55 protein-coding genes (1 of these 55 only partly in view) are annotated in these 57,671 nt (G+C 42.4%); 13 read left to right on the forward strand and 42 right to left on the reverse strand.

All coding sequences use genetic code 11. From position 1 onward, the window contains the following. Positions 1-53, reverse strand: partial view of a hypothetical protein gene (locus VXQ92_RS03025; protein WP_064094743.1) — the beginning only. 154 nt of this gene lie to the left of the window's left edge; the window shows 53 of its 207 coding nt (coding positions 1-53); the start codon lies at positions 51-53; its stop codon lies off the left edge, out of view. Positions 54-227: 174 nt separating this feature from the next. Between VXQ92_RS03025 and VXQ92_RS03030 the strand changes: the two genes are divergently transcribed. After that, positions 228-725, forward strand: a complete 498-nt coding sequence (locus tag VXQ92_RS03030) for a phosphate-starvation-inducible protein PsiE (RefSeq protein ID WP_064094744.1) — start codon at positions 228-230, stop codon at positions 723-725. Positions 726-895: 170 nt separating this feature from the next. Here the strand turns inward: VXQ92_RS03030 and VXQ92_RS03035 are convergent, their stop codons facing one another. After that, the gene (locus VXQ92_RS03035) at positions 896-1,348 is read right to left on the reverse strand and encodes an RcnB family protein (protein ID WP_416680357.1); all 453 of its coding nucleotides are present in this window, start codon (positions 1,346-1,348) and stop codon (positions 896-898) included. A 179-nt stretch (positions 1,349-1,527) separates the two neighbouring features. On the opposite strand from VXQ92_RS03035, the gene VXQ92_RS03040 reads away from it, so the two are divergent. Then, positions 1,528-1,986 carry a hypothetical protein gene (locus VXQ92_RS03040; protein WP_064094746.1) on the forward strand — a complete coding sequence of 153 codons (459 nt, stop codon included), beginning with the start codon at positions 1,528-1,530 and terminating at the stop codon, positions 1,984-1,986. Between the two features lie 84 nt (positions 1,987-2,070). Here the strand turns inward: VXQ92_RS03040 and VXQ92_RS03045 are convergent, their stop codons facing one another. Together VXQ92_RS03045 and znuD are read right to left on the reverse strand one after the other, a co-directional pair. Then, positions 2,071-3,534 (reverse strand): phospholipase D-like domain-containing protein, encoded by a 1,464-nt coding sequence (locus tag VXQ92_RS03045; protein WP_416680358.1) that lies wholly within the window; start codon positions 3,532-3,534, stop codon positions 2,071-2,073. 105 nt (positions 3,535-3,639) lie between these two features. Then, on the reverse strand, positions 3,640-5,778 hold the full coding sequence (gene znuD / locus VXQ92_RS03050; protein ID WP_416680360.1) for a zinc piracy TonB-dependent receptor ZnuD: 2,139 nt from the start codon (positions 5,776-5,778) through the stop codon (positions 3,640-3,642). 141 nt (positions 5,779-5,919) lie between these two features. On the opposite strand from znuD, the gene VXQ92_RS03055 reads away from it, so the two are divergent. The 4 genes from VXQ92_RS03055 to VXQ92_RS03070 all read left to right on the forward strand — a co-directional run bounded on the left by VXQ92_RS03055 (position 5,920) and on the right by VXQ92_RS03070 (position 9,858). Next, positions 5,920-6,684, forward strand: coding sequence for a DUF4184 family protein (locus tag VXQ92_RS03055; RefSeq protein WP_416680362.1), 765 nt, complete (start codon positions 5,920-5,922; stop codon positions 6,682-6,684). Positions 6,685-6,846: 162 nt separating this feature from the next. Further along, the gene (aspS, locus tag VXQ92_RS03060; RefSeq protein ID WP_064094750.1) at positions 6,847-8,631 is read left to right on the forward strand and encodes an aspartate--tRNA ligase; all 1,785 of its coding nucleotides are present in this window, start codon (positions 6,847-6,849) and stop codon (positions 8,629-8,631) included. A gap of 114 nt (positions 8,632-8,745) precedes the next feature. Next, positions 8,746-8,967 (forward strand): hypothetical protein, encoded by a 222-nt coding sequence (locus VXQ92_RS03065; protein WP_004278319.1) that lies wholly within the window; start codon positions 8,746-8,748, stop codon positions 8,965-8,967. An 18-nt stretch (positions 8,968-8,985) separates the two neighbouring features. Continuing rightward, complete coding sequence (locus VXQ92_RS03070; RefSeq protein ID WP_416680363.1) at positions 8,986-9,858, forward strand: lysophospholipid acyltransferase family protein; 873 nt, start codon at positions 8,986-8,988, stop codon at positions 9,856-9,858. 21 nt (positions 9,859-9,879) lie between these two features. Here VXQ92_RS03070 and VXQ92_RS03075 read toward each other — a convergent pair whose 3' ends face one another. After that, positions 9,880-10,845: a glycosyltransferase family 2 protein gene (locus VXQ92_RS03075; protein WP_416680364.1), complete on the reverse strand. Its 966-nt coding sequence runs from the start codon at positions 10,843-10,845 to the stop codon at positions 9,880-9,882. A gap of 660 nt (positions 10,846-11,505) precedes the next feature. On the opposite strand from VXQ92_RS03075, the gene VXQ92_RS03080 reads away from it, so the two are divergent. Then, positions 11,506-12,630, forward strand: a complete 1,125-nt coding sequence (locus VXQ92_RS03080; RefSeq protein ID WP_064094753.1) for a glycosyltransferase — start codon at positions 11,506-11,508, stop codon at positions 12,628-12,630. 1 nt (position 12,631) lies between these two features. Continuing rightward, a complete protein-coding gene (locus VXQ92_RS03085; protein WP_171254890.1) occupies positions 12,632-13,654 on the forward strand; it encodes a glycosyltransferase family 2 protein in 1,023 nt (340 codons plus the stop codon). A 15-nt stretch (positions 13,655-13,669) separates the two neighbouring features. Here the strand turns inward: VXQ92_RS03085 and VXQ92_RS03090 are convergent, their stop codons facing one another. From VXQ92_RS03090 to mazG, 16 genes are all read right to left on the reverse strand, one after another. After that, positions 13,670-14,722, reverse strand: a complete 1,053-nt coding sequence (locus tag VXQ92_RS03090; protein WP_416680365.1) for a glycosyltransferase — start codon at positions 14,720-14,722, stop codon at positions 13,670-13,672. 6 nt (positions 14,723-14,728) lie between these two features. Further along, entirely contained in the window at positions 14,729-15,541 is an 813-nt protein-coding gene (locus tag VXQ92_RS03095; RefSeq protein ID WP_252510018.1) for a glycosyltransferase family 25 protein, read from the reverse strand. 2 nt (positions 15,542-15,543) lie between these two features. Beyond that, positions 15,544-16,287 (reverse strand): hypothetical protein, encoded by a 744-nt coding sequence (locus VXQ92_RS03100; RefSeq protein ID WP_064094757.1) that lies wholly within the window; start codon positions 16,285-16,287, stop codon positions 15,544-15,546. Positions 16,288-16,325: 38 nt separating this feature from the next. Next, positions 16,326-17,048, reverse strand: a complete 723-nt coding sequence (locus tag VXQ92_RS03105; RefSeq protein ID WP_064094758.1) for a hypothetical protein — start codon at positions 17,046-17,048, stop codon at positions 16,326-16,328. A gap of 128 nt (positions 17,049-17,176) precedes the next feature. Further along, positions 17,177-18,103 carry a branched-chain amino acid transaminase gene (locus tag VXQ92_RS03110; protein ID WP_004278329.1) on the reverse strand — a complete coding sequence of 309 codons (927 nt, stop codon included), beginning with the start codon at positions 18,101-18,103 and terminating at the stop codon, positions 17,177-17,179. A gap of 24 nt (positions 18,104-18,127) precedes the next feature. Next, complete coding sequence (gene glnE / locus VXQ92_RS03115) at positions 18,128-20,878, reverse strand: bifunctional [glutamate--ammonia ligase]-adenylyl-L-tyrosine phosphorylase/[glutamate--ammonia-ligase] adenylyltransferase (RefSeq protein WP_416680366.1); 2,751 nt, start codon at positions 20,876-20,878, stop codon at positions 18,128-18,130. A gap of 83 nt (positions 20,879-20,961) precedes the next feature. Then, entirely contained in the window at positions 20,962-22,230 is a 1,269-nt protein-coding gene (locus VXQ92_RS03120) for a sensor histidine kinase (protein WP_416680367.1), read from the reverse strand. 712 nt (positions 22,231-22,942) lie between these two features. After that, entirely contained in the window at positions 22,943-23,476 is a 534-nt protein-coding gene (yjgA, locus tag VXQ92_RS03125) for a ribosome biogenesis factor YjgA (RefSeq protein ID WP_416680368.1), read from the reverse strand. 2 nt (positions 23,477-23,478) lie between these two features. After that, the gene (locus tag VXQ92_RS03130) at positions 23,479-23,748 is read right to left on the reverse strand and encodes an HPr family phosphocarrier protein (protein WP_064094762.1); all 270 of its coding nucleotides are present in this window, start codon (positions 23,746-23,748) and stop codon (positions 23,479-23,481) included. After that, complete coding sequence (gene rapZ / locus VXQ92_RS03135; RefSeq protein ID WP_064094763.1) at positions 23,745-24,596, reverse strand: RNase adapter RapZ; 852 nt, start codon at positions 24,594-24,596, stop codon at positions 23,745-23,747. Before rapZ ends, VXQ92_RS03130 begins: the two co-directional genes overlap by 4 nt. A gap of 18 nt (positions 24,597-24,614) precedes the next feature. Then, entirely contained in the window at positions 24,615-25,463 is an 849-nt protein-coding gene (gene panC, locus VXQ92_RS03140; protein ID WP_064102287.1) for a pantoate--beta-alanine ligase, read from the reverse strand. A 1-nt stretch (position 25,464) separates the two neighbouring features. After that, entirely contained in the window at positions 25,465-26,274 is an 810-nt protein-coding gene (gene panB, locus VXQ92_RS03145; protein WP_416680369.1) for a 3-methyl-2-oxobutanoate hydroxymethyltransferase, read from the reverse strand. Between the two features lie 53 nt (positions 26,275-26,327). Beyond that, on the reverse strand, positions 26,328-26,813 hold the full coding sequence (gene folK, locus VXQ92_RS03150) for a 2-amino-4-hydroxy-6-hydroxymethyldihydropteridine diphosphokinase (RefSeq protein WP_416680370.1): 486 nt from the start codon (positions 26,811-26,813) through the stop codon (positions 26,328-26,330). Further along, positions 26,810-28,282 (reverse strand): polynucleotide adenylyltransferase PcnB, encoded by a 1,473-nt coding sequence (pcnB, locus tag VXQ92_RS03155; RefSeq protein ID WP_191730397.1) that lies wholly within the window; start codon positions 28,280-28,282, stop codon positions 26,810-26,812. Before pcnB ends, folK begins: the two co-directional genes overlap by 4 nt. Before the next feature lie 137 nt (positions 28,283-28,419). Beyond that, on the reverse strand, positions 28,420-28,839 hold the full coding sequence (locus VXQ92_RS03160; RefSeq protein WP_416680371.1) for a ComEA family DNA-binding protein: 420 nt from the start codon (positions 28,837-28,839) through the stop codon (positions 28,420-28,422). Further along, positions 28,799-29,611, reverse strand: a complete 813-nt coding sequence (mazG, locus tag VXQ92_RS03165; RefSeq protein ID WP_416680372.1) for a nucleoside triphosphate pyrophosphohydrolase — start codon at positions 29,609-29,611, stop codon at positions 28,799-28,801. Before mazG ends, VXQ92_RS03160 begins: the two co-directional genes overlap by 41 nt. A 90-nt stretch (positions 29,612-29,701) precedes the next feature. Between mazG and VXQ92_RS03170 the strand changes: the two genes are divergently transcribed. Continuing rightward, positions 29,702-30,472 (forward strand): SDR family oxidoreductase, encoded by a 771-nt coding sequence (locus tag VXQ92_RS03170; RefSeq protein ID WP_064094770.1) that lies wholly within the window; start codon positions 29,702-29,704, stop codon positions 30,470-30,472. Between the two features lie 20 nt (positions 30,473-30,492). On the opposite strand, the gene VXQ92_RS03175 is transcribed toward VXQ92_RS03170, so the two are convergent. The 20 genes from VXQ92_RS03175 to VXQ92_RS03270 all read right to left on the reverse strand — a co-directional run bounded on the left by VXQ92_RS03175 (position 30,493) and on the right by VXQ92_RS03270 (position 51,417). Continuing rightward, on the reverse strand, positions 30,493-31,137 hold the full coding sequence (locus VXQ92_RS03175; protein WP_416680374.1) for a 4'-phosphopantetheinyl transferase family protein: 645 nt from the start codon (positions 31,135-31,137) through the stop codon (positions 30,493-30,495). Between the two features lie 138 nt (positions 31,138-31,275). Beyond that, entirely contained in the window at positions 31,276-32,685 is a 1,410-nt protein-coding gene (gene der, locus VXQ92_RS03180) for a ribosome biogenesis GTPase Der (RefSeq protein WP_005103252.1), read from the reverse strand. A gap of 167 nt (positions 32,686-32,852) precedes the next feature. Further along, complete coding sequence (gene bamB / locus VXQ92_RS03185; RefSeq protein ID WP_416680375.1) at positions 32,853-34,001, reverse strand: outer membrane protein assembly factor BamB; 1,149 nt, start codon at positions 33,999-34,001, stop codon at positions 32,853-32,855. Beyond that, positions 33,998-34,696: a YfgM family protein gene (locus tag VXQ92_RS03190; RefSeq protein WP_416680377.1), complete on the reverse strand. Its 699-nt coding sequence runs from the start codon at positions 34,694-34,696 to the stop codon at positions 33,998-34,000. Before VXQ92_RS03190 ends, bamB begins: the two co-directional genes overlap by 4 nt. A 30-nt stretch (positions 34,697-34,726) precedes the next feature. Continuing rightward, positions 34,727-36,022 (reverse strand): histidine--tRNA ligase, encoded by a 1,296-nt coding sequence (gene hisS, locus VXQ92_RS03195; RefSeq protein WP_416680378.1) that lies wholly within the window; start codon positions 36,020-36,022, stop codon positions 34,727-34,729. A gap of 3 nt (positions 36,023-36,025) precedes the next feature. Further along, the gene (ispG, locus tag VXQ92_RS03200; protein WP_180038809.1) at positions 36,026-37,147 is read right to left on the reverse strand and encodes a flavodoxin-dependent (E)-4-hydroxy-3-methylbut-2-enyl-diphosphate synthase; all 1,122 of its coding nucleotides are present in this window, start codon (positions 37,145-37,147) and stop codon (positions 36,026-36,028) included. 23 nt (positions 37,148-37,170) lie between these two features. Then, positions 37,171-37,962 carry a helix-turn-helix domain-containing protein gene (locus tag VXQ92_RS03205; RefSeq protein WP_064094776.1) on the reverse strand — a complete coding sequence of 264 codons (792 nt, stop codon included), beginning with the start codon at positions 37,960-37,962 and terminating at the stop codon, positions 37,171-37,173. Continuing rightward, complete coding sequence (gene pilW, locus VXQ92_RS03210) at positions 37,953-38,753, reverse strand: type IV pilus biogenesis/stability protein PilW (RefSeq protein ID WP_005261820.1); 801 nt, start codon at positions 38,751-38,753, stop codon at positions 37,953-37,955. Before pilW ends, VXQ92_RS03205 begins: the two co-directional genes overlap by 10 nt. A 14-nt stretch (positions 38,754-38,767) precedes the next feature. Continuing rightward, positions 38,768-40,003: a 23S rRNA (adenine(2503)-C(2))-methyltransferase RlmN gene (rlmN, locus tag VXQ92_RS03215; RefSeq protein WP_064094777.1), complete on the reverse strand. Its 1,236-nt coding sequence runs from the start codon at positions 40,001-40,003 to the stop codon at positions 38,768-38,770. Between the two features lie 122 nt (positions 40,004-40,125). Next, positions 40,126-40,557, reverse strand: a complete 432-nt coding sequence (gene ndk / locus VXQ92_RS03220; RefSeq protein ID WP_064094778.1) for a nucleoside-diphosphate kinase — start codon at positions 40,555-40,557, stop codon at positions 40,126-40,128. A 109-nt stretch (positions 40,558-40,666) separates the two neighbouring features. Continuing rightward, a complete protein-coding gene (gene iscX, locus VXQ92_RS03225) occupies positions 40,667-40,867 on the reverse strand; it encodes a Fe-S cluster assembly protein IscX (protein ID WP_064094779.1) in 201 nt (66 codons plus the stop codon). An 87-nt stretch (positions 40,868-40,954) separates the two neighbouring features. Beyond that, positions 40,955-41,506, reverse strand: a complete 552-nt coding sequence (locus VXQ92_RS03230; RefSeq protein ID WP_144724064.1) for a phosphatase PAP2 family protein — start codon at positions 41,504-41,506, stop codon at positions 40,955-40,957. Between the two features lie 20 nt (positions 41,507-41,526). Next, positions 41,527-42,753 (reverse strand): glycosyltransferase family 4 protein, encoded by a 1,227-nt coding sequence (locus VXQ92_RS03235; protein ID WP_416680498.1) that lies wholly within the window; start codon positions 42,751-42,753, stop codon positions 41,527-41,529. A 305-nt stretch (positions 42,754-43,058) separates the two neighbouring features. Further along, positions 43,059-43,466 carry a hypothetical protein gene (locus VXQ92_RS03240; RefSeq protein ID WP_416680380.1) on the reverse strand — a complete coding sequence of 136 codons (408 nt, stop codon included), beginning with the start codon at positions 43,464-43,466 and terminating at the stop codon, positions 43,059-43,061. Between the two features lie 8 nt (positions 43,467-43,474). Beyond that, positions 43,475-45,805, reverse strand: a complete 2,331-nt coding sequence (locus VXQ92_RS03245; protein WP_416680381.1) for a fimbria/pilus outer membrane usher protein — start codon at positions 45,803-45,805, stop codon at positions 43,475-43,477. A gap of 41 nt (positions 45,806-45,846) precedes the next feature. Further along, positions 45,847-46,548: a molecular chaperone gene (locus VXQ92_RS03250; RefSeq protein ID WP_416680383.1), complete on the reverse strand. Its 702-nt coding sequence runs from the start codon at positions 46,546-46,548 to the stop codon at positions 45,847-45,849. Positions 46,549-46,662: 114 nt separating this feature from the next. Then, positions 46,663-47,133 carry a hypothetical protein gene (locus tag VXQ92_RS03255; RefSeq protein ID WP_225215684.1) on the reverse strand — a complete coding sequence of 157 codons (471 nt, stop codon included), beginning with the start codon at positions 47,131-47,133 and terminating at the stop codon, positions 46,663-46,665. A gap of 945 nt (positions 47,134-48,078) precedes the next feature. Then, a complete protein-coding gene (gene ilvC / locus VXQ92_RS03260; RefSeq protein WP_144724060.1) occupies positions 48,079-49,095 on the reverse strand; it encodes a ketol-acid reductoisomerase in 1,017 nt (338 codons plus the stop codon). 106 nt (positions 49,096-49,201) lie between these two features. After that, positions 49,202-49,693, reverse strand: coding sequence for an acetolactate synthase small subunit (gene ilvN / locus VXQ92_RS03265; RefSeq protein ID WP_064094785.1), 492 nt, complete (start codon positions 49,691-49,693; stop codon positions 49,202-49,204). Beyond that, positions 49,690-51,417, reverse strand: a complete 1,728-nt coding sequence (locus tag VXQ92_RS03270) for an acetolactate synthase 3 large subunit (protein ID WP_064102271.1) — start codon at positions 51,415-51,417, stop codon at positions 49,690-49,692. The genes ilvN and VXQ92_RS03270 overlap by 4 nt, the downstream gene beginning before the upstream one ends. A 685-nt stretch (positions 51,418-52,102) precedes the next feature. On the opposite strand from VXQ92_RS03270, the gene VXQ92_RS03275 reads away from it, so the two are divergent. The 4 genes from VXQ92_RS03275 (at position 52,103) to holA (ending at position 56,948) form a co-directional block, all read left to right on the forward strand. Further along, positions 52,103-52,456: a DUF4124 domain-containing protein gene (locus VXQ92_RS03275; RefSeq protein ID WP_416680384.1), complete on the forward strand. Its 354-nt coding sequence runs from the start codon at positions 52,103-52,105 to the stop codon at positions 52,454-52,456. A 122-nt stretch (positions 52,457-52,578) separates the two neighbouring features. Continuing rightward, positions 52,579-55,200, forward strand: coding sequence for a leucine--tRNA ligase (gene leuS, locus VXQ92_RS03280; RefSeq protein WP_416680385.1), 2,622 nt, complete (start codon positions 52,579-52,581; stop codon positions 55,198-55,200). A gap of 206 nt (positions 55,201-55,406) precedes the next feature. Beyond that, on the forward strand, positions 55,407-55,940 hold the full coding sequence (lptE, locus tag VXQ92_RS03285; protein WP_064094789.1) for an LPS assembly lipoprotein LptE: 534 nt from the start codon (positions 55,407-55,409) through the stop codon (positions 55,938-55,940). A 9-nt stretch (positions 55,941-55,949) separates the two neighbouring features. Continuing rightward, complete coding sequence (gene holA, locus VXQ92_RS03290) at positions 55,950-56,948, forward strand: DNA polymerase III subunit delta (protein WP_416680386.1); 999 nt, start codon at positions 55,950-55,952, stop codon at positions 56,946-56,948. Here the strand turns inward: holA and VXQ92_RS03295 are convergent. Next, positions 56,945-57,394 carry a bacteriohemerythrin gene (locus tag VXQ92_RS03295; protein ID WP_064094791.1) on the reverse strand — a complete coding sequence of 150 codons (450 nt, stop codon included), beginning with the start codon at positions 57,392-57,394 and terminating at the stop codon, positions 56,945-56,947. The genes holA and VXQ92_RS03295 overlap by 4 nt on opposite strands. Between the last annotated feature and the right edge of the window lie 277 nt (positions 57,395-57,671).

Raw genomic sequence — 57,671 nt, forward strand, 5'->3', positions numbered from 1 at the left:
AATTTTTTTCCGGCTTCTAATTGGCTAATTTTTGTTTGAATTTTATCTAACACTTTTTTCTCCTATTTATTCAATGTACCACTCATACAATATAGCAATTTAGTCTAAAAAAAGCGCAAAAGTTCAAATAATTTAATCTTTATTTTTCATTCAATCATTCTGTGCATGATCTTTGCACGTTATTCTGTAACTATCGTTTATATCACATGGAAAATCAGGAGGATAATATGTCCATATCTCGTTCGAAAATTGAAAAATTTGAAGCCCTCCTCGACCGTTTCGGTAATCTTGCTGTAGAAAGCTTTCATTATATTGCCCTGTTTATTATTGGCTGTATGGTGATCTGGTCTGCGGGCCATACCGTCATCGATATTCTGACTGTCAAACAGTTCGCCACCATTGACGATATTCTTTTACTGTTTATTTATCTGGAACTTGGCGCCATGGTCGGCATCTATTTCAAGACCAACCATATGCCGGTACGCTTCCTGATTTATATTGCCATTACCGCCCTGACCCGTTTGCTGATTGCAGATATTCAACATACCCATAAGGCCAGCATGGATCTGGTCATTATTACCGGTTCAATCCTGATTCTGGCTTTTGCAATCTTGGTGGTGCGTTATGCTTCATGGACCTATCCATCGGTGATGCGTGACAAACATAGTGAAAAGCCCCTACCGCCCGGCAAAACGCCACGTCCAGAAGATGATGAACTGGCATAGTCTTTTAAGCCCTCTTTTTTTGCACTTCAGCTTAAAGTAATACTTAAGCCTCGTTCAGGGTTTAGGACTATTGATCTCAAGTAACCTCTCCTCACGGGAGAGGAAACTATTTTGGTCTTTCTGGTTATTTACATTTATAACTGAATTATCCGTTCAGAATTTAGAACAGTTTAACGATTTGACATCAGCACATAACGTCCGTTTTCATAAATCCAGTAGCTGCCACGCGGTGGTGCTGGTAACCCTAAACGCTGCCAATCGGTAATTACCGTATATCTCGAACTTTCAATCCGGGCAACATTCGGATCACCATTGACCCAGCTATAACTATTCGAATTTTGATAAATAGTGGTCGGTGCATGATACTGAATATTGAGGCCGCTTTGACTCTGCGCAGGCGGATAACCCCAATGTGATGGGTGTTGCGGGTAATGTGGTCGCGGTGGCAGTGGACGTTGCGGGTAATGCTGCCGTGGTGGATCATAAGGTCGTGGTGCACTACGATAATTCGGTACAGAACGGTCTACACCACTGTAGCCCACCCAGGCATTTCCAGCCATACTCTGTGCAGAAGCTCCTAATAGCAATGTAGCGAATATTGCACCCGATAATACTATTTTCATTTGAGCTTCCTCTAAATATCCTGATTATATTTTAAACAAAATAAATGCAGGAAATATGAATAAGCTTGTAGGACCTGCAATTTTTTGTAATGCGCTTGCATGTTTTCATTCTGGCAGGCACATCGGCAGGCGGCTGCTTTATGCTAAAATTGCTTTTTTAATGTTTCGAGTTGAATACCGTGGCTGATTTAAATTTCGATCGTTTATATGAATATTTTTCTAAAGTGCCGAGTGTTCAGAAAGAGCGAATTGATAGCTATGGCTCAGATGGCAAACAGGCATGGTGGTTTAAATTTCAGATTAATGTAGATCATCCGCTGGCGTGGCAAACTGTGCAAGAGCTGGGACATGTCCTAAATTATATTTCTAAAAATGAACGTCTTCCGACTCAGTTTCTTCCCGTATCACCTCCACCGTACATGAATGGGGTTGCCAAAGATTTCCTGTCCTGGGTGATCCAGTGTAATCACGCTGATTTCCCGCCAGACGTGGTCTGTGACTGGCTAGAAGCGCGTCTACCCAATCCGGTCGATGATGAAACCCAATGGAAAATTAAAACTGATATTTCTGAACTGGATCAATTAACGGATAAAGAGCTGGATCAGCTGGTTCCGCCAAATCCAGAATCAAAAAGCTGATCATAAAATATCTCCCTAAGTCCCTCTTTTTCAAAGAGGGACTTTCCTCCCATTTTTTAAAGAGAGGTCAGGAGGAATTTAAAATCAAAACGTCGACCAGCCACTCCATTCCATAAAGCGGTACAGCCAGTATTTCCATCGTGAATCATCCTGATAGGCAGCATAATCAAGACTTGCTTTTTGGCCATTCTGGTTCGACCAAGAACTATTAAAATAACGCTGGGCATCGACGAACACACTCGCCTGTGATGACCCAACTACACGCAAATCAGTTTCCAGATTATAGTTTTTCAGGTTACGGGCTGTGAAATTGGCTGAACCTAAAATCATTTCAGCTTGCTGGGTATTACGCTTGATGATCATCTTGCTATGACATTGCTCCCCTTGGGTATTACACCAACGTACCGGAATGCCAGCCTGATGCAGTTCCCAAGCCACCTGCCGGTTTGGAATCCCGTTCTTTTCACGGCCAAAAGCATCTTTGTTGGGATCGAGCAAAACCCGAACCTTGACACCACGATCATGAGCCGCGATCAGGCTTTTAATAATTTTGCGTTCAGACAGATAAAACATCGCCAGATCAATCTGTTCATTGGCTTTTGCCGTCTGGATCAGGTTCAGAATCGCGTCATAAATGGCTTTTTCTGTCAGCACCTGCACCTGTGGCTGGGTATTCTCTGCCTGAAAATCCCCCGCAACGATCGCTGGCATATTGGCATGTGACATCATGCCTACAGACTGTTCCGTTTTCAGAATGTCTACGGCTGTAGTCCCCCAGACTAACAAGCCAATATTGGAATGCCGTGAACTGCCATCATGCGGGTTCATGGAGGTGACTAGAGCTTTCCAGCCCTGATCGGTATCCACCACTAAAGTTTTACGATGATTGGCTTTAAAATTAAATAAATCAAAATAACTGCGCAGGGTAATTTTTTCTGGTCCAAATGGATTTGGTAACCAGCCTTTTTCCGGGTTATTGCCAATGCCCTGGCAACATAAATACCAGAAGCCTGACCAGCCCGGATTGGAAGCCCGTAAAGGAAGAAGATTGGTTTCAATGACATCGATGCCGTGCTGGCGCAACGCCCGATACTGTTCGGACTTGACCCCGCCATAGACCGAATTGATCGGATCGGTAATAAACTTGATTTCCACCTCAGGCTGTACCAGACGTTTACTGATCAGAGCATCCGTCAGCTGTTGACTCAATGCTTGATGCTCCTGTTTCGAGGTTCCGGTTTGCTGATTAAACAAAAACATATCCAGCACAATCAGTGATTTGGCCTCTTCAATCATTTTCAGCATTTCATTGAAAATGCGATGATCCAGATGCTGTTTTCCTTCTGCATCCAGATAGGTCTGATCGGCCAGAAACTTGACTTCGGCATGACGCAGCTTGCCCGTGTAATTCAAGCCTTCCGGTAAAGGCTTATAAGTATGATAAATGGCAGATGCCAGATAACTGACTGCCAGCAGACTGATGGCTAAGGTCGCATAACGGCGAGTCGACCAGTTCAGTTTATTGTGAATTCGTTGAAAGATACGCATAAGAAAAAACCTAACCCAATATGTTCAGGCTAGGTTTTATCTGATGATTTTTCAAGTAGATTTCAGTGATCTCTATTTGATTTGACCTGTTAGTTTATGAATATATTAGAAATCATACTGCAGGCCGACGGTAAAGTTGCGACCCACCTGAGGAATATTGGACAGGAATGAAGTATGTGAATACACCTGATCATCAAGCAGATTGTTGGCTTTGAAATAAACCCGGTAAGCATTTTTATCTGCAATGCTATTGGCATAACTTAAGCCAACATTCACCATATTGTAGCCCTGGGTTTCATTTTCATAACTGGCAATCTTGTCCTGATTAAAGACATGATAATATTCAGCCAGACCTGACCAGCCATCGGCAAAGTCTGCTTCGACTCTGGTTCCTAAGCGGCCCGCGGGTACACGTGGTGCATTTTCACCTTCAATCTTGCCACGCACATAGTCACCAAAAACACTGACTTTATACATGTCATTGATCTGGTAACCTGCCTGTGCCTCAGTCCCATAGAATCTGGCTTTGTCTTGGGTATACTGCACACCGCGTAAATTACCTTTCTGCGCTATTGTTTCGCCATAAATATAATCATCGAACCAGTTGTGATACACATGCACATGGTAATCCAGTTGATCACCTTCATAATGCAGACCCAATTCAAGATTATTTGAAGTTTCTTTATCGAGGTCAGGGTTACCGAGTTCATACGTATTGGTGGCAAAATGCAGGCCATCCGCGTACAGCTCTTGAGCCAAAGGCAAACGCTGCTGATGTGATCCCACCACAGAAAGCTTGTAGTTTGGTGCAAATTTCCAGTTGGCCGCAGCAGATGCAGATACGCCAGTGCCTGAATAATCTTTCTGCTCCGAATCTACTTTCACTTTTTGATGTTCAACGCGTGCGCCCAACTCGACATGCACATCGCCGAACTGTTTATGTTCCAAAGCAAATAAGCTGTATTTCTGGGTTTTGGTGTCTGGCATGAACACCTCATGATTATGACCAGCATGTTCACTATGATCATGCTCATGTCCTTCATCATCATGCTCGTCATGGCCATGGGATTCTGGAGCGGACAAATTAATTTTCTGCTGTGAAAGCTGGGTTCCAACTACCCCTTCCCAGCCTGCAACTGGTACATGCACCAGCTCTAAACGACCGTCATAGCCCTTACTTTTAAAATTACTCATCACTTCGCTTTCTTCAAGCTCATCATGTTCATAGTCAGTAAAGCTGGCATGCGCTCGCAGTTTTTCCACACCGGTAAATGGTTGCTCCAGTTCGGTACGCACCTCATAACGCTCGGATTTTAAATCCACCCAAGGTCCAGCTGTTTCTTCATGATCGTGCTCATCTTCATCTGGTTTTGGGCAGTGAAAATGATCTCCATGAATTTCACAACCATGATATTCATGACTATGACCGGGCAAGCCATACTGATCCTGACGGTTACTATAGGACAGACCGACAAAACCTCGGTCATGAATCCATGAACCGCCAATATTCACCGTTTGCCCTTCGGCAAAGGTATTGCCTACACGGCGTTCTTTATGAAAGTGGGAGTGATCTCCATGCGGCTCTTCGACCACATAATCCGGGGCAATATAATCATTAGCTTTACGTTTTGAACCTTCTACACGCAAAGCAAAGTTTTCACCAATACCCGCTGTCACACCAGCACTTGCCAGTTTCTCGTCACTGCCTGAGTTATAACGTAGACCCACTGTACCTTCCAGGCCATCTTCAGGCATTTGGGTCGGAATTTTCTGATCGGTGACATTTACCAGACCACCAACTGTACCGGCCCCGTAAAGCAGTGTAGATGGACCACGAATCACTTCAACCTGTTTGGCAAGAATCGGATCAACGGTGACAGCATGGTCAGGAGACAAAGTGGACACATCTGCTGTTTCAGACGCATGCTGCAATACTTTTACGCGTGGGCCATCCTGACCACGAATAACGGGACGGCTGGCACCGCTGCCAAACTGATTGGAATAAACCCCCAGCTCATCTGCCAAGGCATCACCAATGGTCGTCGCCCGTTCAGACAGCGCTTTTTGGTCTACAACATGATCTGCAACCGCAAAATCTGCCGCTGTTTGCACCAATGGATGAGCTTGCACCTGAATGGTATCCAAAGTCTGTACAGGTATTGAAGATAAAGTTTGTTCTGCAAATACCGTAGGCGCAGTGATAGCAAAAATTGACAGTGTTATTAGATTCTTAGGAAAGGACATGACCGAAGCTCAAATTCAGTATTTTGGATGAATGTTATAATATAACATTTCATTATTTTTGCAATCCTTTACGATAATGAGCTGAATATTTTATTAGAATGTCTTTCGAATATTTTTTATTACATTAAAAACACTATTTTTATGCCCTTTACCTTGTCGCATGCTGTGCTTGCTCCACCCATTTCACGTTTAAGTGGAAATCGGCTTCCGATTGCTGCACTGGCGATTGGCTGTATGGTGCCCGATTTATATCGTCTCTTTACTTCGAGCAATTCAAATATCACGCATTTATGGTCTTCGCTGATTCATCCTGACCTGTGGATTGGACTTATTTTCTGCATGATCTGGTATGGTCTATATCGCCCAGCCATTTACCGTTTCATCGGTATTCAGCATGAGTTAAATATTTGTAGCATCCTTTCTGCATTAAAGTTTTTCTTGGCAGTTTGTCTGGCACTGATTGTCGGTACAGCAAGCCATTTAATCTGGGATGGACTAACGCATGTCGACTTTCGTACTTTTGCCTTTCATGATTTTTTAGCCCAACAGTTTCAGCTGTTTGGCAACAGTTATCCCTTGCATCGGATTTTACAGATCGGCACGTCCGTGATTGTTTTGCCGTTTATGCTGTGGATGAGTGTGCACTACTATAAAAAGCATCAGCAATATCTGGCAGTCAGCCGAAAAATCAAAGTGTTTGCGTGGAGCTTAGTCCTGTTTTCTGTATTGACCGGCCTGTTTTCTGTTTGGGATTATGCGCGCTATATTCCTACAGATGTCTGGCGATCGGATCTGTACTATTTTACTGGCCGCTCGATCAATGAATTTAGTCAGGGCTTTCTGATCACCTTCAGTCTAGGTTGTTTATTGTTTTTATTTTTGGACAGAGATCGCCGGATGGGTTAAATAAAGCACTGGCTCCAGGTTCTTTCACCGTAAAATAATATTGTTTTTGACTCAAGTTCTTGTGACAACATGCCCAAAGAGGCATAATCTTAACTTTACTCAAAGCGGTACGCTGTTTACGTATTCGCTGACCTTAAACCATATAGTTGGATTTCTAACGCTATGATGCGAACTCATTACTGCGGTTCTTTAACCGAAGCTCAAATTGACCAGACCGTAACATTATGCGGTTGGGTGCACCGTCGCCGTGACCACGGTGGTGTCATCTTCCTTGACATGCGTGACCGTGATGGTCTTGTTCAAGTGGTCATTGACCCGGATACTCCTGAAGCATTCGCAACTGCTGATAAAGTACGTTCAGAATTTGTCTTAAAAATTACAGGCCGTGTACGTCGCCGTTATGCAGGCACAGAAAATGCCAATATGGTGAGTGGTCAAATCGAAGTTCTGGGTAAAGAAATTGAAGTTCTTGCTGCGTCTGAAACTCCGCCATTCCCGCTGAATGACGAAAACACCAATATTTCTGAAGAAATTCGTCTGAAATACCGCTTCCTGGACATCCGTCGTCCAGAAATGCTAGATCGCCTACGTTTCCGTTCTAAATTGACTAACCTGATTCGTAACTACTTCGAGGACAATGGTTTCCTGGACGTTGAAACTCCGATCTTGACTCGTGCGACTCCTGAAGGTGCACGTGACTACTTAGTGCCTAGCCGTGTATCTAACGGTAGCTTCTATGCACTACCACAGTCTCCACAGCTGTTCAAACAGTTGTTGATGGTGGGTGGTATAGATCGTTACTACCAAATTGCTAAATGTTTCCGTGACGAAGACTTGCGTGCTGACCGTCAGCCTGAATTCACACAAATCGACGTTGAAACATCGTTCATGAGTGACGATGACATCATGGATTTAATGGAAACTTTAACGATCAAGATGTTCAAAGAACTTCTAAACGTTGAGTTTGATAAATTCCCACGTATGACATACAACGATGCAATGCGTGACTATGCATCTGACAAACCAGATATGCGTATTCCTTTGAAATTGGTTGACGTTGCAGACTTGATGCAAGACGTTGAGTTCAAAGTATTCGCAGGTCCTGCGAAAGATCCTAAAGGCCGTATCGTTGCGCTTCGCGTACCGGGTGCTGGTTCACTTCCACGTAGCGCAATTGATGAATACACCAAATTTGTAGGCATCTACGGTGCGCGTGGTTTGGCTTATATCAAAGTTAACGAACTTGAAAAAGGCATCGAGGGTCTTCAATCTCCAATCGTGAAATTCATCGAGCCAATCGTGCTGGATCTGTTGAAACGTGTTGGCGCTGAAAATGGCGATATCGTGTTCTTTGGTGCGGACAAAGCTAAAGTTGTAAATGATGCAATGGGCGCGCTTCGTGTGAAGATCGGTCATGACATGAATCTTGCGACTTGTGAGTGGGCTCCGCTTTGGGTCGTTGATTTCCCAATGTTCGAAGAAACAGATGACGGCAAATGGACCTCTGTTCACCACCCGTTCACGCTGCCTAAATCGAGCGTTGAAGAAGTGAAGAATAACCCAGGTGCTGCACTTTCAGTTGCGTATGATATGGTATTGAACGGTACTGAAATCGGTGGTGGTTCACTGCGTATCTATAACCTTGAAATGCAAAAAGCCATCTTTGAAGCACTAGGTATTTCTGAAGAAGAAGCAGAAGAGAAATTCAGCTTCTTGCTAAATGCCTTACGTTATGGCGCGCCTCCACATGGTGGTCTGGCCTTCGGTCTTGATCGTCTGGTGATGTTGATGACAGGTGCATCTTCAATTCGTGACGTAATCGCATTCCCGAAAACCAAAACTGCTGAATGTCCATTGACTCAAGCACCAGCACCAGTTGAATCAAACCAACTGCGTGACCTTGGTATTCGCTTGCGTGAAAAACCAAAAGCTGAATCTCAAGAATAATTCTTGACGTTTTAAGTGAAAAAGCCCTGCCTTGAGCGGGGCTTTTTTGTAAGATTGAGTCGTATCTGGAACAGTGGCATAATAGCCATAGTTTTTAATCTAAGGTAATTAGCAATGGCTATGCGTCCTGCAGTTCGTAATCGCAGCATTATGCTTATTGTATTTTCAGTGGTTCAATGGCTGTTCATGCGCTATATCCTTGCCAACAACCTATTCAATCTCGATACCAACGACCGTATTGTATATTTTTGCCTGAGTAGTATTTTAGGTGCCCTGCTGATTTTTGTGGGTTTGATTTATATGGTGCTGAAGGGCAATCCGGATAAAGATCTATAATCTGACCGTCTGGATCACATGTACACCATACTCAAAAATTTCTCCAAGCTTCCGTTAAGATTCATTCAAAATCTTGCACAACTGGCCGGATCTCTTTTGTATCTCAGCCATTCTTCTGCACGCCAGGTGACAGAGATTAATCTGGCATCTGCCTACCCTGACCTATCTGAAGCTGAACGGGCTGATTTAACAAAACGCAGTCTGAAAAGTCAGTGCATGACCTATGCAGAATCAGTCAAGATTTGGGGCTCATCTCCTGAATACGCGCTGTCTTTAATTCAGGATGTGCATGGCGAAGATATTTTCCTGCAAGCTTTGCAAAATCCTCATGGCTGTTTGGCCGTGGTGCCACATTTTGGTACGTGGGAGCTGTTGAATGTCTGGGTGAATCAACACACCTCTCCTGTGATTATGTACAAACCCAGCAAGAATGAAGACATCGATCGTTTTATGCTGCAAGCCAGACAACGGCTCAAGGCGACCCTTGTTCCAACAGATGATTCTGGTGTACGTGCTGTGTTTAAGCATCTTAAGCAAGGTGGTTTTTCTGCAATTTTGCCAGACCATGTTCCTAAAGAATCCGGGGGAATTTATTCTTATTTTTATGGCCAGAACGCTTTATCTTCTACCTTGCTTTCCAAACTGGCAGCTAAAACACAATGTTCAGTGGTCGGGCTGAGTTGCCTCAGACGCAAGGATCTTTCAGGCTATGATATTGTGGTGACCCCAATTTCTGACGATATTTTATCGAAAGATTTACAGCTTTCTGTAGATACTTTAAATAAAGAAATGGAGCGTATGATTAATGTCGCGCCAGAACAGTATTTGTGGGGTTACAAGAGATTCAGACGTCTAGCAGGCGGTGTTAATCTTTATAAACCGACTCATTAAAATTATGTGGTGTAATAATTGTCAGAAGATAGACCGTCGCGAACTGAGCCAGTTTTTATACCAGTAGAACAGTTTTGGATATTGTAGCATCAGTCGCTTTTCCCGGTTCAAATGCTGTAATTTATCCTGGAAATAATCCAGATCGTGATGAATACGATGTAAAAATTTGCTGTAGATAGCAAAACCCAGTTTAAGGTTCCGTTCAAACAGGGCCAAAATGAGGTGCTCATACAATATCTGGAAATAGGGATTTTCTAACTTATCTCTATACAGGCTTAAGCCATATTCCAGACTCTTGATATGTTCTGGCTTAATTTCACCATTGGTAATACTGTCTGCCCTGTAACGGTACCTGAACAGAGGCTCGGCAATTTCATAAATGATGAGGCCTTTACGATACAGGAATGGAATCGACAGCATGTCTTCGTAGAAATGATTTGGTGGAAACTGAAAGTCCTTTAAAAGTTTACGGTTATACACTCTTAACCATGTATACCAATAGTTTTTAAGAAACACGCGTTTTAAATAATCTGTATCGGCATAAACCAAGCCTGTCTGTTCAGCCAGTACCAGCGGTTTAGTCCCATACTGTTTATTTTCCATCAGTGCATTAAAGTGAATTAATTCCACCTCTGGTGCCTGCCTAATGACCTCTAAAATACGCGCTACAAAATGAGGCTCAACATAATCATCAGAATCCAGATAGGCAATATACTGCCCCTTCGCCACCGCATAACCATTATTACGCGCCATGCTAAGACCCTGATTTTCTTGGTGGATAATACAGATCTTGGCCTGAGATGAATGGGTAGCAAGATAGGCTTCCAAAATTTCTATTGAACGGTCTTTACAGCCATCATCGACAATAATGCATTCGACCTCTGAACTCAGCTGGGGTAATAATGATGTAATACAAGCTTCAATATAGTCCTCTACCCCATATACAGGGATAATGATAGATAACACATAAGGATAGCTTGAACTCATTTTTTTTCTTCACTCAAATTTAACTAAGCCTTTATTATTGCTTTTATCAGAAATTTTTCTTCTTATTGAGGTATTTTTGTTCTAGCCGGAGTGTTAAGTGTAAGTACCCGTATACAGATATAGCTAACTTTATAATCAAGATATAATCATCATGCATAGGAGCCATACTTTTGCAGCTTACACCCTTTGGTTCGGATGGATAATCATAGTGATGACTGTCGTTTAATGCCAAGGCATGCAAAATAGCAGTACTACAACTCTTCGAAAGCGATAGACGCCATTATGACTTATACAGGCGGGTTATAAAGCTGATGAAAATAATCTGATGTCTGGTGCTTAAGCAGCTTTAAAAATCAAAACAGTCTGTATTTATCAAATGGCATCTAAAAAATCAATATTCAGTGATCAGGCCAAATTACCTTAGACACGGTGCATTAGCAGGTTATGATATTGTGACCGCCCCAATTTACGGTGACCTTTCATCAAAAGATTTACATTTCTCTGTCAATATCTTAAATCAAAAACAGAAAGTGTGATTTATATCACTCTAAAACAGTATTTGTCAGGATATAATCAGTGGAGAGCCTTACAAGACATGCGTAAAAATCTTTATAATAAAGATTATCAATAAATTTCTACTTAATAAATCTATAGCGTCTGATGAAAAAAGAATTTAATCAATACCATATATTATTTATAGTGGATCATCTTAAAGGAGGGGGTGCAGAAAAAATTCTTCTTGATACCGCTACAAATTTAGAAAAGACTGGGCATCAAGTCACGGTTGTACCATTAAATCATCATGAGATTAAAATGGACATTCCCACGAATCTTAACTTCATAAAAGAAAGTTTTAATCAGTGTATTTGTTCAGGTAAATTACTCAGAAAACGAGAAACACCAACAGCCGATATAGAAAAGATTAATACAATAATTTCAGATATACAGCCGGATCTTATTATTTTATCGCATGCATTTGCATTCTGTCTTTCCGATTTTATCAGTGGAAATATATGGTTATGGATACATGGCGAGATTTTCAAATCATCCAGAAAACAGACCAATAATCCTTTCAGATGGTATAAAGAATACCGAAGACATTATCTCGATAAGAAATATTTTATTAAACTTTTTGACGGAAAAAATATTATTACCGTTAACCAGAATCTGGAAAAAGATTATAAGCACTTATTACCCCACTCACAAATTTTAACAATTTATAATGGTCTTGATATAAAACATATTGAGCAACAAAAATTAATAGAAGCCCAAAAGATCTGGGATTGCATATTTGTTGGTCGTTTAAGCCAGGAAAAACAGCCAGAACATGCTATCAGGGCATTTGCAAAATCTGAAAAAGCGAAAAACCTGCTGATTGTAGGAGAGGGTGATTTAAAGCCTTCACTACAGGATTTATGTAAACAACTAAATATTGAAAGTCGCGTAGAATTTATGGGATGGGTCAACAATCCGTATCCATATATTCAGCAAAGTCGGTTATTAATTTCCAGCTCGGGCAGTGAAGGTTATGGTTTAGTCATCTCAGAAGCACTTTACCTTGATGTTCCTGTAATTGCCTATAATGTAAGCGATGCGATTTCTCACCAATTGAGCATCGCAAATTTAGAAGAAAATTTGGTTACTCCCCAAAATATAGATGAATTGGCAGAGAAAATAGATCAAAATCTGAATCAAACCTATCGTACTTCTTTTGAGAAAAAACTGCTCTCAAATGAAACGATGGTTAATAAATTTTTAAACCTTATCAAGAATGATCATTACTAAAATGCTTTATTTAACTATCATCATCCCCATTTATAATGTTGAGAAGTATATTGTTGACTGTCTTCAAAGCATCATCGACCAGTTAGATGATCGGATTGAGATTCTATGTATTGACGATGGCTCAACAGATCATTCTATTGAAATTTTAAAAGATTATTTGAATCAGCAACCTAAATCTCTCGTAAAAAATATCAGAATCTTTCAACAGAAAAATTCAGGTGTCAGTTCTGCTAGGAATCTCGGTATTTCACATGCAAAAGGTACATATCTTACTTTCGTGGATCCAGACGATGTACTTTTAGAGACTTACGTTAAAGAGATAAATTTAGCTCTTTTAAATAATGTAGATGTAGTGAGTTTTGGATATAAAAAGCTTTCTGAAGATTTAAAATCAAGTACTGATCAATTTATTCCTCACTTTGTCAATCAACAGATTAGTAATTTACCCAGCAGTGAAAATGCTCTCATTGAAATTTTCAACTATAATCGCTGGTTTTCTGGAATTCATGTCTATAAAACCAGCCTGTTTAAAGATACTAAATTCCCAGAACTAACTCACTATGAAGATGCAGCAACCATTCCAAGTATAATGATAAAAGCCACATCATTTTATACGATTCCTAAACCCTTATATGGATACCGGATACGCTCAAGTAGTGCTACAAACTCTAAACAAGGTGCTAATATTGATAAGTCGCTGGCCTGTCTCGAACAACTTATTCCAATACTCATTGAGAAAACCAAGGTACAGGCGATTTTTATCATTCCATTAATGCATTTTTTTTATATTTATATCCATCAAAGTACCAAATACAAAAATAAGCAGACTGCAAAACTGAACTGGAAAAAATTTTCTCAACAAATTCAGCAATTGCCTTTTTCTGGCAAATTAATCAAAAATGAGCATAATCGACTTTTATACCAGTGCTTAAATTTGGGAATAAATGGGTTTTACCTGTCCAAATTAATGAGTCGCCTTTTACGTTCCCTCAAAAAGCGCTTAAGGAAGCCTTATCATCAATAATCAGCTTTAAATAATTTAAATAATGAGATCTAAATATTGGCTGGCTGCATAATCAGGTAAAAATTTTCGATCCAACCTAACTGGATTATTATCTGTTTGCTGTGAATATGCAGAAATTTTATCTGATAATGCCGAAATGTCGCCAGGTTTAACCAAACAATCAGATGGCAAAATTTCATTGGGACCTGATGGGCAATCAGTACTAATTACAGGTGTACCCAAAGCTAAAGATTCTAAAATGACCAACCCCAACCCTTCAAAATCAGATGACAACACCATAAATTTTGCATGCTTCATATAGGGATAGGGATTTTTTTTAAAACCTGTAAAAACAACTTTATCTTCAATACCTAACTCTTTAACTAGTCTTTGAGATGCCTCTAATAATTCGCCCGTACCCACCAAAACCAATTTTTCCTGAACATTCGCTTTTGCATACGCTTTAATTAAAACATCATGGCGCTTCTGTTGTTTAAATTTTCCAACATTCACAATATAGGGTGGATCAATATCTGGCACATATTCGTTAGCTGTTGAAACGACTTGCTTAACATCAATCGGGTTATAAATAGTGGTTATTTTACTTTTACGGCCAAAAACCTCAATAAAATCTTTCTCAACACCTTGACTGACTGCTACGCATGGTTTCGCCAAATAAATCTTGGTCAGCTCTTTTCGCATCCCTTCCAGTCTTTCACCATATTCCAGACTGGTCGTGTTATGAATGACTAAATGAACATTAGGCAACTGGCTTTTAGACAAAATAAAATCGACAGGCAATAAGTTTGAAAGCACTAGATCAGGTGTGCCGATATTTTTTAGTACAAATTTATCAAATGCTTTGGCTGCAATACCGGAACGCATAAATTTAGGAATTGCACGATATTTTTGATAATCAAAAAAGTGGAGTTTTACGCCTTCAGGTATCGGTAAATCTATAATATTTTTAAAATAGACAATATGCGCTTCATGACCCGCATCAATTAAACCCTTTGCCAAAGTTAAAGCAAAACGTTCCGCCCCATTTCCCTGTAAAGTAAAAATAGCCAATACGATGGTTTTTTTCATACAGTATTAATCCTGAATAAATTTTTCTTGATTCAATTTAATCATTCTTTTTTCTGCTCTCCCCATCACTTGTAAATATCGTATCGCCATCGCAATTTGTCCCGCTAATCGTCTTTTTTTGAACTTGTATTTTTCTTTGATAGAGCTGAATTCAGGCTTAAAGTGTTCAGAACGGCCAATGGTCGAATCAAAACACCCTTGTTGCAGGAGGCCATATGCGCCAAGCTGGTCTTCTTGAATAATCACTGCAGGTTCAGCTTGCAAACAATGTAATTCATAAGCAGAAAATATAAATCCATCTGCAATTGCCGGTGCAGTTTTTGCCAAACGATTTAATAATTTTTGCGCGCCACTCGGGTAGAGGATATAACCTGCTGCTCCGGTACGATCTTGATATAAATCATATAATTTGACCTGAGTATGATCTAAGGTACACACGGGTGTCCGACTTATAATTTTTTTACGGCTTCTTACTTCCAGATTAATTAAGTCCACATCTGGAAATTGTTGCTGTTCAATTTCGTTTAAAATTTCTTTTGCATTGGAAGCCAGTACTGCATCATCTTCAAGAATTAAACAGGGCTGATTCCTTTTTAGTACTTCTTCCCAGGCTTTTTGGTGACTGAGAAAGCAAGCCACCTCAACTTTACGCAAAGGCCTTTGCCAGCCAAAACCGAATTTTTGGTATTGCTCTTCGCTCAGATCAGCAACTGAAAATGCTTCTAATATTTCAAAATCCAGTCCTAATTTCTCAAATTGTCTTTTTTGAAAATCACGACGATCCTGTGAACTTTTTAAATTGATAATTAAAGTATTCACAATTACCACCATCTCGTCTTTTCACGAGTGTGACGCTGTTTAAAACGTGAATATACATTATTATTCTGATCAAGCTGTAATCTGTCAAAAATCTCAATTACAATTTGACCCAGTTCATGGGCCTCACATATTTGCTCGAGACGCCAGCGCATATTACGTAAAGTATCATCAGTTCCAACCGCAAATGCAGCCGTACCATCAAATAAGGCATAACGCTGTTGCTGCAATAACTGCTGATGTTCCGGATTTACTGTTAAAGACTGGTCACATAAAAAACGTTCAGTTTCCTGTAGTTTAATAGTGTTGATCAGTACCACTGCATTCATCAGAATTGCTTGTAATAGCGGATCATCTTCTAAATCAATAAAAGTATCACAGGCAGAAATTAACCAGCGTGTATTTAATGAAGCCAGTAAATAGTCACGCTCACTCAACCATAATTCTTTAAATCTTGCATAGTTATTCTGAACATCAACTTCACGACGAATGAGTACAATCAAGCTGGCATGATAATGATTGAGCGCAGACTGACCCACAAATTCCTGTTCAAGCTGTTCAATATGTTCATTTAAATCTTTAGCCGAACCATAGGTATAGCGAACTTCTTCACCACCAATCATCTGGTTTTTAAGTGCATCGAGGTCTACGTCATTAAACTGAGCGTAGACCTTGTCTGCCCCAAATCGACGTTGATGGCGACTAAATGAAAACCATTGTTCGAATTTACTTTTTTTTCTCACAGGCATTTGAAATCGAGTCTCTTCCAATCCTACATTTATTCCGCTTACTGCCACGCATCCTTAATCCACTGCGATGGCAATACATAACGATACCATTTACCACCCCCACCATTCACTGCATCTGGCGGATTAATCTCGCCATGAAAAACAATGATTTTGGCACCTTCAGGTTTTACCGGCGGCTTAAAATAAGCCATCGGAATTTTTTGCAGGCAATGATATTTGTAGCTCTTACACCAGCTCTCTGGCCAGTAGCTCAGTTTCTTCTCCCGATCTACATACCAAGACAGATAAGCCTGCTCATTACGGAATTTTTGACGAATTTCATCAAAATGTTCACGGAAATAAGGTAGCAGACCTGGGAAAGCACCCAGTTTAAACCGGTAAACCGAACTGTTACCAGTAATACGCCACGGCCGTTTCCAGTCATGAATAATCAGAAAGTCGCCCGGATAGGTAAAGAACTCATCGATATTATCGACAATCACCACGTCAAGATCGAGGAAGAGTGCATTGCCTTCCAAACCATACAGATCAGGCTCAAAAGTGGACAGCTTGTTCCAGCCACGCTCAGGTGCACCTTCAGGCAATGCCAGAGGTGGAATAGGGAAACATTGTACTGCAGGATCAATGCCTTCAGTACGATCCGTCAGACAGACCATTTTAAAGTCCACTGTCGTATGTCGTTTAACCATATTGTATAAACGATTGACGTATTCCGAACCGTATTTGGTTCCCCATTTCATACAAATAACGATGTTACTCATTGCGTATGCCTAAGCTCATCTTAAAATCTTCTTGATGCTGAATATGATGACATAAGTTCGGCAGAATAAGTACATCAGTTAAAAAAAACCTCTCAAATGAGAGGTTTTTTCAAGCAGTAAATTCTGAATTACTTCACATAAGTTAACCAGTGTGCATATTTAGGATCTTTGCCCTGAACCGCATCAAAGTAAGCTTTCTGGATTTGAGTGGTGATTGGACCACGTACACCCTCACCAATCTGACGATCATCGTATTCACGGATTGGTGTTACTTCTGCAGCAGTACCGGTAAAGAATGCTTCATCTGCAATGTAAAATTCATCACGGGTAATACGGCGTTCAATTACGTCATAACCCAAGTCTTTAGCAATGGTAATAATGGTTTGACGGGTAATACCATCCAACGCACCACCTGCGATGTCAGGCGTATGAATCACGCCATCACGTACCAGGAATACGTTTTCGCCTGAACCTTGACACACATAACCTTGCGGGTCGAGCAGCATTGCTTCGTCATAACCTGAATGCGCCACTTCCTGATGTGCAAGAATCGACAGCGTGTAGTTGCCTGATGCTTTGGCCTTACACATGGTCACGTTCGGATGATGATGGGTAAATGAAGAAGTTTTTACGCGAATACCCTTCGCCATTGCTTCTTCACCGAGATAAGCACCCCAGCTCCATGCCGCAACTACGGCATGAATGGTATTGTCAGTTGCAGCAATACCGAGTTTTTCAGAACCAATAAAAATAATTGGACGTAAATAGCAAGACGCTAATTTGTTTTCACGAACAACATCAATTTGAGCTTGCTCTAATGCTGCTTGATCAAATGGAACTTTCATTTGATAAATTTTTGCAGAATTCAACAAACGCTTCGTATGTTCTTTTAGACGGAAAATAGCCGTTCCATTCGGGGTTTCATAAGCACGGACGCCTTCAAACACACCCATGCTGTAATGCAAAGTATGTGTTAATACGTGAGTTTTTGCCTCACGCCAGTCAACTAGTTGTCCATCTTGCCAAATGAAACCATCACGATCAGCCAAATTCATGCCACAAACTCCAATTTCTCACAATTATTCACTATCCAGTACAAAGTCTGCACTTGGATCAATCAGTCTTTGCCATAACTTGCAAACGGTCATTCGGGTATCGTGCCAGTCGCTTGCAGACACTTGCATGGATTGATTTGCAAGGGCTAAGCGATGGCTCTCGGCGCGTTCACGGAGATAAGCTTGAATCAGAGCAGTCGCATCGTCGCTGGATAAGCAACCTGATTTTGCGGCATCCTCAAGAATTCGTACATTGTCGGAGAAATGGGCGAGATCTTTATTCGTCCCACTCCAAGCCAACACCGCATACTGTGCCATAAATTCGATGTCTACGATACCACCTGCATCTTGTTTTAAATGAAAAATACCATCTTTTTTTTGCTCTTTAGAAGAACCGAGATGCTCCTTCATTTTCTGACGCATTTTCAGTACTTCTGCCCGTACATAATTTTCATCGCGAGGCTGAGTCAGAATATCTCGCCGTAAAACTTCGAACTTTTTCCTTAAACTCATTTCACCCGCAATTGGACGGGCTCGTACCATGGCCTGATGCTCCCATAACCAGGCACTTTTAAACTGATACTGTTCAAAAGCTTTCAAACTGGTTACCAAAAGTCCAGCTTCACCCGATGGACGCAAGCGGGTATCGACCTCATAAACACGCCCATCCAGAGTTTGCGTGGTCATGAGGGACATGAATTTTTGCGCCACGCGCATGGCAAACTCAAAGCCACTGATCGGCTTGAGTCCATCTGTATCGGTCTGCTCACTCATATAGTGAATAAAGACCAGATCCAGATCCGAGCCATAACCCAGTTCAATTCCACCGACTTTACCATAACCAATGACTGCAAAAGCCGTATGCTCGACTGAACAGCGCTGCCCTTCTGCATCCAGAGGAAAACCATGTTTTTTCGCAACAATCTGATAGGCCAGATGCAGCGCTGCATTCACCGATACTTCAGCAATATCGGTCAAGGCATCGGAAACTTTCATTAAAGGACTTTCAGCCAGCACATCACTGGCGGCCACAGCAAGTACATTGGATTTTTTAAACAGGCGCAAAACCCGCATCTGGTCTTCGACCTGATCAATTTCAATCCGTAAAAGTTGCTGGCGCAAGGAATCTTCCAGATCCTTACGTTTTGGCAATTCAAAATCCATCGACAGGAATTCATCCAGTAGCACCGGATAATGGGTCAGTTCTTCACAAATCCATGGGCTGACCGTGGCCATCTTCACCAGTCGCTGCAAAGCCCCTTTACTCTCAATTAACATCACCAGATATACCGTACGGCGCATTACCGATTCCACCAAGGGCATCAGTCGTACCAGTGCTGTCTGCGGATCATCTGACTGTAAAACTGCTTCGATTAAATGTGGCCAAAAAGTTTTTAAACGCTGCACTGCTTTGGCTGGTAATTTTTTTAAGGCATGCCCATTCCAAAACTCATAGACAAGATTTTTTGCATTGTCATCCAAAACTTCTTGCAGTCGGTTTTCTAGCTGTGAAAAACTTTCAATCAGGGTATCCGGACCATTTTCCTTAATCAAATGATCAAACTGATACATCACCTTGCTACGCTTCGCATTGAGATACGCCATAAAGCTGTCCCAATCGGCAAAACCCAGGGTATCTGTTATACGCGCCCTTAATTCTGGCTCAGTCGGCAATGATTGTGTTTGCTGATCATTCAGTGCCTGAATCGCATGTTCAACCCGGCGCAGAAAAAGATAGGCATCTTCCAGTTCCTGTACTGCCTGTTCGTCCAGCAATTCGGCATCATCCAGATGATTCAGATTCACCAGACACTGGCGATCCTGCAATTCAAGCTTGGCGCCGCCGTAAATCAACTGGAAAACCTGCACGATAAACTCGACTTCGCGAATGCCGCCAGCTCCGAGCTTGATATCATCTTCTATATTCCGGCGTTGTACTTCACGCTCGATCATGGCTTTCATTTCGCGCATGGCTTCAAAAGCACTGTAGTCGACGTATTTACGAAATACAAATGGTCGGGTCATCTCCAGCAGCTCATCGCCTTCCGGACTTGGATTGACAATTCGTGCTTTGATCCAGGCATAGCGTTCCCATTCACGCCCATGCTGGCTCAGATATTTCTCCAAGGCCACGTGACTGATTGCCAGTGCTGAACCATCTCCCCAGGGACGCAGGCGCATGTCGACGCGAAATACAAAACCGTCAGCAGTGATCTGATCCAGCAAATGAATCAGTTTCTGCCCCCAGAGTATGCAAAATTGCTGTACATCAATACATTTACGCCCATCGGTTTCACCCTGCTCGTCGAAGGCGAAAATCAGATCAATATCACTGGAAAGATTAAGTTCTTGTGCCCCGAGTTTCCCCATGGCAATGACAATAAGATCCTGTACTTTTCCATTATAGCCAATCGGTTGGCCATACTTGGCAACAAGCGGAATACGGGCAAAATCTTTTGCTGCACAGATGCTGGCATCAGCAAAATCGGAGAGTTCTTGGGTCAGAGTGATAACATCGGTCAGTTGGTTGGCATCCTGCCAGATCCAGCGAAACATCAGACGGGCCCGCAGAATACGCATTGCACGCATCCAGGCGGCTTCATCAGTAATATTCAGGATGCAGTCCTGTACCAGCTGATCAATGTATTCCCGACTGAGTGAACCCTGAAACTGGTCAATTGCATAATCCTGTTCCAGCAAACTCTGGTGATTGGCCAATACCTGTTCCGCATATTGGCTGGCTCTTAAGGTTTTCTGCAATTGTACTGCATTCATCACTCAACTCTTCCCCTGAAACATTCTGCTTAGTTATAGCAGGAGTTTTGTCTCAAGGGGAATGTTTAGTTTGAAATTTATTTTTAAGACTGCTCGGCCTGCAGGTCTTCAAGCACCAGTGCCTGATGATCATTGGTGACCATCGGTAAATACACGGTAAAGATAGTGCCTCTGCCCTCTTTGGAATTCACACTAATTTGACCATGATTCAGATCAATAAAGCGCTTGCACAGTACCAGACCTAAACCGGCACCTTTCTCTTCAGCTGTACCTCTGACACTGACACCAAGCGTCGGTTTGAACAGATTCTGCATCTGCTCTTCAGTCATGCCCAAACCTGTATCCTGAATGGTAATTTTAACCTGCTCGCCTTCCATTTCGGCTGCTAAAATGACTTTACCGCCTTGATCGACTGGCGTAAATTTCAGCGCGTTGGACACCAGATTCTGCAATACCGAGGTAATCATATTAATATCCGCGTGGACCTTAATGTCTTCCGGGATATTGTCGATTAATTCAATCTTTTTCTTCAAAGCCAGGCTTTTCAGTACACTGCAGACAATTTTACTGGACTGCTTGAGCTCATAATTAATCGGATGATAAACAAAGCGTCCACCCTCTGCCATCGCCCAGGTCAGCAGGCTTTCCAGCAGATTATAGGTAGCTTGCGCATTATCATATAAATAATCCGCAATGCTCTGAATACTAGATTCATCCAGTGTGTCACGTTCCTGCGCCAGGACTTCGGAAAAACCCAGCAAGCCATGAAATGGCGCACGCAGATCATGCGCGATAATTTGGAAAAATTTGGTTTTACTGAAGTTTTGTGCACATTGCTGTTCATATAACTCTTTCAGATTATTATGTTCCTGATTGAGTTTGATACGATTCACTAAACTTTCAGCAAATTGTTTTACAGTGGCAATATCTTCCTGATCAAACAGGTCAGTCTGATCATCAAAGAACACAACCTGACCTAAAGAATCACCTTGACCCGATTTTAAATTAAATGCGACAAGTCGCTGATGCATCACGCCAAGACTTTTCAAGTAGTCTGACAGTTCTGCATATGCGGGATGCAGGCAATCTATCACATCTGCCTGTAGCAGATATGCAGGTATACTAATATCCTGGGGAGCATGCAGACCCCGGAAACCACGCGGACAGCTGTACCAGATATAAGGTTCCGTATGAAAGCCGATAATACTGGTTTTAACATCCAGGACTTTACGGGCAACATTACAGAAGGTGTCTAATAAATTATCAGAGGTATAGACACCTAAAATGAGAGATATACGGCACGAGCTTAAGAGCTCCGTATTCTGACCGACCTCTAGCAGTTTTAGTTCCATGTCTGCCTCTTTGAATGTTTATAGAATATAGGAAACACAGCCGACCAAATTTATACAATCAATAACAAAGATTCTATATTTACTCAACGATGAAAACTCACATATAGATTAAAGGATTTGTTAACCTGTTTCTATCCAGATACATTAACAGCCACAAAGCACTGATATTTAATTAATTAAGAATAACTTGAAAATTTGTTATTCAAAAAAAATGCTACATAAGTGTTTGAAATTAATATATCTCACCTTAAATAAACATGTTTATTTGTACTCACCTTAACACACTATTGACCAAAAAATACCCAGCATCGCTTTTTACCGTGCTTTAAATAAAAGCTAATCTTTTTTCAATGATATAGCTTTAGAGTGAGATCAAATAAATCACTTCCCCACTGATTATTTTCACTCCTATCCAACTCAGAATGAGCTTTTAATTATTAAAATTATCTTAACAATTATACGGTAGAACATCTTTGAAATTTAGAATTTCGATCAAAAAAAATTCACAAAAGCAGCTGAGAATTGTAAATGAATTACATTCGTTAACAAATTAATTGCGGAATTTTTTTGTTTTATTGATCTATCTAGTGATAGAAATGAAAATCAGGAGAAGAAAAGACAGAGGCTATAGGTAATTCATATTTAAGAAAATTAAATTAAATCTGGCATAAAAAAAGCGGCCTATAAAGACCGCTTTTTCAAAAAGTAGAAATTAGTTATCTGAAATCAGCGCTACTTGCTGTACATAGTTAAACAGCTTTAATTTGGACGCATTCACTTCTTCTTCAGCAGCCTGATTTTTTAAATCACGATGCACCCGAAGATAATGCTGGCGCAAAGTATGACGCTCTGTCGCATTATAGGTTTTGGTAAACTCATTGATGGCTGGATCACCATCTTTGACAATTCGATCAACCCAGCGCTGTAATTGGGCTGTCTTTTTCAAACCTTGCTTCGGGGTAAGATAAGACAAAATCACGGTTTCATTTTCATTGCGCAGCAATTTGCCTATCCGTGAAAATTGACGACGACGTGCTTCATGAGAACTAATTGCTTGCACATCAAGCAAAGCCTCAATCAAACGCTCATCTACGGGTAAGTTTTTAATTTGTTTAGCGCTCAGCTCTGCAAGCTGTGCACCTAAAGCGGCCATACGCTGGACCGCTTTTTTCTGTTCGGTTTTACTTGCGCGTCCCTCTAAAGACTCAAAATCTTCTTCAGTTAAACTGTTCGGTCGACGTGCCACGATTAATCTGCCTCATAAAATTTTGCTGCAAATAGTGCCTGAATTTCAGATAAGGCCTTGTCCTCATCTGCTCCTTCAATCACTAAACGTAAAGTTGTTCCTTTGCCTGCACCAAGCATGAGCAAGGACATGATATTTTTAGCATCTACCAGTTTTTCAGTCTTGCCAATCTGGATACTGGAACGAAACTTAGTGGTAACTTCTATCAGTTTACCAGATGCGCGTGCATGTAAACCCAGTTTATTAATTACGTCAACTGTCGTATCTATCATGACCAGTGCTTCATTTCTCGATGGAGGACTTGAATAGACCATTTTGCCTCAAGCGCTTTTTTTAGTCTATCCACAATATAAACAGAACGATGCTGACCACCGGTACAGCCAATCGACACGGTCATATAATGGCGGTGTCCCTCGGCAAAAGTTGGCAACCATTTATCCAGAAAATGATAAAGGTCATTAAACATCTCTTCGACCTGATCGCTCTTTTGTAAAAATTCCTGCACCGGCTGATCCAATCCTGAAAATTTGCGCAGTTCTAGCTCCCAATGCGGGTTCGGCAAGTGCCGGACATCAAAGACATAATCCGCATCGAGTGGAATCCCGTGCTTATAACCAAAGGATTGCAAAATCAGGATCAGGTTATCGGCCTGTCCCAGCTTGGACAACAGCGTATGTTTCAGGTCATGCACGCTTTTGTCGGTGGTATCGATATGCACCGTAGAACGCAACTGAATCGGCATCAACAGGATTTTTTCCTCCTGGATACACTGATTCAGACTTTTAAAGCGTGACGCCAGAGGATGTGGCCGGCGCGAGGCACTGAAGCGTGCAATCAGCTCCTGATCCTGCGTAGTCAGATAGATAATATCGACCGAACCATGCTGCTGTAACTGCTCAAATACATGATCAAATTCTTGTAAATCTGCCCGGGTACTGCGTACATCCACACCCAGCGCCAACTGTTCCAGATTGTTTTCACTGTCCAGTTTTGCCACGATTTCGGGAAGCAATGCCAAAGGCAGATTATCAATACAGTAATAACCCAGATCTTCAAGCACCTGTAATGCAGATGATTTACCTGAACCAGATTGCCCTGTGACAATTAAAATGCGCTTCATGCATGCTACCCTTTCATCTTAGCCGGCAGTATATTTGACCTGCAAGTTGTCGATTAGACGCGTATTTCCCAGCTTTGCAGCTACAAATAACACAAGATCTTGATTAAACGTATGAATTTTTTGTAATTCCGGAGTGCGGGCTTCAACATAATCAATAACGAAACCGGCATCGGTTAGGCTCTGGCGAATTTCGGCCAATACCGTATCGAGTTCTACGCCTGCGTGTAGCTGCTGTTCAGCCTTTTGCAAGCTCTGGTAAATGACCGGTGCGATGGCACGCTGTTCTTTGCTTAAGTAACCATTACGAGAACTTAAAGCCAGACCATCTTCTGCACGGGCAATCGGCACACCAATCACTTCCAGCGGAATATTCAGGTCTTGTACAAACTGCCGAATGACCGCCAGCTGCTGATAATCTTTCTGGCCAAAGAAAGCATAATTCGGCTGTATGATGTTAAATAATTTAGTCACCACCACCGCCACACCATCAAAATGGCCAGGGCGCTGCGAACCGCATAAATCATTGGTAATTTCAGACACACTGATATTGGTCAAGCGCGGTTTTTTGCCATACATCTGTTCCACACTTGGAGCAAAGACAATGTCACAACCGACTTCAGCCAAAAGCTGCTGATCCTGTTCAAGCGTGCGCGGATAGCTGTCAAAATCTTCATTGGGTCCAAACTGGATCGGATTGACAAAGATACTGACCACCACCACATCACACAACTTACGCGCTTCACGTACCAGATTTAAATGTCCCTGATGCAGATTGCCCATGGTTGGTACAAAACCAATGATCTTGCGCTTGGCACGTGCGGGATTTAATGATGCAGCTAATCCCTGAATGGTGGTTTCTGTTTTCATCTTACAATTCAACCTGAAAAGTCTGTTCTGGTGCCGGAAAAGATCCATCTAAAACTGCCGCATGGTACGCTTTAAAAGCATCCAGAATGGCAGTAGCACCCGATTGTTCCTGCATAAAATTACGTACAAATTTTGCGGTATGGCCAAAGGTCAGACCCAACATGTCCTGAACCACCAGTACCTGGCCGTCTGTAGCTGCACCCGCGCCAATACCAATCACGGGAATCTGTGGAAACAGTTCGGTGATTTCCTGGCCAAGCTGTGCAGGTACGCATTCAAGTAGCAATAGTGCAGCACCTGCCTCTACCACTGCCTTACAATCTGCAATAAGCTGATTAGCAGCTTCACGGGTACGGGCCTGCAGTTTATAACCACCAAAAACATGTACCGATTGCGGAGTCAAACCCAGATGCACACATACCGGAATACCGTTCCGGGTCAGTACCTGTACGGTTTCCGCCAGCCATGCACCGCCTTCCATTTTCACCATTTGTGCGCCGGCCTGCATCACGGTTTTCGAGCTTTGCAAGGTATCGTTTAAGGTGGCATAGCTCATAAATGGCAAGTCAGTCATGATAAAGGCATGCTGGTTACCACGGCGTACCGCAGCCGTATGATAAGCCATATCAGCAACCGTAACAGGCAAAGTCGAGTCGCGACCCTGAATTGACATTCCCAAAGAATCGCCAATTAAAATGCTATCGACTTGGGCAATTTCCATGGCTTTGGCCATACTGGCATCATAACAAGTCAGGCATGAAAATTTGCGTCCATCAGCTTTGAAGCGTCTTAAATCACTCAGACTGACCATGAAGATGTTCCTCTATGATTGAAGTTCTCTCGAACATACCAATAACTTAAAAATTAAATATTTGCCCAGTTGCTGTCATCGAGTACCGTGAGGGTCGATTGTTTGACGATGTCCAGATCTTTTAAGAATGTGTCATTGACCTGTATTTCAGAATCAATATCCAGAAGTGGGATCAAGACAAAATTACGCTCTAATACCCCGACATGCGGCACGGTGAGACGTTCATTTTGAATCTGCTCGTTACCGTAGATCAGTAAGTCCAGATCCAGCGTACGTTCACCCCAATGCCGCAAACGTACCCGACCTGCTTCCTGCTCAAAAGCTTGCAAACGGTCCAGCAAGCTTAAAGCAGCCAGATCAGTCGTTAACTGTACAACGGCATTCAGATAGTTTGGCTGGTCCTGTGGTCCCATGGGTGGACTTTGATACAGATGCGAGGTTTTTACCTGACCCAATGTCGCCAGTTTCTGTACAGCTTCTGCCAGAATCTGGCGTGAATCGCCCAAGTTACTGCCCAGGCCAATATAAGTCACGATCATTGTGTTGGCCCAAATACCACCTGACTCAGATCACGCTTTACCCGCTTGCGTTTCATAATCGGATGATCTGCGCCAATTTCACCACTGGCACTGGCTGCTACATGCGACAGAGGTTTTACCTTGTCTTCAAACTTGGCTTTACGCGCCCGGCGGTTACGCGGCTCAGGTTCATTTACCAACGGTTCGATCTCAACGGAATCTTGCTGCTGCGTCAGTTTCTGTTCCAGAGGTTCTTCTTGACTTGCCTTACGCCGGCTCTTGGCACGCTGACGGTTATATTGGCTAATGGCACGCTCTTTCTCGTCACCACTCATTTGCTGGTAAGCATCCCACCAGCTGCCCATCTCTTGTGCAGTCGCATCACCTGATTTTTCACGCAACAGCAAAAAGTCAAAGCCGGCACGGAAACGTGCATGGCTGGACAAAGCTTCGATTTGCTGTGGTTTAGGATTTAGCAAACGGGTCTGCATTTCCCAGATTTCACGAATAAAGGTTTCTGCAAAGCGCGGAATAACAGTACGGGTTGCCTGGCGTTTTAACACGTCGAGACCAGCCTGGGCACGTGCTTCAGCCGCTACTACACCTTTATTCAGATAGAATTCGCAACGTTCCAGAAATGGCTGCCATAACAGCACTGCATAGAAAAATGCCGGGTTGATGGTTTTGCCGATAGAAATGCGCTGATCGGTATTTTTTGCAGCGCGTTCCATAAACGGCGTAATTTTAGGTTTGATATCTGCAAATAACTGCTGCCAGATTCCAAAATCGATCAGCATCGGCAAGACACGATTCAGATGTCCCATGGTGAACAGTTTCTGTGATTCATCATAAAGTCGATGTGGGGAAACATCACGCAGCAACTGGGTCATTTCCGGAGTGAAAACCTCCAGAATTGCTTCATCAATATTGAAGTTCAGTTTGGCGGCAAAACGCAAGGTTCGTAGCATCCGCACCGGATCTTCTTCAAATCTTAAAGCCGGATCACCCAGTAAGCGTAACGTTTTGCTGTGAATATCATCCACTGCATTGCAGAAATCCAGCACAATGCCCTTGCGCGGCTGGTAGTACATCGCATTGATGGAGAAATCACGACGGGAAAAATCCTGTTCGATGCTACCCCAGTTATTATCACGCAGAATCATCCCCGCAGCCGAGGTCACTGCTTTTTTGGGTGGTGCACGGAAAGTTGCTACTTCAACCAGTTCCCGTCCCGAATAGACATGGGCCAGTTCGAAACGTCGCCCGATAATTCGACAACGCCGTCCGAAAACTTCCTTGACCTGAGCCGGGGTGGCATTGGTAACTGCATCGAAATCTTTAGGATTCAAACCTAACATCAGATCTCGAACACCACCACCCACGATATAAGCTTCATAGCCTGCCTTGTTTAAGGCATCAATCACATCGAGAATATAAGAAGGTAATTGAGCGGTTGATAAACCACATTTTGACGCGCGCAAAGTTTGCAAAAGACGCTGTCTCCTACGTCTGAACGTAAAATTCTAAGATGACGCTAATCATATCGCTTACACGACTAAAGGGCAATTTGATTATGTCAATCCTGCGAGTCAAATCAATCAACTAATCCATGATCCATATGGCCGCCCTACAAAGCGAGTTTCGCCTTGTTTTTGGCAAATAAAGCCGGTCCAATGCCTTTGACCTGCTGAATATCTTCAATGCTTTTGAACTTACCGTTTTTTTGCCGATACTGAATAATGGCTTCAGCCTTCTTCTGACCAATCCCGTGCAATTCCTGCAACTGTTCGAGGCTGGCACGATTCAGGCTGATTTTGTCAGTAGCGGAATCTGACAATGCAGGCTTGGCCAGATAATGATTGCTTTCTGATGTGGCAGTAACAGCGGCTTTTTTCTTCAGCCGCGCATCATGTTGCTGCTGTTGGGTCTTCCATTCCATATAATCGGTGGCAGTTGCATGCACAGTCCCGATAGAAATACAGCCGAGCCAGCAACCCAGAACAAGATTAATCCATGTCGGACTGATTTGATAAGATATTTTTTTCATGTGCCACTCTTTGTTTTATTTGTAATTTGGCCTGTTCCCAGAGCTGATCAAGTTCAGCCAGTGACAGCTTTTCCAGGTCTAATTGTTGTAATTGTGCCTGATCTTCCATCAAGGCAAAGCGGGTCCGGAATTTATGGATTGTCCCCAATAATGCCATCTCGCTGGAAATGCCAAGTTTACGACCAACATTGACCAGAGAAAATAAGCAGTCGCCAAATTCTTCCTGTATTTCATCGGAATGTTGTCCGGCTACCGCTTCTTTTAATTCAGCCAGTTCTTCTTCCAGCTTGGCATAAGCACCCGCCATGTCTGGAAAATCAAAACCGATTTTGGCGACATTTTTTTGAATTTCATCGGCCTGCACCAAAGCCGGTGCATGTTTAATATCATCTAGGCGTGAACGCGGCTTACCCTGCTTTTCTTGCTGTTTGATTTCTTTCCATAGCTCAGACACATCTTCCGGACTCATTTTTGCAAATTGTTCAGCCTGAAATACATGCGGATGACGGCGAACCAGTTTATCGGTAATGGCCTGCACCACATCCTGAAAATCGAAAGCCCCCTGCTCGCTGTACATTTGCGACTGGAACACCACCTGTAGCAGCAAATCACCTAGCTCATCGCGGACATCGTCGACTTTTCCAGAGCGTACAGCCGCTTCGACTTCGTAAGCTTCCTCAATCGCATATTTGGTCAGAGATTCGGGGGTCTGTTGCTGATCCCATGGACATTTTTCACGTAATTCGCGCATGATCTGGAGTAGTTGTTCCATGTTTAAAAACCTCTTTTTTACCAAATAGTCGCGTCAATCTGCCGGTTTCTTGTTATGCTCAAAAAAAAAGACAATAAGGAGATCAAACACATGCACAGTATATTGATTAGTGGCGCAGCACAAGGAATTGGGGCAGCAACCGCCCAGCTATTTTACCAGCACGGCTATAAAGTCGGTATTTATGATATCAATACGGCACAGGCTGAACAGCTGGCCCAGCAACTGGGCGAACATGCCAAAGCCGGCTTTCTCGATGTGGCCGATTATGCTTCCTGGGAAACAGCCTTGTCTGAATTTTCGGCCTGGGCGGGGGAAATCAATATTCTGGTCAATAATGCCGGGATTTTATATTCAGGCCCTTTTGAAGAAACTGATATTACGGCGCATCATCGGACTCTGGATATTAATGTTAAAGGAGTCATAAACGGCTGTCATGCCGCTTTTCCTTATTTAAAAGAGTCTGCATTTGCCCGCATCATTAATCTATCTTCAGCTTCGGCAATTTATGGACAGGCCGATTTAAGCAGTTATTCCACCAGCAAGTTTGCAGTGCGTGGCCTGACTGAAAGTCTGGATATTGAGTGGCAACCCTATGGAATCCGGGTATTGGATGTGATGCCGCTTTTCGTTAGTACGGCCATGGTCAAAGATATGCAGGCAGAAAGTATTAAAAAAATGGGCGTGCATTTAAAAGCAGAGGATGTAGCGCAAGAGATTCTTAAACTGGCACAGCTCAAAGATTCAATCTGGCAGGCAACCCATCATCCGGTTGGTTTCAAAAGCCAGTTTTTATTTCATTTATCGCGAATGAGTCCGCAATTTGTGAATCGGCTGAGCAACCTGATCATTGCCAGAAAATAAAATCTGAGATTGATTCTGGCCTAGACAATGTGATGAAGCTGAATCACCGGAAATCTCAGCCCGTTGCAAGAGTGCTCACTTTGCCAGGCCACGGTGAGCATGTAGCCAGCAAGCGTATAATTTTGATAGGCATAGACGCCAATCTCTGGATGTTCGCAGCGCCCGCCATTTTGCTCAGGATGAAGATTGGTATTCAGTTCATTCAGGTTGATCCGGATTCCCAAGCCTGATGCCTTTAACACGGCCTCTTTGGTCGTCCAGACCTTGAACCAGTATTCGGGATCATAATCCAGCACTTGCCACTTTTTGATTTCCTCAGGATGGAAGGCATGTTGTGCCAAGGCTTCAAAACGGACTTTACGGCTCAGTTCTTCAATATCGATTCCCAAGTTCTGAACTTGCTTGCTCGTGGCCAAGGCGTAGAAATTCTGGCTATGGCTATGATTAAAACTGAAGTCTGGATAGTCATTTAAATAAGGCTTGCCAAAATTCGTCCGTACCACCTGTTGATCGCTAACTGGCAATTCAAAAGATTGGGATAAAAGCTGATTGCGCAAAAATGCCACTTCGCGTTTCCGTTCGGCAACCTGGGTTTTGCGGTCTGACAATTGATCACATGCCAGATCAGAAAGTTGATGCAGATGAATTTGAATCAGCCGAGCCACGTGAATCCATTAAAAAGATGTCAATTGATTTGAGTGTAAAAGAATTTACACTTTTATTGGAAGAGAAATTCTATTATGTCTCTAAACAAAAAGCCCGCTGTACGCAGGCTTTTTATCCGAAAAATTTAAACTATAGAATTAGCGTTTAAATTTCTTCTCGGCTTTCTTGAATTTCTGTACATAACGACGTTTACGCGCAGCTGCACGCTCATCCACTTGAGACTTACGGCCTTCAAACGGGTTTTCAGAAGTTTTAAACTCAATTTTAATCGGTGTACCTTCAAGCTTGTACACTTTACGGAACACGTTTTCCAGGTAACGACGATAATCTGCAGGAGTTTTATCCACCTTGTTACCATGAATCACGATCGTTGGCGGATTTTGTCCACCCATATGTGCGTAACGCATTTTAATACGACGGCCCTGAACCATAGGCGGTTGGTGGGCCTCTGTCGCATCATTTAAAATCTGGGTGATTTTTGCCGGTGACACTTTTAAACGCGATGAATCATAAGCACGGTGAATCGATGGATAAAGATCGCCCACACCCGTTCCATGCAATGCAGAAATCAAATGCACCTTCGCCCATGGAATAAAATCGAAGCGACGCTCTACATCGAGCTTACATTGCTTACGATCATATTCAGTCATGTTATCCCATTTATTGACTGCAATAACCATGGCACGACCCGCTTCAAGTGCATAGCCAATCAAATGCAAGTCCTGCTCAACAATACCATCACGTGCATCAACTACAACAACAATGACGTTGGCATCTTTCATTGCCTGTAAAGTTTTAACAATCGAGAATTTCTCAATCATTTCATCAACTTTACCTTTACGGCGCACCCCGGCAGTATCAATCAGGGTATATTGACGGCCATCACGCTCGAATGGAATATAAATCGAGTCACGTGTTGTACCCGGCTGGTCAAATGCCACCACACGCTCTTCACCGAGCAAGCGGTTCACCAGCGTTGATTTACCTACGTTTGGACGACCAATAATCGCTAAACGCAGACCCGTGTTTTTGTCATGCTCTTCCGGATTTTCATCTTCCGGTACATCGGCAAGTACATCTTCCAGCATTTGCTGGACACCACGACCATGGCTGGCTGCGACTTGTAACGGCTCGCCCATACCCAGTTTGTAGAATTCAACCAGGGCAGCTTCAGCATGTACACCATCAACTTTGTTGGCAACCAGAAAGACTTTTTTGCCTAAAGTACGCAATTCACGGGCAATCTGTTCATCAGATGCCAGCAATCCGGCACGCGCATCCACCACAAAAATGATGATGTCAGCTTCATGAATGGCAGTCTTGGACTGCTCTGCCATGTAGGAGTCAATCCCACCTTCATTTTCGCCAATACCGCCAGTATCGACCACAATGAAAGATTTATTTTGATAGGTAGCATCGCCATATTTACGGTCGCGTGTCAGACCGGCAAAGTCTGCCACCAATGCGTCACGGCTCTTGGTAATCTGGTTGAACAGCGTTGATTTTCCGACGTTCGGACGACCAATGAGCGCAATTACGGGTTTCATAGAGTAACCTTTATTTAATATCAGGCGTCAAAGTAGCCTGAACATCAGAAAGCATAGGAAGATATAAGGGGTAAATACCCTAAATAAAAACACGGGGCATTGATTTTTCAATCACCCCGCGTTCAAAAAATACGGTTGTGGCTAGTTTAGCATAAGGCTCGTTAAAATTAACGGTTCTGCCAAATGCTTAATGCGCCCTTGCGTGTGGAAACATACAGCTGGTTGTCGATGACGCGTAAGTTACGCACTTCTCCAGAAGTTTTTGCACGACCGGTAATCTGTCCGGTACGCGGATCAATCAGGTGCAAAACGCCATCCAGATCGCCAACTACAAGATCAGTACCCAGCATCACCGGGTTACTTAACTTGCGATTCAGCAACTGGTCATTTTCCCAAAGAAGTTGACCTGAAGTAATCTCAAAGGCTTTGATTTTGCCATCAGTTTGCGCCACAAATACGCCATTGCCCACAACTTCTGGACGCTGGATACTGCTGGCATCTTCACTCCAGACTACCTGTTGTGAAGCTAAATCCAGTACAGTCACCTGACCTTGATAGCTAGTAGTCACCACAAACTGGCCTGCAACCACTGGTTCACCATCAATATCCACCAGACGCTGAATATCAGAACGCCCGTCAGACACTGCTACACGGCGCTGTAATTTCGGTATACCACTTAAGGCATCCAGCACGTAGATGTAAGCATTGGAAGAGCCAATCAGCACATTACGCGCATCTAATGCAACCGGTGCAGCCATGCCGCGCAGGCTGAATTGTACATTAGGCAAATTATAAGTCCAGACTTGTGCGCCTGTCGCGATTTCATGCGCATACACAGTACCGTCATTGCTCACGCTAATGACACGCCCGGCATGAATTAATGAAGGGGCCAGTAAGGCACCGGTCAATTGCGCAGTCCATTTTTGCTCGCCGGTTTGCTGATCCAGCGCAAACAGTTGGCCTTTCTGGTTACCGACAACAACGATTCCCTCAGCTGCTTCCACACCGGAACTTAAACCATCTTTGCTGACTTTTTTCTGCCACAGACGCTGCTTGCCATTAAAAGCAGAAACTTCACCTTTTGGATCTATCGCAAAAACCACGCCATTGTCTGCATCCAGACGTAAACGCAATGGATTGGCAGCCTCTGTCGCAGCCACACTAGTGGAAAATACGGGCACCAGTGTTTTGGCTTGGGTCAGTTTTGGAAGTGGATTCGGTTTTACTTCTGGAACTTTATTGGTTTTACCTGCACAGCCAGCCAGTGCAAGCGTTAAAACAGTCAAGGCACAGGTAATTTTGTATTTTCTATTCATTCAGCTTCTTCCGCTTGTGTTTCTATAATTGGGCGTTCGATTTCCGGATCATCGACCAATACGCCTACGCTTTCGAGCTTCATCTGTAAAATCTGACGTTCTTCTTTACGTTCAATCAAAGCATCCCATGCACTTTGATATACTTTTTTAGCATTTTCAATATCATTTTTGGCAACATAGATATCGCCACGAGCTTCATCAGCAGTTGCTTTGAATGCAGGCTCAGTCACTGCTTCTAAAGTTTCTAATGCCGCATCATATTTTTTCTGCGCCAATTGTGCATAAGCCAGACGAAGTTTGACTACCTGAACCAGGCCTTTATCGTCTACTTTCGAGTTTTCAACTTTCTGTAGCGCTTTCTCAGCCGCAGCATAATCTTCTTTATCATAAGCCAGTTTTGCCATCACCAGCTGAGTCTGAATCGCCTGCGCTGAATCAGGGGCTTCCTTGACAATTTTATCTGCAGTTTCAGACAGCTGAGTAAAACCCTCGCCTTTCGATGCCTGTGCATCATCCATCAACTGCTGAACTCTAGCAGTGTTCATTTGCGACTCTGCCAGGTTTTTCTTCTGCCAATATTCCCATCCGAAAAAGGCAATCAGCGCAATTAAAATCCCGGTAATCATCGAAGAACCATATTTCTTCGTAAAGGATTTCAAGCTTTCAAACTGTTCATCACCACTCATTGCGCTCATGAGATTACCCTTTTCCTAATGTTTTATCGATTATTTTGAAGAAATTTTAGTACTAAAAAATGCAACGAAGTCCGTAAATGGCACATTCGATTGCTCTGCAGTTGCCAGCTCTTTCACGGTAAATGCCTGAGCTTCCAGTTCACGTTCCCCTAAAATCGCTGCATATAAAGCACCTGCCTGATCGGCCTTTTTCATTTGCGATTTCATTGAACCCTGTGAGCCCACTTTCAGTCGAATCTGACTGCCCGCTGCTTCCAGCTGATCCCGAATCTGCTCCGCAATAACCAAAGCCTTACCTTGAGCAGCCGGTTCAGCCACCAGGAATACTTCACAATCACGTGTTGGGGTATTGTCTTCAACCTGTTCCAGCAGAAGCAATAAACGTTCAATCCCCATGGCAAAACCAACAGCAGGGACAGATTGATCAGGCTTGCCTTTAAGTTGCCCCACCAGACCGTCATAACGGCCACCGGCACAGATCGTACCCTGTGAACCCAAATGGGTTGTGGTCCATTCAAAAACAGTTTTGTTGTAATAGTCCAGACCACGTACCAGTTTTTGATTGATCACAAAACTGATGCCTGCATCGGTCAAGTACTGTTGTAACTGGGTAAAATGCGCCAGCGTTTCTTCACCCATAAAATCATGAAGTTTCGGTGCATTTTCCAAGATGCTTTGTGTTTTGGCATCTTTAGAATCCAGAATACGCAGTGGATTGGTGGTCAGACGACGCTGAGAATCTTCATCCAGATCCGCTTTATGCGACTCCAGAAATTCAACCAGTGCCGCACGATATGCTGCACGCTCATCCGACTCACCGAGTGTATTTAACTCAAGCTGAACCTTGTCTGCCACACCCATACGTTTCCACAGACGCGCCGTCATCAGAATCAGTTCTGCATCCATATCTGGCGTTGCCACACCAAAGGTTTCTACACCAAACTGGTGAAACTGACGGTAACGGCCTTTTTGCGGTTTTTCATAACGGAACATGGGTCCGATATACCAGACGCGAGGCGTCGCACCGCGCAGCAGGTTATGCTCCAGCATGGCACGCACACAACCCGCCGTCCCTTCAGGACGCAGCGTCAACGACTCAGGCGGATTACCCTTGTCGAGGAAGGTATACATTTCTTTTTCAACGATATCGGTTGCATCACCAATCGAACGTTTAAACAGATTGGTCTGTTCTACGATAGGCAAACGGATTTGTTGATAGCCATAGGCATCCATCAAACCGGATAGATGCTGTTCAAGACGTCTCCAAGCTGGGGTTTGCGTTGGGAGAATGTCATTAAAACCTTTGATTGCGACGATTGAACTCATGATCTACTCAGGAAAACTTGTACGAATAATTTCTTTAGATTTAGCTTCTTCAAGCTCGGAAACACGTTGACGAACCATGGTTTCGATTTCATCAACCAATTGATTCGTGTCAATTAAATGGCTCTTTTCACCATTACGGTACACCAGTGAACGTGGACTTGCACCCACTACACCAATATCCGCTTCTTTGGCTTCGCCCGGCCCATTGACCTTACAGCCAATGACAGAAACATCCATTGGGGTACGAATATCTTCTAAACGCTCTTCAAGTTGCTGCATCACTGAAATCACATTAAATTCCTGACGTGAACAGCTTGGGCAGGCAATGAAGTTAATCCCGTTGGAGCGCAAACCCAGCGATTTCAGAATATCAAAACCAATTTTAATTTCTTCTTCAGGCTCGGCAGCTAAGGAAATACGCATAGTATCCCCAATGCCTTCCATCAGCAGGCCGCCCAAAGCGATCGCAGATTTAACCGAACCGGTACGGTAAATACCCGCTTCTGTGACACCCAGATGGAGCGGATTATCAATTTGCTGTGACAGCAAACGATACGCATCCATGGTCAGGAACACATTCGATGCTTTGACTGAAATTTTGAATTCCTGGAAATCCAGACGGTCTAAAATATCGATATGGCGCATCGCAGATTCAAGCAATGCCTGACCTGTCGGCTCGCCATATTTCTTTTGAATATCTTTTTCCAGGGAGCCGGCATTAACACCGATCCGCATGGAAATGTCGTTATGACGTGCTGCGGCCACGACTTCACGAATTTTCGCTTCAGAACCGATATTGCCCGGGTTAATACGCAGGCAGTCTGCACCCAAATCGGCAACTGCCAAAGCAATTTTATAATCAAAGTGAATATCGGCGACCAAAGGCACATTGACCTGCTTGCGAATTTCACCAAATGCCGCCGCCGCTTCCATCGTTGGCACAGAAACCCGCATGATGTCTGCACCAGCATCGACGCAGCGCTGGATTTGTGCAACCGTAGCTGCCACATCACAGGTTTCAGTATTGGTCATGGACTGGATACTGATTGGTGCATCACCACCCACATAAACTGAACCCACACGAATTTTACGTGTTGGACGACGTTTAATTGGATTTACGATCATTGTTCTGCTCTACTCTTGATCTGTTAAGGTGATAAACGGAATTCTGCTTTTCCGTTCACAGTGTAGGGTGACAATGAAATATTTTCATTATTCAAACTGAGCGATACAGCCGATGCATCATCCAGACGAATCTGGAATGGTGCTTCACCATTCAGCTGCAAGCTTGATGCCTGACGGCCAGTTGCCAGAACATTGCCTGCCGAGTCCACAATATGCACAGAGGTCGGACGCTTAAACTCAAGTTTCAGCTGGTCACCCGAAAGCGCGTTACCTGTATCCAGATTCAGAATCTCGACATTAGAAGCGCCCACTCCAGAGACTTCACTGCTATTTTGTGAATTACTGCTCGACCAGTTCTGAATCATGGCAAAAAGTGCACCCAAAATCAGTAGCACTACCAGCGTAATAAAAATGCGCTTTAACCACTTACGATTGCGGTCCCGCTTGGAGCCTGGCAATTTCCCCATAATTTTAATAGGAGAATTGTTCAGGGCATGATTCGGCAGCAACCCGGTATCATTGGTATAAATTTCATCAAAACGCTGAATAATGCTTGAAGCATCAACACCCAGAAATTTGGCATAAGTCCGGTAATAACCTTTAATAAAGGTCGCTTCAGGCAAAGACTTATATTCGTCCTGTTCCAGTGCAGTCAGGGTTTTGAGCGGAATATTCAGCTCTTTCGCTACATCTTCCAGATTGCGTTGCTGATTGATACGAATCTGGCGCAAGTACTCGCCCGGACGTTGAATATTTCCTAACGCATTTGGAGCTACGCTCGAATGATTCGATGGTGAATTAGGATTTACTTCCATACGGCCTCAGTACTGTACTGTAATTGCAAATAACGTTGGTATTCCTGGCTTTCAGGAAAGAGTGCACGTAACTGGTTGACCAATACCTGCATACCCAACTGATCACCTCCGGCACGCGCAGTGCGAATGCCAATCCAGAGTGCACGGGCACCCTGATTTTTCTGCCCCACACCACGCACAAACTGTTGATACATTTGTGTCGCCGCCGGGAACTGCTGGTTTAAATAAAATATTTCTGCCAACTCTAACATTGAAATATAAGAATCGCGATTGGCTTGCAGCGCCTGTTTGAATGATTTTTCAGCATTTGCTGTATCACCCAGTTTCAGGTAAATCCGCCCCATATTTTCCAGTGCGCGGAATCGCTGATCATAACCCAACGTGGCACCAGCAATTTGAAACTGCTCGATCGCATCATTATAGCGTTCAAGCTGATATAAATAGGTGCCGTAATTATTTCGCGCCTGCGCATTTTTCGGATCGGCCGAAATCGCGCGCTTGAAATAATGATCTGCTTTTTCGAGATTAAGCTTACTACCTTCCTGTTGCAGTAGCACGCCCATCATCATATTTGCTTGAGAATCACGCGGAGTAGTCTCAAGTGCCTGATCCAGCGCACGTTTGGCTGCATCCAGGTCACCTGTTCTCAGATATTCTACCGCCAATTGGGTACGGACTTTGGTGGCCTTTTCAGGGTCTTTCTGACCCAGATCTGGCGTCTGACACGCGACTAAAACCAAAGACACACATACTGTTGAAATCAAAGCAAACTTTGATGTTAGATTTCTCAACTGGCGACCTCTTATTATCCTTGTGAGCGCATGATCTCATTCGATTGCGCAATTTTCTTTTTCCACTGTTCCGCACGACGGGTACGGTCAGCAACTTGTCCGACTAACTGTCCGCACGCGGCATCAATGTCATCACCGCGTGTCTGACGAATCGTACACACAAAACCGGCATCAGACAAAGTTTTTTGGAAAGAAATAATCCGGTTGCGGCTTGAGCGGCCATATGGCGCATGCGGGAACGGATTAAAAGGAATCAAATTAATCTTGCTTGGCAAATTCTTCAACAGCTTAATCATTTGCTGCGCATGTTCAGGATGGTCATTCACGCCATCTAACATCACATATTCAATCGTTACATGTTTACGTGAACTTTCATTCCCATCTTTGGCAATATAACGCTGACATGCAGCAATCAGCTGCTCAAGCGGATATTTTTTATTGATCGGCACCAGCTCGTTACGCAGTTCATCATTTGGCGCATGCAATGAAATAGCCAGCGCCACGTCAATATCTTTGACCATCTGATCGATTTTCGGCACCACACCAGAAGTCGATAAAGTCACACGACGTTTTGACATGCCGTATGCAAAGTCATCCAGCATAATGCGCATTGAATTCAATACTGCATCGTAGTTGAGCAATGGCTCGCCCATGCCCATCATCACCACGTTTGTGACTGAACGTTCACGCTCAAGTACAGGCACATCTTCCATATAGGAATAATTCGCCATCCAGAGCTGACCGATAATTTCCGCCTGGGTCAAATCGCGCTGAAAACCCTGTTTACCGGTCGAACAGAATGAACAGTCCAGTGCACAGCCCACTTGTGAAGAAATACACAAAGTGCGACGTAAACCACTGCGATGTTCAGCAGGAATCAGTACCGTTTCAACAAGAGAACCTTCACCATCGCCAACACGGAATACCCATTTACGGGTTCCATCTTTGGAATAGTTTTTATGCACCACTTCCGGTGCTTTAATTTCACAAATCTTTTCCAGTTTTTCACGTAGTTTGCCGGAAATATTGGTCATTTCAGCAAAATCGGTCACGAAGAACTGGTGAATCCATTTCATGACTTGCCCGGCACGAAACTTCTTCTCACCCATATCCTCAAAGAATTTCTCCATTTGCGGACGAGACATGCCGAGTAGGTTCACTTTTTCTACAGCATTTTGCTGTGCCGGAGTGGACGGAGATGGTTGCTGTGCAGCTGAAACTGCAGATACAGCGACGACTTCAGTACTCATGTGTATTACCTAAACCATGCCTAAAGATGAAAGGAGAAGCTCAATATGTGAGCAAAGAATTATTCAGAGAATAAAAAAACCAGATAAGTATAATAACACTTATCTGGCTTGAATACTGCGAATTAACGAGTACGTGGAGCAATCTCAGTTTGCGCGAAGAAGTAGTTAATTTCGCGGTCAGCAGATGCTACAGAGTCAGAACCGTGAGCAGCATTTTCGTCGATGCTTACAGCGAAATCTGCACGGATTGTACCAGGAGCAGCTTCTTTAGGATTTGTCGCGCCAAGGATGTCACGGTGAGCAAGAACAGCATTTTCGCCTTCAAGAACTGAAACAACAACTGGACCAGAAGTCATGAATGCAACTAGGTCAGCAAAGAAACCACGTTCTTTATGCTCAGCGTAGAAGCCTTCAGCTTCAGCTTGAGTCAAATGTTTCATTTTAGTTGCAACAATTTGAAGACCAGCTTTTTCAAAACGAGCAAAGATGTCGCCGATGTGGTTTTTAGCAACTGCGTCTGGTTTAACGATAGATAAAGTACGTTCGATAGCCATGATGGCTCCTTAAGTCAATTGTTGACATGAAATTTTGGCGCATTATACCGAGATAATGCGCATTTTTCTGCTTTTCATCTGTAAAAAAATGCTTTTTTAAGATGAGGGCTTAGCGTGCCTCGTCAATCCATGCCATTTGAATAGCTTCCAGCAGACCTTCAGTCGACTTGGTCGGATCATCTTCAAATTCAGGCAAGGCACATACCCAGGCATGTAAATCGGTAAAACGAACCCACTGCGGGTCCACATCAGGATGCGCTTCGTAGAGTTCAATCGCGATATCGAGAGTATCTGTCCAACGTAAACCCATCTCTATTTCTCACCATAATTGCTTTGATGCTGTACTTTAACAAATCTGTGAAAATCTGCGAGCCTTTGTCCCGGCTTTCATTTATTTTTACAACACAATATTTAAATAAGGTGCAGTCAGCACAATGGCAATTGCCATCATACCACCCAGAATAGCCCCAACCACCACATCACTTGGATAGTGCAAGCCCAATACCATTCTGGACACTGCGACTAGAACTGTAAAAGGCAACATCAGCATCAGCAATAAAGGGGCGACATAGCCTAAAACAGTGGTTGCCATGACAGCATGCAAGGTATGCCCGGAGGGAAAACTAAAATGATCCAGGGGATGTTCACCCAGACGGATGACTTGATGCACCTGATAAGGACGTGGTCTCACCGTTTTAATTTTTAGCATCTTGTAAATGATAGTCGCTACGGTGCTTCCCAAAATCAAATAAACAATCTGTAAGGTATAGATCAGGCCTTGCATGATCCAAACCAGTAACAGCATGAAATACCAAAATGCGCCATTCCCTAAGCGACTAATGATTTTAAAAAAAGTAGCAATTCGTGCTGAATGCGAAAAATGATTCAGATAGACACAGCCTTTTAAATCAATTTCCAAAAACTTAATTTTTACATTCTGGAGTTTCACACTGTTGCTCCTTTCTTGTTTTATATATTGTATTCCTGATGCCGTACCAGTGAATACAATGCTTGTTCAAACTGCCGGACAGGATACTGCCAGCCGACCGTTTCTGCCTTTTTACGTGCTTGTACGCCCATCTGTCGCAATCTGTGCAGATCAGGCAATCCAAGCAACTGCTGGATAAAATCCTGCTGGTTGCCAAGCCTGCTTAACCATCCTGTTTGACCATGCCGCACATGTAAATTTGCACAGGCATAATCATAAGCAATCACCGGTAAGCCACTGGCCATCGCTTCCAGCACCACATTTCCAAAGGTCTCTACCTGACTGGCAAAACAGAACACATCGGCACTGGCATAAACTTCAGACAGGTTTTTCCCGGTTAAGCTGCCAGTAAAAAGAATGCTGCCATCCTGATTCAGCTGTTGCAGTCGGGTCCGGTCTGGTCCATCTCCCACAATCACCAAACGTATATCTTGCTGGTGAAGCTGGCGCAGAACAAAGTAGGTTTTGATCAGCACGTCAATTTCCTTTTCAGGCGAGAGCCGCCCAACATACAGCATCACACGGGTATCGCCTGAGACTCCCCAAGCATAACGCAAATCCGATGAGCGCCACTTTGGTGAAAATGTATCTGGATCAACACCTCTGCCTACGATTGCCACTGGACAGGATATGTCAAACTGCTTTAAGGCTTGAGCAGTATCCCGACTTGGGACACAGGTTAAGTCAGTATTGTTATGAAACCACTTTAAATAGCCCTGAATGGGTTTAAGCAAAAAAACCAGATCAAAAAACCGGCTGAACTCCTGAAATGACGAATGAAATCCTCTAGATACTTGAATTTTATGAAATTTTGCAAGCTGCTGAGCCGCTAATCCTAAAGGTCCCTCAGTCACAATATGAATAATATCCGGTGCAAAAGCTTCAACAGCTTGATGAATTTTCAGGAATTGTAGTCTGCCAAACTGCAAATTGCTGTACTTGGGAATGCAATGTGCCTTAACCAAACATTCGTTATATGGTTTGAATTCGGTACAGACGTGATGTTGTTCAGGACGAATTAATAAAATCTTATGTCCCTGCTTTTGCAATCCTTTGCAAAGTTGTAATAACGCATGGGCAACACCATTGATTTCAGGAGGCCAGGTTTCAGTAACAATGGCAATTTTCAAACGGGAACGGGTCAGATCATCTAAGACCATTTTGTCATGAGTAGCCTGTTTACGTTGTTGTTTTAAATCAAACCGGATTTTTGCATAACAGGCTGTTGCTTTAATAATTCTGAGATGGACATGGGCTGCATCTCGCACCTATTTTATTTGTATATTTGATCCACTATAAGCAAAAGATATGACCAACTCATGAATCATAAAAAGAAAAGAAAAAGAGGATTATTTTTAAAATTATTAAGCGGATCAATAAATAAATCTCTATCAACTTCATCTCACTCGCCATAGGGACGCATTTTTATATAAATCTGTATTTCAACCTGATGCCCACCTCAAATGAAGTGCACCAGTTATGATTTTATTTCAAGAGCAACAGCCTGTGAAAATTAGAAGGAAATATCTATCGAAACCCGATCGCTGTATCTGCCTGCGGGAACTCCATTTAAAGGATTATCCTCAAGCTGAACTGAAACAATGTATTTTTGTCGCTGGGCTGCCCCCTGATTGAGCCTCACCCCCCACAAATTACTGTTGGCACCACTCAAATTTAATTTGGTACGTAATTTATAAGGGCCATTGGAAACATAGCTCACACCACTTGAACTGACCAGATTCTGACTATTAAACAGGATCGAATAGCCAGTATCGCATGAAATATTAAATGAAGTGGCGGACTGACTACGCTGGTAACTCGCCAGACGTAATTCCGGATTCGTAAATCCATCAATTGAGCAATGTTGGGCATTCGCAATCCCCCCCATGCTCACTAGAATAAATAAAAAAAGTTTTTTCATTTTTACACCTATCTGCATATGGTTTCCAAAATTTGATTTTCTGAATTTTGAAATTGATTTTGAGGAACAATCAATTGAGCCTGGCATTGCTGGCCACCTTGTGTTTTTATTTTAAGCCGGTATTGTCCGGGTTGAATCAGATATAAATAGACAATCCCCTGACTGTCCACAAAAGATGGATCACTGCTTAAGCCCTCAACCACCACTTCTGAACCTGCTATTAAATTATTTTGTTTAAAGTCTTTTATTCTTAATGGAATCCGCTTGGTTTTATGAATAGGGAAATCTAATTTATATCCGCGTTGATCCAGGCCAATTATTTTCTTGGAAGAATGTGTAAAAGTTTCTTCCATCGACAATTGGTTATGGTCAAAAGAAATATCATAATTAATATAAGGGATAATATTATGTATAAACATATAACCGTTATTATTGGTACTTCCTACCAAAGTAGCAGAGCGATAGATATCTAACTCTGGATGCTGATCTACATTGACCAATGCAAAGGCATTATCTGCATATTTGGTAAATGCTACCTTATTCCCCAGCCAAACTAAGGCCCCGTCAAACACGGCCTGTGAATTGCGCTGGTCTTCAAACTCATCGTGTGACAGCTGCAAATTCCCGATGCTGGTTTTCCATAAACCGTAGGCATTATAATTAACTTCATTATCGCGCTGATTTACTCCGAGAATATAATCAAAACCATTTTGGGTCATGGTTCTTCTACTATAACTTAAGCCAGTTTCATTATTATCAGTATCATGATCTAGATAGATTTGACCTTTCCCCTCCCAATCATAAGAAAAAGCAATGTTAAACCCTCCATCATCACCATCTCCAAAATCTTTGAAAAAACCAAAACTTGTATATAAATTATCTGTTAGTTTTTTTGATGCTCTAATATCAAAAATTTTACGATCATCTTCGAAAAAATCTTCAGTAGCGTAACTTGACTGCTGAATATAACTGAGATTTAAACTGTCAATAATTTTTAAATTAGAAAAATTAAAATAGATAATATCTGAAGTTTTAAGATTAGAACTGTAATCATCCTCACTTAAGTATTCATATTTTTTAGTAAAATACCGGCTATTAATCCCTAATGACCAGTTTTCAAAATCCCGTGTTATGGCAACAGATCCTGCATAGCCCCGCTGGTTTTCCTTATCATCTTTACTTACTGAAAATGCCGTATCCAGCAAAAAATACTTACTCACCCCTTGGGTCCATAACAAGTCAAAGTTACTTACTTTCTCACTATATAAAAGATCTCCACCCAAGGTAGTTGAAAAGTTAAGTCCTCTACGGAAAAACAGTTTAGTAAAAAACTCGCGATAATCATCATCAACATAATCATAATTATATCTTAGCTTTCCCAAAGAAATATTATATTCATTGAGTCTAGGCTTTAATAAACGGTTATTAATATATACAGGGAAGCTTCTAACTGTTTTATTCCCTAAAATATCTTCCACCACAATTTGCGCATCACCTGCCTGATTTACAATTGAGCCTGCAGGCAGATTATAATTACCTGGTACAACTGAATCTTTATATAAATTTATGCCATTAATATATAAATCTACAGTTGAAGGCAGGCTGGCACTGCCATTCAAAGCAGGGATATTCCAATAAACAAAATCTGGACGATCAGTATAAATGGTCCCAAGACTTAAACCCCCAAAACGAAAAGAACTATTTAAAGTGTTATAAGGACTGGTAGTATCCCCTAGTGTTAATCTTAAAAACCTATCAGGAAATTCAAAGTCCAAACTACTTCTTACTCTTAAGAATTTCTTTTCTTGGCCTTCAGGTTCATTCCGATATAAAAAGGCATTTTTAAATAACCAGTAATCTTTAAATACTCCAACTTCTGAAAATGTATTAAATTCCTGATCACGACTATCTCTACTGTAGAATAAATTATAGTTAATGAATCCCCCAAAATCCGCCTTTGCAGGCTGCAATACTTCTAGATCATAAGCCTGATCTTCAAAATAGCTGACTGGAAAATTAATTTTAATTGCCTGAAGGCTATAGTCATCCTCGACTGTAATTCCTGTTTGAGTGATTAAACAGAAATCTTTTTTCTTTAAATGGCGTTGAAAATTTTCTACTTTAATTCCTAAACTATGCAAGGATTCACATTCAATAAATTTTTTCCTGTCCTCCGTGAAAGTAATTGCTTCAGTTTTATAATCCAGGCCATTTATCCATATATTTACGATTAACATCTCCGGATCTTTTGTCTGGCCTTGTACCGGACTAGTATTTGCTTTTACAGGCGTCACCCCAATACCACAGACTATCATCATAAGAATTTTAGTGGCTCTCATAGCACTTCCTTTGACTATTTTTATTCTTTTGCCAATCCGTTCTAAGCACTGATAGGGTATTCTAAATATTCCCCATATTCTTCTACTTTTATTTTCAACTTCAGATTTCCAGTAGTTTTTATTTCCCCAATTTCAAATTTAATTTCATTTCCACTCAAAACATATTGGGTAAAATCTTTTTTTAATACTTCATTATTCAGATTATCTAATACTATAACCTCTACAATTTTTGCATGTGATTTGGCTTTATTTCCCACTTTCAAATAAGCTAAACCATTTACCTTTTCCAGATTTACATTAAGTTGTGGTGCTGAGTGTTTTTCTGTAAAAAGCGGCAAGGAAAAATTAAATAAAAAGTTGATCGATGAAGTGTCTTCTACAGGTGTAACTTCTTTAAAAATAACTCTCCATGCTTGCTGCTTTTCAGTACCTGTAAGTGGCTGACTAAATCCGATCCGGACTATCTGCTTACTTTCCGGTTTTAACTCAAAGGTTCTTGGATTAAATAATAATGTTTTATCTTCGACGAGAACATCATCCCCCCTTTCATTCTGTTGCCATTTAAATGCTGAAATTTCATATATTTTTGAATATTTTAACCCTGTACTCTCAATATTAACCGTTGTACTTCTCTGTTTTTTAGAATTTTCAATATATAACTGGATTGGGCTAAACTTTATTCCTGCAGAGAGAGTAGCACTACATAACAATAATAATAAAAATCCAATTATTTTTTTATGCATTTTTTACTCCAAAAACTTATTATAGTTATTATTCAATAAAAAAATTATTAAAATAGGAGATGATTCACACACCTCCTATCCGTTCAATACTTATTAAGAGTAAGTTTCTTATTATTAGAATCGAACTTCGACATTATATGTGCCACGATAAGTACCAGCATCAGCTGCTGCAATCGCACTACCAGCCACTGTAGCTGCTACATCCCAACGATGAGCTTGCCCCTTAGTACTTGATTGAGCTCCAGAATAAGCCCGTCCACCACGTGTAGTTGTCACAGATACAGGTACAGAGTTCTGGCCACTGCGCAAATTATTTGGTGCATTAATATTTAATCGATAAGGAGCATTTGTGCTTACATTAAAGAAACCTGCATCGCTCCAGTTACCTCCCGTTGTTTGCGCAAGCGTCAATTGTGGTGTTTCCACATCCAAATCACAATGTCTTGGAACTTCCAGGACAATGTCAATTTTTCCGTCACACTTATCTCCACATCCATGTTTGCCTGGCTTATGTGGTGTTTGGGAACCTGGTTTTCCTGCAGTCTGATTTGCATAAACTGCTGTTGAACCTAAACCAAAGCTCAATACTACGGTGGCTAATACTGCTTGAGTTATTTTATTCATAAGTATGCTCCATTCCTTTTTGGAAGAATATATTTATTAAGTTTTACGCTTACATTTTGGACTCTTGTTATTATGAGTAATGTTACTGTAGGCGTGCAGCCATCTTATTATTATTCATTAAAAAACATATAGAAGCTCTATTATTCACACTACATTTGCTTATACTATATTTTTTAAATTTTTATTAAAAATTCTTTTTTTACAAGGATATATATAAAACAGCTATAATCCTGTTAAACTTATGTTTATATATTATATATAAGAATGATTTTCTCAGAATCTTATTTAAAAAATATAAGATATTGATATTTATATTATTTTAAATAAAAATATCTGACTATATTAATCTCATTTTTAAATTTTACAAAGTCTTACAATTTACAATTAAATCCAATATAAATTTTTATTACAGAGATATTTTTTAATTAGTTTTCAAATAAAATCTAGTTTTAAAATATTGGCTTCTTGCTCTCCTAGTAATTCTAACCAAGTAATATTAAATCTCAAATGATTTTTTAATTAAAAAGTCAAATACGCGATTTTATTTCATCATCCTCAGTTTAATCATTATTCACTTGAATTAATCAAGATAATAGCTACTTCTCAATTAATTTATTACAACCTTATTTAAAAATTTTATTATTTTAATTCATCTTGCTTTCGCTTACTTAATATGAAATAAAAAAAGGCTTCTCTTTCACTATCAAAAAGCATTGCTTTGCATGAAGCAAAAGACACGCAATGTTAGGTTTTAAAAAAACCCACTCTAAAAGAGTGGGTTTTTCGCATTCAAAATCAATTGATACGAGAAATTAGTTTTTCTCTTTATCAACGATTTTGTTTGCTTGGATCCAAGGTACGAAAAAAGAGGAAAGCGCTGCTTTCCTCTTTTTAAGGCACGAAACCTTAGTTCTTTTCTTTATCTACAATCTTGTTCGCTTGGATCCAAGGCATCATCGCACGTAACTTGTTACCAGTTACTTCAATACCGTGAGCCGCGTTTTGACGACGACGAGCAGTCATAGAAGGATAGTTTAAAGCACCTTCGTTAATGAACATCTTCGCGTATTCGCCAGATTGAATACGTTTAAGCGCATTACGCATCGCTTCACGAGATTGTTCGTTGATTACTTCAGTACCCGTTACATATTCGCCATATTCAGCGTTGTTAGATACTGAGTAGTTCATGTCCGCGATACCGCCTTCGAACATTAAGTCAACGATCAATTTAAGTTCGTGTAGACATTCGAAGTATGCCATTTCAGGCGCATAACCAGCTTCAACAAGAGTTTCGAAGCCCATTTTAACCAATTCAACTGCACCACCACAAAGAACTGCTTGCTCACCGAATAGGTCAGTTTCAGTTTCTTCACGGAATGAAGTTTCGATAATACCTGTACGGCCGCCACCTACGCCTGAAGCATAAGAAAGTGCAACATTACGAGCGTTACCAGAAGCATCTTGGTGAATCGCGATAAGGTCAGGAACACCTGAACCACGTTGGTATTCAGAACGCACTGTATGACCAGGTGCTTTAGGTGCAACCATGATTACGTCTAAGTCAGCACGTGGAACAACTTGGTTGTAAAGAACAGAGAAGCCGTGAGCAAATGCTAAAGTAGCACCTTCTTTAATGTTCGGCTCAATTACATCACGATAAAGTTGAGACTGGAATTCGTCTGGAGTCAAGATCATCACTACGTCAGCTTGCGCAACAGCAGCAGGAACTTCAGCAACTTTAAGACCAGCATTTTCAGCTTTTTTCCAAGAAGTAGAACCAGCACGTAAACCAACAGTTACGTCAACACCAGAATCTTTGAGGTTAAGCGCATGCGCGTGGCCTTGTGAACCGTAACCAATAATCGCTACTTTCTTAGATTGGATAATAGATAAGTCACAGTCTTTATCGTAAAAAATTTGCATTGCTGTCTCCGCTTGAATGCTTGTTTATCTGTTAAATCAGGCAATGCCCCTTAAATTCACATTGCCTGACCCCTCTTCTTGTACAGATGAGGAAATATTTAAAAATTTAGATTGTTAGAACTTTTTCGCCACGTGCGATCCCGGATACACCAGAACGTACCACTTCTAGAATCGTGTGTTCTGCAAGTGCATCAATAAACGCATCCACTTTCTCAGTAGTCCCTGCGATTTGAACGGTATAGGTCGTTGGTGTTACATCAACGATCTGACCACGAAAAATATCCGCCGTACGTTTGATTTCGTCACGAGAAGAACCCAATGCTTTCACTTTGATCAACATCAATTCACGCTCAATGTGTGCACCTTCAGACAGGTCCACCACTTTAACCACCTCAACCAGCTTGTTAAGCTGTTTGGTGATCTGCTCAATCTTGTGATCATCGCCATAGGTGGTCAATGTCAAACGTGAAAGTGTTGGATCTTCAGTCGGGGCAACATTCAATGTTTCGATGTTATAGCCACGCTGTGAGAACAAGCCGACGAGGCGGGAAAGCGCGCCTGATTCGTTTTCTACGAGTACAGAGATAATATGTCTCATTTCGTGCGCTCCCCTTTCGCCAACCACATATCCTGCATCGACTGACCTGCAACCAGCATCGGATATACGTGTTCGGTACGGTCAACCATTACATTAATAAATACGCATTTGTCATTGATTGCCATCGCTTCTTCGAGCTTGGATTCAAGCTCGTCTGCATGGTCAATCTGAATGCCGACATGGCCATAAGCTTCCATCAGCTTTGCAAAGTCAGGCAATGAATCTACATAAGAACTTGAATGACGTCCCTCATAGTTCATATCTTGCCATTGCTTCACCATCCCTAAAGACTGGTTATTCAGGCACAGGATTTTGACGTTCAGACCATATTGCTTACAGGTCGAAAGTTCCTGGATACACATCTGAATCGATGCTTCACCAGTAATACACACCACCTGCTGCTCCGGGAAGGCAAGCTTCGCCGCCATCGCATATGGCAGACCGACACCCATCGTACCTAGACCACCTGAGTTGATCCATTGGCGTGGACGCTTGTACTTGTAATACATCGCACCAAACATCTGATGCTGACCCACGTCAGAAGTGATGATCGCTTCGCCATTGGTTACCTTGTCCAATGCCTGAACCACTTGCTGTGGCTTCATTACGCCATTAGTACCCGCTTCAAAACGACCACCATGAACCTTGCGCCATTCATTGATCTGTTTCCACCATGCCGCAATCGCTTCAGGATTTGGCTTGGATACATTCATCTGCTTCAACTGGTTCAGCATTTCATTCAATACCGGCTCTACAGCGCCCACGATTGGGATATGCGCCATAATGGTTTTTGAAATCGTTGCCGGATCAATATCAATATGAATGACTTTGGCATTTGGACAGAATTTTGCAGGGTTATTGGTTACACGGTCATCGAAACGCGCACCTACACACAGAATCACATCTGCATTGTGCATGGTCATGTTGGCTTCATAAGTGCCGTGCATCCCCAACATACCGATGAACTGTTCATCATTACCCGGGAATGCGCCAAGACCCATCAAAGTATTGGTTACTGGATAGCCCAATAAATGCGCTAGCTCTGTCAATTGTTCTGAAGCATTGCCCTGAACCACACCACCGCCAGAGTAAATCACGGGGCGTTTAGCGTTGATCAATTCTTCAATCGCTTTACGAATTTGGCCCGAATGACCACGGAACGGTGGTTGATACGAACGCATCTTCACTTTTTCTGGGTATTCGTAAGCAAATTTTTCTGCAGGATTGGTCGCATCCTTTGGAATATCGATCACCACCGGGCCTGGACGACCTGAGGACGCGATATAAAAGGCTTTCTTGATAATCGCAGGAATTTCACTGGCATGACGCACCTGGAAGCTATGCTTCACGATCGGACGGGAAATCCCAACCATATCGGTTTCCTGGAACGCATCTTCACCAATCAGATGACTCGCAACCTGGCCAGACAAAATCACCATCGGGATTGAGTCCATATAGGCTGTTGCAATTGGGGTTACCGTATTGGTTGCGCCCGGACCTGAAGTCACCAGCACAACACCGGTTTTACCTGTCACGCGCGAGTAGGCATCTGCCATGTGGCCGGCAGCCTGTTCGTGACGTACGAGGTAATGATTGATTTTGTCTTGTTGAAATAGCGCGTCGTAAATATGTAGTACTGCGCCGCCTGGGTATCCAAAAACATGTTCAACGCCTTCATCCGCTAATGCGCGAACGAGCATTTCACCACCAGATAGAAGTTCCAACGTGATTCACCCTAATATTATTCACTGCACAAATGGGAGGCATTTGCAGTGTTTCATTTGTTAACTGTCTGCACTGTTATAGCACACAAATTTCATAGTTTTCATAGCAATAGGAAAAAAATCTGATCTCTTCGCTGTTCGAGCAATACGAGACCTAAAACATGTTGGGATAAACATATTTTGCTTAGCTTTGTTCAATTTCTCGGCTAGAGAAATCGCCCACTGCATGAAATGACTCTTAGTCGAAGGGTGATCGATCTAAGGCATATAAAACTATTGCAGCATTCTTGTGTTTTCAGGCTTTAAAGTCAAGTTTAAAAAACAGGCAATCTGTGCTTATAGCCTTCAAATTTGCTGTTTTTAACAGCAACCACTGCTTGTAGTCATTCCCCTAGCTCCCTACAACCTTAATTAATTCAATATAATTCATATACTTAACTGTTTATTTTTATAAATTTTTAATATGTCTTATATAAAAAAAATGAATGAATTTTTATTAAATCAAAGCAAATGGTTTATCAATAAATTTTGTATACGAAAATTTATCTCTCGGTATTTAAATTCAAGAGGATATTTATGCCATCAATTAACAGTGATCAAACAGCTAAAAAACCATCACTTCTATTGAAAACATTATTACAATGATTGCAGCAATTTACGCCTAGAAAGACGGGGCCCAAGAACAATGAAAATATCTTTTTTAACTGCCTTCAGTCTGAGTTGTGCAGTTTCTTTGAGCGTTTGTAGCAGTAGCGCTTCCGCGATCGAGTATCATAAATGGGTCGATGCAAAAGGTGTCACGCATTATACCAAAACCCCACCACCCAAATCCGCAAGGAAAGCCACCACAGTAGACACCTATGGCTGGAAAAATTCAGCTCCAACACCGCCTAGAACTGCTGAATCTGTAGAACAAACCGAGAATATCACTCAGGAACAGCTGCAACAATCACCTCAAGTTCCAGCGAATCAAGACCAGCAGCAACGCGAAGCCAATGAAGCATTGCAACAATCTAAAAATCGTGCAGTCGCTTTATAAGGCATCCCTCTATACAACAGTCATTTTTTCTTCGGGAAATGCGGGTGCAAAATTCACTTTTAGGTGCATTTTGCGCTATGCTGTGCCTCATAATTTTTTAACCGTTCTCTTGTATTACGTATATGACTACTCACATTGACTCAGAATATCAAGCCAGTGCGATTGAGCCTCAAGTCCAGCAGGACTGGGAATCTCGCAAAGCCTTTAAAGTTGCCGACACTGTAGAAGGTCCACGTCGTTATATCCTCTCGATGTTCCCTTACCCAAGTGGCAAACTGCATATGGGTCATGTGCGTAACTATACGATTGGTGACGTGATCAGCCGTTTCCATCGTTTAAAAGGTGAAACTGTGCTTCAACCAATGGGTTGGGATGCTTTTGGCCTACCTGCGGAAAACGCAGCAATTGCGCATCAGGTTGCTCCTGCAAAATGGACCTTTGAAAACATTGATTACATGCGTAATCAGTTGAAAAAGTTAGGTCTTGCGGTGGACTGGGATCGCGAATTCGCAACCTGCACACCAGAATACTACCGCTGGGAACAATGGTTATTCGTTCAGCTTTATAAAAAAGGTCTGATCTACCGTAAGTTGTCTACTGTGAACTGGGATCCAGTGGATCAAACTGTTCTTGCCAACGAACAAGTTGAAAATGGTCGCGGCTGGCGTTCAGGTGCGTTGGTTGAAAAACGTGATATTCCAATGTATTACTTCCGCATTACTGATTATGCGCAAGAATTACTTGATGATTTAGATACGCTCAAAGACGGCTGGCCCCAACAAGTTCTGACCATGCAACGTAACTGGATTGGTCGCTCACAGGGTATGGAAATCACCTTCCCTTCAGCAAATCCAGAAATCTATGCAGATGGTTTAACCGTCTTTACAACACGTGCCGATACATTAATGGGTGTGACCTATGTTGCAGTTGCAGCCGAACACCCAATGGCGCTTAAAGCGGCGGAAAACAATCCTGAACTTGCTGCATTTATTGAAGAATGCCGTATGGGTTCAGTGGCAGAAGCGGATCTTGCAACTGCCGAGAAGAAAGGCATGGCAACAGGTCTTTCTGTAAAACACCCTGTGACTGGTGAAGAAGTTCCTGTTTGGATCGCGAACTATGTATTGATGTCTTACGGTTCAGGTGCGGTGATGGCGGTGCCTTCACATGATGAACGTGACTTCGAATTTGCCAATAAATATGGCCTGACCATCAAACAGGTGATTGATGCCAAAGGCGCAGACGATGCCGAATTCTCTGCGACAGAGTGGCAAGAATGGTATGGTTCTAAAGACGGCAAACTGGTTAATTCAGGTGAATTTGACGGTTTAGATTTCCAAGGTGCATTTGATGCTTTCCTTGCAAAACTGGAACCTCAAGCACTTGCCAATGTAAAAGTTCAATTCCGTCTACGTGACTGGGGTGTATCTCGTCAGCGTTATTGGGGTTGTCCAATTCCAATGATTAACTGCAATACTTGTGGTCAAGTACCAGTGCCTGAAGATCAACTTCCTGTTGTCCTTCCGACTGATGTTGTGCCAGATGGTTCAGGTAACCCACTGAACAAAATGCCTGAATTCTATGAAACCACTTGCCCATGCTGTGGTGGCGATGCCCGTCGTGAAACAGATACGCTGGATACCTTCGTAGAATCTTCTTGGTACTACGCACGTTATGCTTCTCCAGACTTTACTGGCGGTATGGTGAAACCTGAAGCGGGTCAAACCTGGCTTCCAGTCAACCAATACATCGGTGGTGTTGAACACGCGATTCTGCATTTACTTTATGCACGCTTCTTCCACAAATTGATGCGTGATGAAGGTGTGGTACAAGGCAATGAACCGTTCACCAACTTGTTAACCCAAGGTATGGTGCTGGCTGATACGTATTACCGCGAAGCGGAATCAGGTAAGAAAACATGGTTTAACCCTGCCGATATCGAACTTGAACGTGACGAAAAAGGTCGTATCACTTCTGCGAAATACAAAGAAGATGGTCAAGACGTTGTCGTTGGCGGTCAAGAAAAAATGTCGAAGTCGAAAAACAACGGTATCGACCCACAATCGATTATTGATCAATACGGCGCAGATACTGCACGTGTGTTCATGATGTTCGCAGCTCCACCAGATCAGTCACTTGAATGGTCTGATGCAGGTGTTGAAGGTGCTAACCGCTTCTTGAAACGTGTATGGCGTTTGGCGACTGGCTTCCTTGAAAAAGGCAACAACGCATCAACTATCGACAAAGCTGCGCTTTCAACTGCTGCGCAAGACTTGCGTCGTAAAACACACGAAACTATCCAAAAAGTGGGTGATGACATCGAACGTCGTCATGCATTTAACACTGCCATTGCAGCGATGATGGAACTTCTAAACGCGAACAACAAGTTTGAAGCGAAAGATGACAATGATGTAGCGGTTGCACGTGAGTCTATTACAACGCTTCTTACATTGCTTGCGCCATTTGCACCGCACTTAAGTCAAACATTATTGGCTCAGTTTGGCATCGAATTGGAAAAAGTATTGTTCCCATCTGTGGATGAGTCTGCATTAACACGTAATACGCAAACTATCGTAGTTCAGGTGAACGGTAAGCTTCGTGGCAAACTAGAAGTGTCTGTTGATGCATCTAAAGATGACATCCTAGCTCAAGCAAAAGCATTACCTGAAGTTCAACAATTCTTGACCGGTCCAACCAAGAAAGAAATTGTTGTACCGAATAAGTTGGTGAACTTGGTGGTTTAAAAATCTCCCCTAGCCCCTCTTTAAAAAAGAGGGGGAAAGCCTCCCTTTTTAAAGGGAGGTTTGGAGGGATTTAATCTTTACCTAGAAAAAGGTAGGGATTAAAAAACAATTCCCAAACAAAGCCCGTTGCCAGTCAACGGGCTTTGACTTTACAATCCAGATCAGAATTTCAAATATTCCCCTTTGGGAAGCATAGAGGGCAACACATGCATTTGGGCAAACGTTTAGCAGCAATTGTTTTAACTTGTGGTCTGAGTGCAGGCTTGACCGGCTGTGGCTTCCATCTGAAAGGAACCAATCCGAGCTCCGCACCTGTTGCTTACTCTGTTATGAGCCTGTCTTTACCACCCGACACTGACGAACTGCAAGAAAAACTGGCGGTTTACCTGGGTGCAGCAGGCATACAACTGAGTAATGCACCGAATGCATATGTGTTGCGTGTCTTGGATTATGCTCCTCGCCGTCTGGAACTGAATGGTAAACTGGTCGAAACCTTGTTGCGCTTAAATGTGACGTTTCAGATTGAAGATGCACAAGGCAATCCGATCACTGAACCACGAACTGTAGTAGCCACCCGTTCTTATCAATACGACATTGAAACAGTAAACACTGATGACCAGGAACAAAAGTTTCTGGATCATGTGATTATTGATGATGTGGCTCAGCAGATCGCACGTCAGATCTCATCAAACCGCTTACCATTAGTCAAACAAAATACCCCACCACAACCTGCTCAATAAGACTGCCATATGAAACTTGATTATCTGCAAGCCCTCAAACGTGTCGACGCAGCTCGCGGTGCCTGGATATTGCATGGTCAAGAGCCTCTATTAGAACAGAATTTAATTGATGCCTTCCGTTCCACCTGGCAAAAGCAGGATATTGAACGTCAGCGCTATGACATTAGTTCGGTCGCTGACTGGAAAACTGTTTTTAATGCCTTAAACAGCCTGTCGCTATTTTCAACACAATTGGCAATTGAAGTACATGGCAATATCAAGCCGGATGCCAGCGGGCTAAAACTGCTGAAAAGCTATCTACAGCAAGACAGCGATAACCTGCTTTTGGTGGTCATGCCGAAGCAGGATGCCAACAGTCTGAAATCCAGCTTTTTTCAGGTGATGGATGCCAATGGGGTGAATGTCTCACTGGTGGCAAATTATCCCAAAGACCGTCAGCAAATTCTCAGTATTGAAGCAGAAAAGCTTGGCATTAAACTGGCGAATGATGCATGGCAATGGCTGGAACAGCATCATGAGCATAATTTACTGGCAGCCAAAAACAGTCTGATGCGCGTGGCTGATACTTTTGCTGAAGTAGAGATAATCCAGATTGAACATCTGTATGCCTGCTTGCAGGACCAATCCCGTTACAGTACCTATGACCTGAGTGATGCCCTGCTAAATGGCAACCTGTTGCAATCTATCAAAATCTTTCAATATCTGATTGCTTCAGGTGAACCGATGAGCCTGATTTTGTGGAGCATCAGCAAAGAAATGCGTCTGTTGATGCAATTGTTTGAACAACCTCAAAATGCGTTACAAATCGGCATCTGGAAGACAAAAGTGAGCTTGTATCAACAGGCCTTGCGTCGCTTGAGTCCACAACGCTTTTTGACCTGGCCACAGCTTTTAATCCGGATTGATGCCGCTATTAAAGGGATGTCCAGAGAGAACCCTGAACATCTGATCTTACAGGCCATTACTGAAATGTGCGGTCAAACCTTGTTTGCATCCCAGCATGCCTAACTGAAGAAACGTGCAAACCAGCCTTTGCCTTTTTTCTTTTCCTGCGTTCGCAGGTAACTCAACATATTGTCACGTACTGCATCGACATAGTCCTGATCATCATGTTGAATATGGTTAATTAGCCATTTAGATAGCAGACGATATAAATCTTTTTCAATGGACTCGCCTTGTTCAAATCTCAGACGATAATCATTGAGCCGTTTGACAAATAATTCGTGAATACCGCGATGTGAAGGTAAATACTGATAATTTACCTGTTGCAGCAAATTTTCTTCAAAGCTGAAATGTGACTGGGTATAGTCAATTAAATCATCTAGAATTTCCTTGATTTTATCGCGTTTCCCCGTATTTTTAACTTGTTCCAAAGTATTTATATAATCCAGAATTTGCCGGTGCTGGTGATCAATCACCTCAATTCCAATATTGTAACTTTCATTCCATTCCATCTATACACCTCATTAATTTTATTAGTAAAGTCGTATTATTTTTTGCTGACAAATAGGCGATTTTTTCCGCACAAATAAAACCATAATTTTTTTATGGAATTAAATATTACAAGCTTTATTTATTTAAATCTATATGTAAAACATAGATTTTTTTAATTTTTAAAAGAAGGCATGAGCTAATCACAAGAAAAAATAAAAAAAGCCTGCCGTTAAAAAATAATTATTTTTACAGCAGATATCACTAAATCTTTCTATAACTTTTTTGGCTTTAGGGGAA

The organism is Acinetobacter sp. 228, from assembly GCF_048147885.1.

Excerpts from the sequence above, each read along its gene's own strand:
- iscX (WP_064094779.1), bottom strand. The coding sequence starts at position 40,867 with ATGGGTTTACGTTGGACAGATACTCTCGATATCGCGATTGAACTCTAC.
- VXQ92_RS03245 (WP_416680381.1), bottom strand. The coding sequence starts at position 45,805 with ATGAGAGCCACTAAAATTCTTATGATGATAGTCTGTGGTATTGGGGTG.
- VXQ92_RS03205 (WP_064094776.1), bottom strand. The coding sequence starts at position 37,962 with ATGGAAGTAAATCCTAATTCACCATCGAATCATTCGAGCGTAGCTCCA.
- panC (WP_064102287.1), bottom strand. The coding sequence starts at position 25,463 with ATGAAAACAGAAACCACCATTCAGGGATTAGCTGCATCATTAAATCCC.
- VXQ92_RS03065 (WP_004278319.1), top strand. The coding sequence starts at position 8,746 with ATGGCTATGCGTCCTGCAGTTCGTAATCGCAGCATTATGCTTATTGTA.
- VXQ92_RS03070 (WP_416680363.1), top strand. The coding sequence starts at position 8,986 with ATGTACACCATACTCAAAAATTTCTCCAAGCTTCCGTTAAGATTCATT.
- hisS (WP_416680378.1), bottom strand. The coding sequence starts at position 36,022 with ATGAGTTCAATCGTCGCAATCAAAGGTTTTAATGACATTCTCCCAACG.
- VXQ92_RS03160 (WP_416680371.1), bottom strand. The coding sequence starts at position 28,839 with ATGAAAAAAATATCTTATCAAATCAGTCCGACATGGATTAATCTTGTT.
- panB (WP_416680369.1), bottom strand. The coding sequence starts at position 26,274 with ATGGTCAGTCTGAGTGATTTAAGACGCTTCAAAGCTGATGGACGCAAA.
- rapZ (WP_064094763.1), bottom strand. The coding sequence starts at position 24,596 with ATGAAGCGCATTTTAATTGTCACAGGGCAATCTGGTTCAGGTAAATCA.
- rlmN (WP_064094777.1), bottom strand. The coding sequence starts at position 40,003 with ATGAGTACTGAAGTCGTCGCTGTATCTGCAGTTTCAGCTGCACAGCAA.
- VXQ92_RS03240 (WP_416680380.1), bottom strand. The coding sequence starts at position 43,466 with ATGAAAAAACTTTTTTTATTTATTCTAGTGAGCATGGGGGGGATTGCG.
- VXQ92_RS03080 (WP_064094753.1), top strand. The coding sequence starts at position 11,506 with ATGAAAAAAGAATTTAATCAATACCATATATTATTTATAGTGGATCAT.
- der (WP_005103252.1), bottom strand. The coding sequence starts at position 32,685 with ATGAAACCCGTAATTGCGCTCATTGGTCGTCCGAACGTCGGAAAATCA.
- VXQ92_RS03120 (WP_416680367.1), bottom strand. The coding sequence starts at position 22,230 with ATGGAACTAAAACTGCTAGAGGTCGGTCAGAATACGGAGCTCTTAAGC.
- holA (WP_416680386.1), top strand. The coding sequence starts at position 55,950 with ATGAAACTTGATTATCTGCAAGCCCTCAAACGTGTCGACGCAGCTCGC.
- VXQ92_RS03035 (WP_416680357.1), bottom strand. The coding sequence starts at position 1,348 with ATGAAAATAGTATTATCGGGTGCAATATTCGCTACATTGCTATTAGGA.
- VXQ92_RS03250 (WP_416680383.1), bottom strand. The coding sequence starts at position 46,548 with ATGCATAAAAAAATAATTGGATTTTTATTATTATTGTTATGTAGTGCT.
- VXQ92_RS03275 (WP_416680384.1), top strand. The coding sequence starts at position 52,103 with ATGAAAATATCTTTTTTAACTGCCTTCAGTCTGAGTTGTGCAGTTTCT.
- VXQ92_RS03190 (WP_416680377.1), bottom strand. The coding sequence starts at position 34,696 with ATGAGCGCAATGAGTGGTGATGAACAGTTTGAAAGCTTGAAATCCTTT.
- ilvC (WP_144724060.1), bottom strand. The coding sequence starts at position 49,095 with ATGCAAATTTTTTACGATAAAGACTGTGACTTATCTATTATCCAATCT.
- VXQ92_RS03170 (WP_064094770.1), top strand. The coding sequence starts at position 29,702 with ATGCACAGTATATTGATTAGTGGCGCAGCACAAGGAATTGGGGCAGCA.
- ilvN (WP_064094785.1), bottom strand. The coding sequence starts at position 49,693 with ATGAGACATATTATCTCTGTACTCGTAGAAAACGAATCAGGCGCGCTT.
- ndk (WP_064094778.1), bottom strand. The coding sequence starts at position 40,557 with ATGGCTATCGAACGTACTTTATCTATCGTTAAACCAGACGCAGTTGCT.
- VXQ92_RS03030 (WP_064094744.1), top strand. The coding sequence starts at position 228 with ATGTCCATATCTCGTTCGAAAATTGAAAAATTTGAAGCCCTCCTCGAC.
- VXQ92_RS03075 (WP_416680364.1), bottom strand. The coding sequence starts at position 10,845 with ATGAGTTCAAGCTATCCTTATGTGTTATCTATCATTATCCCTGTATAT.
- VXQ92_RS03105 (WP_064094758.1), bottom strand. The coding sequence starts at position 17,048 with ATGAGTAACATCGTTATTTGTATGAAATGGGGAACCAAATACGGTTCG.
- VXQ92_RS03090 (WP_416680365.1), bottom strand. The coding sequence starts at position 14,722 with ATGAAAAAAACCATCGTATTGGCTATTTTTACTTTACAGGGAAATGGG.
- bamB (WP_416680375.1), bottom strand. The coding sequence starts at position 34,001 with ATGAATAGAAAATACAAAATTACCTGTGCCTTGACTGTTTTAACGCTT.
- folK (WP_416680370.1), bottom strand. The coding sequence starts at position 26,813 with ATGATCGTGACTTATATTGGCCTGGGCAGTAACTTGGGCGATTCACGC.
- VXQ92_RS03130 (WP_064094762.1), bottom strand. The coding sequence starts at position 23,748 with ATGATAGATACGACAGTTGACGTAATTAATAAACTGGGTTTACATGCA.
- aspS (WP_064094750.1), top strand. The coding sequence starts at position 6,847 with ATGATGCGAACTCATTACTGCGGTTCTTTAACCGAAGCTCAAATTGAC.
- ispG (WP_180038809.1), bottom strand. The coding sequence starts at position 37,147 with ATGATCGTAAATCCAATTAAACGTCGTCCAACACGTAAAATTCGTGTG.
- VXQ92_RS03110 (WP_004278329.1), bottom strand. The coding sequence starts at position 18,103 with ATGAATTTGGCTGATCGTGATGGTTTCATTTGGCAAGATGGACAACTA.
- VXQ92_RS03100 (WP_064094757.1), bottom strand. The coding sequence starts at position 16,287 with ATGCCTGTGAGAAAAAAAAGTAAATTCGAACAATGGTTTTCATTTAGT.
- glnE (WP_416680366.1), bottom strand. The coding sequence starts at position 20,878 with ATGAATGCAGTACAATTGCAGAAAACCTTAAGAGCCAGCCAATATGCG.
- mazG (WP_416680372.1), bottom strand. The coding sequence starts at position 29,611 with ATGGAACAACTACTCCAGATCATGCGCGAATTACGTGAAAAATGTCCA.
- VXQ92_RS03055 (WP_416680362.1), top strand. The coding sequence starts at position 5,920 with ATGCCCTTTACCTTGTCGCATGCTGTGCTTGCTCCACCCATTTCACGT.
- VXQ92_RS03045 (WP_416680358.1), bottom strand. The coding sequence starts at position 3,534 with ATGCGTATCTTTCAACGAATTCACAATAAACTGAACTGGTCGACTCGC.
- lptE (WP_064094789.1), top strand. The coding sequence starts at position 55,407 with ATGCATTTGGGCAAACGTTTAGCAGCAATTGTTTTAACTTGTGGTCTG.
- leuS (WP_416680385.1), top strand. The coding sequence starts at position 52,579 with ATGACTACTCACATTGACTCAGAATATCAAGCCAGTGCGATTGAGCCT.
- VXQ92_RS03085 (WP_171254890.1), top strand. The coding sequence starts at position 12,632 with ATGCTTTATTTAACTATCATCATCCCCATTTATAATGTTGAGAAGTAT.
- VXQ92_RS03295 (WP_064094791.1), bottom strand. The coding sequence starts at position 57,394 with ATGGAATGGAATGAAAGTTACAATATTGGAATTGAGGTGATTGATCAC.
- znuD (WP_416680360.1), bottom strand. The coding sequence starts at position 5,778 with ATGTCCTTTCCTAAGAATCTAATAACACTGTCAATTTTTGCTATCACT.